This is a genomic window from Methylomonas subterranea (assembly GCF_024505185.1).
In the GTDB taxonomy this organism is placed as follows: Bacteria; Pseudomonadota; Gammaproteobacteria; order Methylococcales; family Methylomonadaceae; genus Methylomonas; species Methylomonas subterranea.
The window spans coordinates 1-57338 of sequence record NZ_JANIBJ010000001.1 but is presented as its reverse complement, the minus strand read 5'-3'; the positions used below and the strand labels follow the sequence as shown (position 1 = coordinate 57338).

Sequence of the window (57338 nt, the reverse complement as noted above, 5' to 3'; positions counted from 1 at the left end):
GCAAAGGCGCGGACCTTGTCCAGCATGGGATTGTTCTCGAAGCCGTCGTCCCGCACGTTTGCCACATACAAGGTAGGTTTCAGCGTAATCAGGCATAATTCCTTGATCAGTTTGACGTCGTCTTCGGACAAGCCCAGGGTTCTGACCGGCTCGCCCAGATTCAGATGCTCCAATACCCGTTCGAGCACCTGTTTTCTCGCCACCTCGTCCTTGTTACCGGATTTGGCTGCCTTCACGGTTTTTTGCAGGGACTTTTCCACCGATGCCATGTCCGCCAGCGCCAATTCGGTGTTAATCACCTCTATATCGCCGACCGGGTCGACTTTGCCGGCCACGTGAATTACATTGTCATCTTCGAAACAGCGCACCACATGCACAACGGCATCGGTTTCGCGAATATTTCCGAGAAACTGGTTACCCAAGCCCTCGCCCTTGGAGGCACCGGCCACCAATCCTGCAATATCGACAAACTCAATCGTCGTGGGAAGGACTCGTTCGGGCTTGACTATTTCGGCCAGTTTTTCCATCCGGGGATCGGGAACCGGCACCACGCCCACATTGGGATCAATGGTACAAAAGGGATAGTTTTCAGCCGCTATGGTGGCCTTGGTCAAAGCATTGAACAAGGTTGATTTGCCAACGTTGGGCAAGCCAACGATTCCGCAAGAAAGTGCCATGATATTATCTTAGAATGAGAGTGCGGGAACCGAATAAAATCGGCTACAAAATGGGGCGGGATTATACAAAGGCTGCGCAAAATGTCCACCCGAACCATTCGCGCCTACAGGCAAAGCCCGGAGCGGAAACCTGTCCCGCCGGAAAACATCAACCCACCTTATTCAGTTTGCTGTCAAACACCTCCACCCGGTCGCGCCCATTGGCCTTGGCTCTGTACAAGGCCGTATCCGCGCAATGAATGATTTGATCGATGTCGTTTTGCTGGTTGTCCTTATCGGCTTGGGGAACCATGCAATACAAACCGATACTCATGGTCAATTGAACCTCCCTGTCGGCGAACCGCCATTTCAAGCTTTTGATTTTGTTTCTGATCCGCTCGGCAAATGTTTTACCGTTATCGCAGCCGGTGTTAACGAAAATGATCACAAATTCCTCGCCGCCAAAGCGCACCAATATATCGGTGTTTCTGACCAACTTTTTCAATGCGTCCGCCACCGTAATTAAGACCTCATCCCCAAACGCATGTCCGTATTCGTCGTTTATGCTTTTGAAATGATCGATATCCATCATCAGCAAGCAGAATGGGTATTCGTAGCGGTTATGCTGGGCAAAAGCCAGCCCCACCTGATCGTAAAAATAACGCCTGTTGTGCAGCCCGGTCAATTGATCCTGCATGGACATGCTTACGTAGTAATCCTTTAAGCGGCGGGTCTCTTCAACCAAGCGCTCCAATTCCGCCGTTCTGGACGCAATCTGAATTTCCATTTGTTGAAACAAACGCCGATTGGTAATGAGTTGCCCCAGGATATTGCTGAAAACCTGCAGCAAGCGCATATGCCAAACCGTAAAAAAACCGGGCTCCGAATGCGAAACGTTCAACACCCCGATCAATTCCCTGTGCAAGGTAAATACAGGGGTGCAAACGATGGAGCCCGGCATGCGTCCATCACCCGCGCCCAAGGCAAATTGCTCGTCCTCATGGCAATTGCGGCAGTATTGCATTTCTCCCGTCGCCGCCGCCGCGCCGACAATACCCTCGCCGGTACGGAAACTCATGGTACCCCGCAAGACGGAAGCCTCGCCTCCCGCCTGATCGATCACGCTGATACCGGTAACATTACTCAGCACGCCGCCATCGTCCGCGATGAAGAATGAGCACCTTTCGATATCCTGATTGGAAAGCAGGCAGGATAAAGCCATGCGAATAACCTGCTTCTCATCCGCCATTTCGCAACTGATTTCAGACAGTGACTTGACGGCGGAAAGCGCGTTCACCAGATCGACGATCAAATCCTGTACATTGGAGCGTTCCCAATCGTTATTATCTAAACTCAGCAACATGTTCGCACTCATTATCCGCTTATTTCAGCCGCCAGTTTTTGCACATTGTCCTTGTTGTTCAACATCGTTCGAAAGACCATAACAACTTGATCAAACGGCAGACCGGCTTGTTGCGCAACGGGTTCAAGCCCGCTTTCATCCGCATTATCGTCTAACAGCGCATAGCAAATCCGCTGACCGGCAAGTATGCAACGAACAAACGCCGCCCGTTCTTCAACCGGCTCCTTGGAGTCGATATCCCGCAGCATGGATAGAAAAAACTCCGGTAAACGCCATTTTTTTAACAAAATATATCCCATTTGATAGTGGCTTTGACCAAAGTATTTTTGAACCTCGGTTTCGATATGCCGATAATCGCTTGGCCCCCGGCATAAAATCACGTCCAGTTCCTTGGGAAACAAGTAGGCGACCACCAACAGGCCGATATGCAACAGCAGGCCGCCGGTATAGGCGTTGGCGGCGGACAAATCCCGCCCCCCATCGATACCGGCCAACTTTTGCGCCGCCACCGCCGTAATCAACGAATGCATCCAGAACGACTGACTGTCGAAACATTTACACTGTCTGGCATCCAATTGCACATTCAGCAATATACCCAGGGAAAGGCTTTTGACCATCTGCAAGCCAAGAACCCGCACGATGGCGGTATGCAAATCGTCGATTTGACGCGACTGGGCAAAAAAAGCCGAATTGGCCAAACCCAATAAACGGGCAACCAATGCCGGCGACAAGGCAATCACCTTTACCAATTTATCGATATCCACATCCGGATCGTTCACAGCGGCCAAGATTTTCACGCTGGCTTCCGGCAAGGCCGGCAAATTTTTCAGCTTGTTGATACGCGATTCGATTGACTCTCTAAGCACATCGTCCATTAGTTTTGCCCGCATCCGGATAACATAAGTTGAACTCTCAAGCGGCGAAAATCGTCGACGGCCAACGCATCGTTCGCTATTATCAATGACGTGGTGGATAGCGCATCCGCCTTAAAGCATAAAAACACCGCCCATGGGCTGATAACGGTGTCATTCAACACTTCGATAGCTACGTAATCGCCGCCATCAAGCGCGATCTCCCAGCCCTGATTTTTAGTATATCGCAGCGATGGCGTAGAAGTTTTCCGGGCTGCGTGCCGCACGGCCCAGGCGATCGTAACCGCGACACATAAAAGCATCCGCTGAAAAACCGGCAAGCCGTTCAAGCCACAGGCCAGAAAAGCCAGCAGATGCAGCGAATCGACCAGCCACCTTAAACGCCGCGAAGGAACTATAACAAAAAAATGTGACGCTTGAAAACTTTGTTCCATTTCCCCATCATAATATCGACACGCCGCGTGTAGAATGGTCAACCCAACAACCCTCTGCTTAACCTTTCCGATACAGCGACTCGATGACCGCTCAAAACCAGCCGCACGATTTTCTTTACCCTTTGACCCATTTAGCCATTATAGAAGTCAATGGCCAGGATGCCAGTCAGTTTTTACAAGGACAACTGACCTGTAACATCAACGAACTGTCTCTGCAAACATCCAGTATTGCGGCCTTTTGCAACGCGAAGGGGCGCGTGATCAGCACATTGCTGGTCATAAAAACGCACACGGGATTTTTCCTGATCCTGCCCGCCGATTTGGTGGACATCGTCCTAAAAAAACTCCGAATCTATATTTTGCGCGCTAAAGTCCGACTGGATAAGCCGGACAAGCTGAGCCTGATCGGCCTGATGACAGCCGGCGCCATCGGCGATACCAGCCTGCTGCGGGAGGATTTCGAATGCAGCCAAACCGCCGGCCTTCTGATTGTAAAAATGCCGTTTAGCACTGGCGGATTTTTGTGCATTGCGCCGGCGACCGATACCACGGCGCTCGAAAAACTGCCGGTCGGCGAGCTTGCAGAATGGCGCTTTTGGGAAATTTCCAGCGGTTTTCCCTGGTTTGCCGCCGCCAAATCGGAACAATACATCCCGCAGATGTTAAATATCGACCAACTGGGCGGCATCAGTTTCAACAAAGGCTGCTATACCGGTCAGGAAGTCGTCGCCCGCACCCATTATCTGGGCAAAGCCAAACGCCATCTTTATCTGGCCGAGTGCGACAAAATCCTGCCGCCCGATAGTGATTACGCGATCAAAGACGCCGACTCCGGGGATAAATGCGGTGAAATTCTGTGTCTGGAATCATCGGACGGGATCACCCGCCTGCTGACAGTGCTACAAACAGTTGATGACACCACAAAAAACCTTATACTGGATGACAGTAAGAGCACCGCGATCAAACTGATCCCCGCCAATAGCCGGAAAGCTTAACCATGCAATTCAAATCTGTGCAAGACTTTCTGATCCACGTAAAAACCGAGCTTGAAGCAAATCGGCTGATATTGCCTACCCTGCCTGATATCGCATTAAAAGTGCGCGATTCCGTGTCCAAGGGCGACGCCTCGGCTCAGGAATTGGCCGAAATGATTGCCACCGACCCCGCGCTATCCGCCCGGCTGATTCAGGTTGCCAACAGCCCGCTGTATCGCGGCGCCAACGAAATCAAGAATATCCAGATGGCGGTAACCCGGCTCGGCAACAGCACCATACGCACCTTGATCACCAGTTTGGTGATGCAACAGATGTTCAAGCCGACCACGGCCTTGCTGGAACATTATTTCCGCGGCATTTGGGAGCAAGGCGTCAATGTATCCGCCATCAGCCGGGCCCTGGCCACCTTCGTGCCCAAACTCAACCCCGATGAAGCCATGCTGGCGGGCTTGATTCATCAGATTGGCAAATTGCCGATTTTAACCCTGGTGGAAAAAATCCCCGAATTCAAGGACAGCCCTTCCCGCCTGGAAAAACTGCTGGAAAAAGCCCATCCCCATGTCGGTAAACTGATCATGGATACCTGGAACTTTCCGGAGGAATTAAAACTGGTGGCATCGGAATATGTAAACTTCCAGCGCGATCATGACGGCCCGGCCGATTACGTCGATTTGGTGCAAGTGGCGTTTTTACAGAGCATCGCAGGCACGGATCATCCCGCCTGCCGGGTCGATTGGGCCACGGTGCCGGCCTTTGCCAAGCTCGGCCTGCAAGCCGACGCGGAAATTCTGGAAATCGAAGGCGTTTCGGAAGAAATAGAACTTGCTCAATCCATGTTTCTTTGAAATCAGATGATAGATCACCAAGCCGCCAACCGCTTTCGCCGCCTGGGCACGCTCACCATTTTCGCCGTATATTTCGTCATACTGGTGGGCGGCGTCGTCCGCGCTTCCGGCGCCGGCATGGGCTGCCCGGACTGGCCCACCTGTTTCGGCCAATGGGTACCGCCGACCGACGAAGCGCAACTGCCGGCCAATTACCACGAAATCTATGCCGCGCGCGGCTATGAGAGCACCGCTTTCAATCCGGTGAAAACCTGGACCGAATATACCAATCGGCTGGTTGGCGTCAGTATAGGATTTTTGATTTTTCTTACCGCCTGGTCGTCGCGTATTTATCTGAAAACCGACAAGACCACCTTTTACCTGGCCCTATCCGCCTTTTTCCTGGTGGGTTTTCAAGGTTGGTTGGGCTCGGCGGTGGTCGCCAGCAACTTGAAGCCCTTCATGATCACCCTGCACATGTTGCTGGCCTTGTTCATCGTGGCATTATTGATTTACGCCATCAGCCGCTCGCAAAAAAACCTGTTGACGGCGCTGAATGCCGCTTGGCTGACCCCGCGTTTTATCTGGGTGCTTAAAATAGCCATGCTGATGACCTTGCTGCAAATTGCCATGGGCACTCAGGTTCGGGAATCGGTGGATTACATCGCCCATCAACACAGCTATATCGACCGCCAATACTGGCGAGACAGCTTCCCCATCATTTTTTACGTGCATCGCTCGTTTTCGTCGCTGATTCTGTTCACCAATCTATGGCTGGCCTGGACCCTGCGTAAAAACGTTGAAAAAGACAGTCTGTTGCTGAAAGTGGCCCATGGCTTGATCGGCCTGATCGTGACAGCCATTCTGGCCGGCGTCAGCCTGGACAGACTGGGATTTCCGGCGCTTGCCCAACCCGTTCACCTGCTGATGGCCAATTTGATTTTCGGCGCCCAATTTTTTCTGTTTATTTGCCTGCATTACGCCCAAGGCGAATCCGCCCGCTAACTCCAGCGTTTTATCCAACTTATCAATAAGTTAAGCATTGTAGCGTTGTTTTGCGTTACAATGCCGCCATTGTCCGCCACGCGCGGACAGTTCTCTTTATTCTCTACAGGTATTTTTAATGTCAGACACCCCCACCCCTACGCCGTCCTTCAAAGATTTAGCACTATCCGAACCGGTTTTAAAAGCGCTGGAAACCATCGGCTACGAAACACCCTCCCCCATTCAGGCGCAGATCATTCCTTTCGTCATGGCCGGCCGCGACGTGCTGGGACAAGCCCAAACCGGCACCGGCAAAACCGCCGCCTTTGCCATGCCCATATTGACTCGCATCGACATTAAACAAAAAGATCCACAAGCCTTGGTACTGGCCCCGACCCGCGAATTGGCCATTCAGGTCGCCGAAGCCTTTCAAAGCTATGCCGCCCACATCAAGGGCTTTCACGTGCTGCCGATCTACGGCGGCCAGGATTACTCAGTGCAGTTGCGCCAACTCAATCGCGGCGCCCACGTAGTGGTCGGCACGCCGGGCCGGGTGATGGACCACATGCGCCGCGGCACCTTGAAGCTGGACCAGCTGAAAACCCTGGTTCTAGACGAAGCCGACGAAATGCTGCGCATGGGTTTTATCGACGATGTGGAATGGATTTTGGAACAAACCCCGTCCACCCGGCAAACCGCCTTGTTTTCGGCCACCATGCCCACCGAGATCCGCAAGATCGCGCAAAAATATCTGAATAACCCGGAACAAGTCACCATCAAGGTTAAAACCACCACCGCCGCCAATATTCGCCAGCGCTACTGGTTCGTCAGCGGCCTGCACAAAATGGATGCCCTGACCCGCATTCTGGAAGCGGAAAACTTCGATGGCATGATCATTTTCGTTAGAACCAAAACCGCCACTATCGAAGTGGCCGAAAAACTGGAAGCGCGCGGTTTCTCGGCCTCCGCCATCAACGGCGACATGTCGCAGGCCCTGAGGGAACGCGCCATCGACAACCTGAAGAGCGGTAAGCTGGATATCTTGATCGCCACCGATGTCGCCGCCCGCGGTCTGGACGTGGACCGCATCACCCACGTGGTCAATTACGACATCCCCTACGACACCGAATCCTACGTGCACCGCATCGGCCGCACCGGACGCGCCGGCCGCACGGGCGACGCAATCCTGTTCGTCTCGCCGCGGGAAAAACGCCTGCTGGCCAACATCGAACAGGCCACCAAGCAAAAAGTCGAGGAAATGCAACTGCCCTCGACCGAATTCATCAACAACGCCCGCGTCAACCGTTTCAAGCAACGCATCACCGACACCCTGGCCGCCGAGGAATTGAGTTTTTACAACCAGCTGATCAACCAATATCAGGTCGAACACGACGTGCCGGCCATCGACATTGCCGCCGCGCTGGCCAAGCTGCTGCAAGGCGATACGCCCTTGTTGATGAAGGATGTAGCCAAAAAACCGCGCAAGGATGCCGACGATAAATCCCGCGGCAAAGACCACGAGCGCGACCGCGCGCCCAAACGCGAGCGCGGCCGGGCCGGCGCCGTGGAAATGGAATTGTTCCGCATAGAAGTCGGCCATGGCGACGGCGTCAAGCCCGGCAATATCGTCGGTGCCATCGCCAATGAAACCGGTATCGACGGCGAGCATATTGCCCGCATCAAAATCGAGGAAAATTACAGCACGGTGGAACTACCGGCCGGCATGCCGAAGGATTTGTTTCAGGCCTTGAAAAAAGTCAGGGTCGCCGGCAAACCGCTGAATATTTCCAAATACGATCCGGCCTTGGTCAAAAAAGACAAAAGCAAAAAACGGGTGGGTTCCACCTCGAAACGCGGCAAAAACAAAGAGTAATCGACTTAAACCGCCATGGCCGAATTATGCTCGGTTTCGGCAAGATCAGCGGCCCATATCGATGAGCGCGATGAATGATTGATCCCCACAAGTTAATCGTTTTGGCGCGCCGCCTTATGGGCCGGTAAGAAGATCTCTTAAACTGCTCGATTGTAAAATTTCAACTCCACGTTGCTCCAGAGCGACGAACAGGTTTTGTAGCGCGGGTTCCATGGCGATACAAGTTCGATTGCTTATCGAGCCGTCGCCGGCAGTGCGGATAACATTCAGTATCTCGATCAATAAAATGTTATCGGTATCATGGGCCAAAACGAACATTGAATCGTTTTCCAGCGCCAGCAAAAAACCCGCCCGAGTCAAGCCGTGTAAAATTTCCTCGACGGCTTCCCACGGCACATCCACCGCATCCGCCAACTGTTGTAAAGTGCAGCCCGTTCCGCTGTTTAAATGCTGGCGACCAATCATAACCATCAGCAAAATAGACAAGCTTTCCTGGCATTGAATACTCAGCCGCGGCCGACGTTTAACGTAACGCAGATAACGCGGGTATTGAACATGAAATACCACCACGCTACCCATCAGCAAGATCAGCCAGCTGATATAAAGCCAGATCATGGCAAGCAAGATCACCGCAAATCCGGAATATATCGCGCTGTACTGAGTGGAATCGGCAATAAAATTCGCAAACAACGTACCCACGGCCTTCCAGGCTACTCCGGCGCATAAACCGCCGATCAAGGCCGGCACCAGTTTCACCTTGCTGTTTGGAATGAAGACGTAGGCAAAGCCAAACGCAATCGAGATCAGTACATGGGGTAAAATCAGGCCAAATAGATAATACGCGAAGCCGAAGGGTTCCATTTGCACCAGGCGCCGCACCAACTCCGAGTCGCCCATCGATGAGCTAATGCCGATGGCGGAAAACAAAAATACCGGCCCGATCAATATGACGGTCAAATAATCGGTAAAGCGCCGGTAAAGCGAACGCGGTCTGCTGACGCGCCAGATATGGTTAAAACAACTCTCGATTTCCGCCAACAACGATATGGCGGTATAAAACAGCAGCAAAAACCCCACAAAACCCAGCACGCCGACTTTTATGTTCTCGACAAACGCAATCACATTGCCGGTTATTTCCGCACCCTTTGCACCTAATGGCGCCAGAAATTCCGCTAAAAACGGCTCAATCTGGTTATGCACCCCAAAACCTTTCAGAATAGAAAAGCTGACCGCCAACAACGGCGCGAGCGACAATAGGCTGATATAAACCAAGCTCATGGCCCGTTGTTTCAAGCCGCCTTCTTCATACTCCCTCGCCAGCGCATGAATAAAACCTTGCAGAGTGTAAGCCGCCTGTTTTAGTAAGGCTTTAGAAAAAGCGCATCGTTGTTCCATAAAGGTTATTTCACAACCGAGATTGAGGGGCGCAAACGCGGCAGTTGCCGAAGGATCGGCATCTACCTCAGCAACAACAACGGCTTATGGCTTTGCAACAGCATTTTTGCCGTAAAACTGCCCAACAGCAGATCATGAATCCGGCTATGGCTGAAGGCCCCCATGACGGTTAAATCAATGTCGAAGCGGTTTTGATAATCGCATAACGCTTGCTCGGGATTACCACCGAGTTTTTGGCTGATCAGTTTGATACCGGGCGCCTGTTTCAAGGTGTTGGCGGCCTTTTCCAACAGCTCGCCGCCGTAATCCTGCTCGCTGACACAAACCAAGTGGCATAACAACCCGCGACAAAGCGGGCTGTTCACCACCATGTCCACGGCTTTATCCGCGGCTGCGCTGCCGTCGTAAGCCAGCATGATACGTTCGGGCGCTTTAAACGCACCGTTGACCACCAGAATGGGCTTATGTAAGGAACGCACGATGGACTCCAGCTTGGCGCCGATTTTATCGGCCTGATCTTCGTGCACTTTGCCGCGCGCGCCGACCACCAAAACCCCAATGCATTCTTCCAGCTCTATCAACGACTCCACCAGACTGCCGTGGCGACTGTGTAAATCCGCCGTGGCGATGCCCGACTGCAGCACTCTTTGCCGGGCCGCCGCCATGATCAACTTGCCTTGTTGCAATTTGAGCTTGCTCCGCTGCAATTCCAACGCCACGATGTCCTTCAGCAATTGGTCGCTGCCATCCACGCCGATATTACCGGACAAGTCCAGCGCGGCGGCGGTTTCCGGATGATGATCGATGGTATGCAGCAAGGTTAAGGGCGCAGCGAGCCGTTGCGCGATCCAGGCCGCGTAATCGCACACCGCCGGCAGCAAATTCGAGCCGTCCACGCAAGCCAGTACCGTATTGTTTTGAACCTGCATCAGTGGCCTCCCAGAACCTTTTCGATTTCTTCGGGTTTGTCGTGCATGCCGAAGCGATCGACGATGGTGCTGCTGGCTTGGTTAAGACCGACCACTTCCACCTCCGCGCCTTCGCGGCGAAATTTGATGACGACCTTATCTAGGGCGGTCACCGAGCTAATGTCCCAAAAGTGCGCCCGGTGCAGATCGATAACCACCTTTTCCAAGGCTTCCCTGAAATCGAAGGCGGCCGTGAACTTGTCCGCCGAATTGAAAAACACCTGACCGACCACCCGATAAGTCCGGGTAGCGCCGGCTTCGTCGATACTGGAATCGACATACATGAAATGGCTGATTTTATTGGCAAAAAACAAGGATGCCAATAACACGCCGACAAACACGCCCAGGGCCAGATTGTGCGTCCACACCACCACGCTCACGGTCGCCAGCATGACGATATTGGTCGAGACGGGATACTGTTTCAGATTGAGGATGGAGCGCCAGTTGAAGGTACCAATGGACACCATGATCATCACCGCCACCAGCGCGGCCATGGGAATTTTGGAAATCCACTGATCCAGAAATACCACCATAATCAACAATAAAGTGCCGGCGGTAAAGGTGGACAAACGGCCCCGGCCGCCGGATTTGATATTGATGACCGACTGGCCGATCATCGCGCAGCCGGCCATGCCCCCCAACAAACCCGCGCCGATATTGGCCAAACCCTGGCCCTTGCACTCGCGGTTTTTATCGCTGGCCGTATCCGTCAACTCATCGATAATGGTGGCCGTCATCAAGGATTCCAGCAAACCCACCACCGCCATGGGCAGCGCATAGGGCACAACGATCAGCAAGGTATCCAAATTCAACGGCACTTGCGGCCACATGAATACCGGCAAGGTATCGGGCAATGCGCCCATGTCGCCGACGGTACGGATATCCAGCTCGAAAATCACCGCCACCGCCGTCAGGGAGACGATGCTGATCAGCGGCGAAGGCAGCCATTTACCCAGCACGGGCAAATAGGGAAACAGGTAAATAATGCCCAGACCGGCCACCGTCATGGCATACACATGCCAAGTAACGTTGGTCAATTCCGGCAACTGGGCCATGAAAATCAGAATGGCCAGGGCGTTGACGAATCCGGTCACCACCGAACGTGACACAAAACTCATCAGACTACCCAGTTTCAGATACCCGGCGCCGATTTGCAGCACACCGGTCAACAGGGTTGCCGCCAACAAATATTGCAAGCCGTGTTCCTTGACCAGCGTCACCATCAACAAAGCCATCGCCCCGGTTGCCGCCGAAATCATGCCCGGTCTGCCGCCGACGAAAGCCGTTATCACCGCAATGCAGAACGAGGCATACAAGCCGACCTTGGGGTCGACGCCGGCAATGATGGAAAAGGCAATGGCCTCCGGAATCAGCGCCAGCGCCACCACCAAACCCGCCAGCAGGTCGCCGCGCAAATTGCCTAGCCAATCCCGTTTTTTCGATAAAAAGAGCATGAGTATCCTAACGCTGTAACCACTAAAAAATCTGCCCGTCCGGCCAATTACTCGATGCCGATTTTATGCGCCATGGCCGGCAATACCAGCATACTGCACACAAGGGTCAGGGAAATGCCGATGGCCAGCAGCAAACCCATGCTGGCGGTGCCGGCATGGGTATTGAAGGCCAGGCTGGAGAAACTGCACAAGGTGGTCAAGGCACTGTAAAACACCCCGCGGGCCGCGCTGGTTTGCAGCAATTGTTTATGATCGGGCTGATGCCGCAACCTGTGCACGATATGGATGCCGCTATCGACGCCCATGCCCAACAGCAGCGGCAACACAATGATGTTGGCAAAGTTGAACGGATTGTCCAGCAACACATTGCCGGCCGCCGTCAGCAGGGCCGCCAGCAGCAAGGGCGTAACGACCAACAAGGTGGACTTGATACGCCGCGTCAACAGCAACAGCAACAGCACGATCATCGCCAGCGCGCCGGAGAAAGCTTGTATAAACGCATCGACGATGGCTTGGCCCGACGTGACATCGCCTATCGGCAAACCGAACACTTTCGGATAGATACCCATGACCTCGTTCACAAACCGCTTCAAATTTTCCGGATTATTCAAATCCTGCTTGGGTAATACCAATACCCGGTAAATCCCGTCGGCGCTCACCCATTGCGATGTCACTTCCGGCGGCAAATCTTCGATGCCGAATTCGCTGGCGGTCAGACCGTCGCGCAGCATCAGCATGGTGTGCGGCAACAGCTTCATGATGCTGTCTTCCAGCACGGCGTAGCCGGCGACCGGATTGGGCAGGGCATCGGCATATTGGATAAAATCCGTCACTTCCCGCGTCAGTTGCTCCAAAACCGGCAAGGCCACGAGTTGCCCGGGTTGCCGGACAGCTGTTTGCAGCCTGTCCCGCAACTTCAGCAAGGCCGCCCGCACATCCGAATGTTCCGGCTGTTCGGCAAAACGATTCAGTTGCACCGGCATGATCAGATTCAGGTTATCGATGATCTCCAGCTTTTCTTCCTGTTGCCCCGGCACCATATCGCTCAGGGTAATGGCTTCGTGCACGCTGGGCAATTTGGCGAAACGGGCCGCCAACTCATCGGCATGCGCCAGACTGTCGGTCAGCGCCGAGGTCGCAAACGGCGAATCGGTTTGGCTGCGCAACAATTGTTTAAAGGCAATCACGGACTGGGTGTTGGGGTCGCGCAAATTGATCGGGTTGGAATCGAATCGCATTTGGGTCAAGGTCAAACCGGCCAACAAGGCGGCCGTCGCCGCAAGTATCAAAACCGCCCCGGCATGCCTGAACGGAAACTCATAGATCCATTCGGGCAGAAAGGTCTTGCCGTTGGTCGGCGGGGGATTGATGGGCAACAGTTTCAACATGGCCGGCAGCAAGCTCAGCGACACCAGCAAGCCGATGAAAATGCCGCCGCCGGAAATGATGCCCAACTCTGAAACCCCCTTGAAATCGGTCGGGATAAAGGCAAAAAAACCGATTGCGGTGGTTGCCGCGCATAAAAACAGCGAGCGGCCCACGGTATCCATGCTGTTTAAGATAGCCTGTTCGGTAGCCATGCCTTGCTGGCGGCATTCCTGATATCGCAGGCACAAATGGGTGGCGAAATCCACGCCCAGACCTATGTAAAGCACCGCGAAGGCCACCGAAATCAAATTCAAATGCCCCACCGTCAAGGCGGCAAAACCGGCGGTCAACGCCAAACCCACCAGCAAGGCCACAAAAGTCATCAGCAGCAGTCTCAACGAACGCAGGCCTATCCATAATGCCAGACACACCAGTACCAGAGAGACCAGACTGGAGATGATCATGCCCTGGTTCACGGTTTCCATTTCCTCGTGTTCCAGCGCGATTTCGCCGGTAAAACTCAATTGGACGCCCGGGAAGCGACCGGCCATGTCGACGGCCAATTCGCGCAGATGTTGCATGGGTTTGCCGGCCGGCATCAGTTGCTTGTAATCCAGATGCACGCGGGTAATCACCAGCCTTCGGGTTTGATCGCCGGCAAAACTTTTTTCGGTCAGCAACTGTTGCCAGGACAGATAATGCGGCCGGCCGGCCTTGACCGCCCGCAAAGACTCGCCGACGGCGTTCAACAAGGGATCCAGCGGCATGGCCAAATCCCGCTCCCGTCCTTCCAGGGCCAGACCAATGATGTCGGTTAAACCGGCAAAATGATAATGGGCGGACAAGTAGCCGATAAAGGGCTGGGCGTCCACCAGTTTGTTCGACAGCGTTTCAAGTTCTTCCTCGGTCAAATATAAAAAACCCTGCCGGCGGAAAAACGCGTTATCGACCGGGGTGTAAGCGGATTCGAACAAGGCTTTTTCCACTTGCAGATGAGCTTCTATAGTTCTTGCCGCTTCCGCGGTTTGCTCCGGCGTCGGGGATTCCACCACCACGATGATGGCCAGGGCGTCCCGCGGAAAAGCCCTATCCAATTCGGCGCGGATTTTAATGAAGGGTAGATCCTGCGACAGCAAGTCGCTGGTATTGGTGTTGATACCCAGATGATCGCGGGTATAAAACACGCTGCCGGTGGCGAGCAGAGCAAACAGCAACAGCAGCGACCAGGGAAAACGGATGGGTAAGCGGGATAAAAACGCAAATAAGCGGGTTTTTATCGTTGTGGCGGCAAGAGGCATAATGTTGGAAGGCTAAAAAGCAGTAAAAAAGAAAATCGCACAAAACCGGTGTAGGGGCTTTGGATTTATTTCGTCGGCAAACAGGGGCATACTGCGTTTTACCCCGGCCGGCCGGACAATCCGAGAAATCGACAGGCTATTATAAGCAAAAGCGCTATTCTTCCCCTAACGGTCATGAACCCCCCGGCAAATGAAAGGCAATCTCGTGGGAGCGATGCATAGTCGCGATGATGGCCTTGCGAATCGCGACTATTGCATCGCTCCCACCATGACTTTCAGAGTAACGTTCATGAAGGCCTGGCGATCGCCCCGGCAAATGAAAGTAGTGCAGCTGGGTACGGTTCCTCGCCGGACAGGACGCCGTAAATACGTCCGTGTAGGCTCGACGGCAGCATCCTTGCTGCCGTCGCCTGTCCAACAAGCAACCGTACCCGCCCGATTTTTTACTTTCAGAGTAAAAGACAGTAACTTGAATGACAATTGGTGACCGGGCGCACCTTGGAGAATATCCCGTGACAAAATATGCATTGATAGCCTTGATCCCGCCGCTGCTTATGCGTGCGGCCTGTGCCGAGGACAGCCTGGTAATCGGCGCCTTCAGCCAAAACCGCCTGGACGGCTGGGAGCACAAAAGCTTCAAGGGCGAAACCCGCTATCGACTACAAAACCTGGAAGGAACGATGGTGCTGACCGCGGACAGTCATGCCAGCGGCTCCGGCTTGTTCAAGGAACAAAGCATCGATCTAAACCAAACACCGACGTTGAACTGGTCGTGGCGCATCGCAGAGCGGCTGAGCGGTTTGAACGAGCAAAGCAAGGCCGGCGACGATTACGCGGCGCGACTGTATGTGGTGGTCAAGGGCGGTCTGGCGTTTTGGCGCACCAGGGCCATCAACTATGTCTGGGCCGGTAACAGCCAAAAAGACAGCATCTGGCCCAACGCCTTTGCCGGCGAGCATGTGATGATGCTGGCCTTGCGCGGCCCGGAAGCGCCGCCGAAGGTCTGGCATCGCGAAAAACGCAATCTCCGGACCGATTTCAAGCAACTGTTCGGCGAAAATATAGAAAACATCGATGCCGTGGCCATCATGACCGATACCGATAACAGCGGCGGCCGGGCAGCCGCCGACTACGGCGACATCTGGTTTTCCAAGGATTAAACACATGTACGACACCAAGCCTCTTTTGACCGCCAGTGACTTCCCGGCCATTTTTCGCCGGCCCTTGGAAATTTTACAAATCAACCTCGGCTACTTATGCAACCTCAGTTGCCTGCATTGCCACGTCAACGCCGGCCCCAAGCGTACCGAAATGATGAGCCGGGAAACCGTGGAACAGGTTCTGGCCCTGGCGGCAGCCGCCCATATTCGCTGCCTGGACTTGACCGGCGGCGCGCCGGAAATGCACGCCGATTTTCATTATCTGGTGCGCGGCGCGCGCGATTGCGGCATCGAGGTAATCGATCGCTGCAACCTGACCATACTGGAAGCGCCGGGGCATGAAGACCTGGCGGGTTTTTTGGCCGCTCAAGGGGTCAGGATCGTGGCCTCCCTGCCGTGCTATCTGGAAGACAATGTCGACAAACAACGCGGCAAGGGCGTTTTCAAACAAAGCCTGTCGGCGCTGCGGCGCCTCAATCGACTGGGTTACGGCCAGTCCGACAGCGGCTTGCAACTGAATCTGGTGTTCAATCCTCAAGGCCCGCTGTTGCCGCCCGACCAACAACAGCTGGAACAAGCCTACAAACAGCATCTGCAACAACATTACGGCATCGTCTTCAACCATCTGTACGCCATCGCCAATATGCCGATACAACGTTTCGGCAGCATATTGCTCAGCCATGGTCTGTTCGATTCCTATCTTTCCTTGCTGAAAAACAGTTTCCGCGCCGACAATCTGGACAATTTGATGTGTTTGAATACCATCAGCATCGATTGGCAAGGCCATGTCTACGATTGCGACTTCAATCAGATGCTGGACATGCCGCTGGCGGCAGTTGCCAAACCCAAGGTGCATATCGGCGAATTGAATCCGGCGGCTTTAAATGGCGCTGCAATAGCCACGGCGGCCCATTGTTACGGCTGCACGGCCGGCCAGGGCAGCAGTTGCGGCGGCGCCCTGGCCCCGCAAAGCCGAAATGAATAGTAGCCGCGCCGATAGTGCGTCGTAAGCGGCCACCGTCCAGGTCAAGCCGGATCGGCCGGGCTTAGCAAACGCTCCAGGTCGGCGCATTCATCCGCTGTCAGTTCGAACTCGAAAATCGCCAGATCGTCCCGCATATGCTGCGTGGAAGTGGTGCCGGTCAAGGGGACCACGCCGACCTGGGTCAAGTAGCGAAACAGAATTTGCGCCGGGCCGCGCCGGTAGTGTTGCGCCAAAGCCTTGAGGGTCTGGTGCGCCAGTAATTTCGGGTTGGCGGTCAAGGTCCAGAAACTTTGATAAATGACCCCATGCGCCCGGCAAAATTTGCGCAATTCCACGTCGTAGCCGCTGTCGGCGTAAAAACGATTTTGCAATACCGCCGGCTTGACGATGGCGGCCCGATATAAAAATTCGAACAGCGCCGGATCGTAGCAGTTGCTGATACCCAGCTGGCGCGCGCCGCCGGACAGCACAATATCCTCCATTGCCCGCCAGACCGTCATCAGTTCCGCCTTATCGGCCAGCGGCGAATGCAATATCAGGCCGTCCAGATAGCCGGTGCGCAAATTGTCCAGCGATTTTGCAAAGGACTGCGCCACCTGCCGCTGCAGAGGCGCTTGCGGGTCGTAGGGAATTTGCAGCGGGTCCTGTCCGCCGAGGGGGGTGAATTTAGTTTGCAGATAAATCTGCTCGCGCCCCAAGCCCAATTCGAATGCGGCATGCAGGGCTTCGCCCACCCCGGCTTCATGATAATGCTTGGGCTGGCAGGCGGTATCGATACCGCGAAAGCCCGTTTCCAGGGCCAGGGCCACCCATTCGGCGGTCCTTTCCCGCTTCCAGGCCGTACCGTAAATAAGCCGGGGCATGGCTACGCCGGCCGAACTGATTACAACGTCGTCTTGCATAAGGCCTCCTAAAAAGTTCCCCCTCATGGTAACCGAGATTCGGCCTGGGGGCCGATTGTCGGCTATTTGTTCCGTCAATGTCGTCATTGCGGCCCACCGCCAGGGCTTTGTAGCATTTACTACAAAGCCTTACTAAAACAAAGCTAATAAACTCAATATCTTAACTGCTGGCACATTGGTTGCTTTGTCACTATCAAAAAGCGAGGTGTGATGCCATGAAATCGACCAAAGATATTGCCGAACTGCTGGACGAACCGGCCTGCGAGCATAACAAGAAGGAAAAGTCCGGCTGCGCCAAACCGAAACCGGGTTCGGCGGCGGGCGGTTGCGCGTTCGACGGCGCCCAGATCGCATTGTTGCCAATTGCGGACGTGGCGCACATCGTCCATGGCCCCATTGCCTGCGCCGGTTCTTCCTGGGATAACCGCGGCACCCGTTCTTCCGGTTCGGAGCTGTATCGCATCGGCATGACCACCGATTTGACCGAACAGGACGTGGTGATGGGGCGTAGCGAAAAACGCCTGTTCCACGCCATCAAACAAGCCATAGAAACCTACAACCCGCCGGCGGTGTTCATTTACAACACCTGCGTACCCGCCTTGGTGGGCGACGACATCAACGCCACCTGCAAATCCGCCGCCGAACGTTGGGGCGTGCCGGTGGTACCCATCGATTGCGCCGGCTTTTACGGCACCAAAAACCTGGGTAACCGCATCGCCGGCGACGCCATGGTCAAGCATGTGATCGGCACCCGCGATCCCGATCCGTTGCCGCCCGGCACCGAACGGCCCGGCATCAAGGTGCACGATGTCAATCTGGTCGGCGAATACAACATCGCCGGCGAATTCTGGCACGTGCTGCCGCTGCTGGACGAAATGGGTCTGCGCGTGCTGTGCACCCTGTCCGGCGACGCCCGTTTCCGCGAGGTGCAGACCATGCACAAGGCCGAAGTAAACATGATGGTCTGCTCCAAAGCCATGGTCAACGTCGCGCGTAAATTGCAACAAAGCTACGGCACGCCTTGGTTCGAGGGCAGTTTTTACGGCATCACCGACACCAGCCAGGCTTTGCGCGATTTCGCCAGGGTGATTAACGATCCCGATTTAATCGAACGTACCGAAGCCATCATCGCCCGCGAGGAAAACCGCATCCGCCAAGCCTTGGCTCCTTGGAAAGAACGGCTAAAAGGTAAACGGGTATTGTTGTTTACCGGCGGCGTAAAAAGTTGGTCGGTCATTTCGGCGCTGCAGGATCTCGGGATGGTGGTGGTCGCCACCGGCACCAAAAAATCCACCGAGGAAGACAAGGCGCGCATCCGCGAATTGATGGGCGAAGAGACCTTGATGATAGAAGACGGCAGCCCGAAAGCCTTGCTAAAAGTCGTCGCTGACTATAAAGCCGACATTCTGATCGCCGGCGGCCGCAATATGTATACCGCATTGAAAGCCCGCATTCCCTTCCTGGATATCAACCAGGAACGCGAATTCGGTTACGAAGGCTACCAGGGTATGCTGGAACTGGTGCGGCAATTGGCCCTGACCCTGGAAAGTCCGGTCTGGGAAGCCGTGCGGGCCACGCCGCCCTGGCGTATAAAAGCCCCCTCTCCTGCTGGAGAGGGCTGGGGTGAGGAGAAAATAAATCAGCAAAATGCCTTATTTGATCCCCCTCATCCTAACCTTCTCCCTCACGGAGAAGGGACGGTCGTTGCAGCAGGGGCATAGCCATGGCCGAAATCGTCAAACGCAACAAAGCCCTGTCGGTAAACCCGTTAAAAGCCAGCCAACCCACCGGCGGTTCCCTGGCTTGCCTGGGTTTCGACAAGGCCATTCCGATGCTGCACGGCTCGCAAGGCTGTACCGCCTTTGCCAAGGTGTTCTTCGTCCGGCATTTTCGCGAGCCGATTCCGCTGCAAACCACGGCGATGGATCAGGCCAGTTCGGTATTGGGCGCTGATGAAAACGTGGTCGAAGGCATCAAGAATATCGCCGAAAAGTCCAAACCGGCCCTGATCGCGGTATTGACCACCGGCTTGGCCGAAACCCAAGGTTGCGACGTGCACCGTAACGTTCGCGAGTTCCGGGTCAAATATCCGGAATACAACCATGTCGCCGTGGTAGCCGTGAACACCCCGGATTTCACCGGCTGCGTGGAGACCGGCTATGCCGCCACTCTGTACGAAATTATTAAGGATTTGGTGCCGGACGCCGCCAGCGCCGGCAGCAAACCCGGCAACCGCCAACGGCAGGTCAACGTACTGGCCAGCCCGATGTTGACACCGGGCGATCTGGAAGCGCTGCGCGATTTAATCGAACAATTCAATTTACGGCCGGTACTGGTGCCGGATTTATCCGACTCCCTGGACGGCAGCCTGACCGACGACGACTTTTCCCCCGTCACCATCGGCGGCACGCCGGTTTCGGAATTGGCCACATTGGGCGAAGCCCGGGCTACCTTGGTTATCGGCGCATCCCTGCGTAAATCCGGCGAACTGTTGCAGGAAAAAACCGGCGTGCCTAGCCATTATTTCGATCACCTGTATGGCCTGCAAGCCAACGATGCGCTGGTGCAGGCCCTGACCGACATCAGCGAAATGCCGGTACCGCAAAAAGTCGAGCGGCAACGGGCCCAATTGCAGGATGCCATGCTGGATACCCATTTCATGCTCGGCCAACTGCGGGTAGCCATCGCCGCCGATCCCGACCAGCTTAATGCCCTGATTCATCTGGTGCACGGCATGGGCTGCGAAGTCGTAACCGCCATCGCCGCCGGCAACACGCCGGTACTGGCAACCGCACCGGTGGACAGCATCAAAATCGGCGACCTGGAAGATTTGGAAGTAATGGCCAAGGAGCGCAAGGCGCAACTGCTGATAGGCAACTCGCACGCCGTCGCCAGCGCCGAACGCCTGGGCATCCCCATTCTGCGTATCGGCTTTCCGCTCTACGATGTGATCGGCGGCTATCAAAAAACCTGGATAGGTTATCGCGGCACCCGCCAGACCCTGTTCGATCTGGCCAATCTGGTGATCAATTTCGCCCATGAAGAGATAGAGCCGTATTACTCGCCGTACGCGCAAAAACCCGAATCCGAACGTCCAGCCTGCTCGCCGTCATGTCATTAACCCGCCGCATGCAGGTCGTGCATCAATCCGAACAGGAGATACCGATGGAAACAGCCATCAAAGTCGCATTCGCCACCACCGACATGGTGCATGTCAATCAGCACTTCGGTTCCGCCAAATCGTTCGCGGTATATGCCGTGAACCCGGAACAGGTTGAGCTGATAGAAGCCGCCCAATTCGGCGAACTCGCGCAAGACGGCAACGAAGACAAACTGTCGGTGAAGCTGCAATTGTTGGACGGCTGCGCGGCGGTGTATTGCCAAGCCGTCGGCGCTTCGGCGATCAAACAAATCATCGCTCAGGGCATACAGCCGATCAAGGTCCACGAAGGCAGCACCATCAAGGATTTGCTCAGCGACTTGCAAGCTGAAATGAAGGCCGGGCCGTCCAGTTGGCTGGCCAAGGCCATCAACCAGAACAAGGGTCCCGATCCGCAACGTTTCGATGAAATGGAGCAGGAAGGCTGGGACGAATAAGCAGCCCCGCACCGCCGATATACCGTTGCAACGGCAACACCAACCGCAGAATTCAACACACAGGAGAACACCATGTCCCAAGCAGCTTTAGCCGTGGAAACCGGCGACCCCTTCATGACTTCACCCGTCGTTCAGGAAATGCTCAAGCAACTGCGCGCGCTTGACACCTACGACACCTACGAAGGCTGGTCGGATGAAAAAATCATCGACCCGCTGGTGATGACCAAGGAACGCAAGCGTGAAATCCCCATCATCGGCGACCCGGATGAGATCACTTTGGCCCGCGTCAAGGCCTATTACAACAGCATCGCGTCATTGGTGGAAAAACGTTCCGGCAAGATGGCCGTGCCGGTCATCAACATCACCCACGAAGGTTTCGGCCGGGCGTTTGTGCTGGTCGGCAAGTTGATCGTGGTGGATAAAACCCTGCGCGACGTGCACCGCTTCGGCTTTCCCAGCCTGGAAGACTTATCCGTCAAGACCGAAGCCGTGATTGAAAAAGCCGTTGCGCTGATCGAACAATTCAAAGAAGTAGCGGAAGCCTGAGGAGAAATCTCATGACTGACGAAGAACTGAAGAAACTGGAAAAGGAAGTCAAAAAAACCAAGCGTCTAGCCGGCGAGGCCGCGATGGAACTGCACGACCTGATCGAGGACCGCCTGCCGGACGCCTACGGCGAATTGCTAGCCGTGGCCCAGAACACTTACGAGGCCTGCAAGGCCTGGGACGAGGCCAATCGGAAGTTTCTGGCGGCCTCCGCGGAAACTGCTTGAGGATACGAAGATGAGCGAATTTGTAACCGGTACCACCTTCGGCGGCACAATCTGGACGCCGTCATACGTCAGCAATATCAACCAGCGCAGTTGCATAGGCTGCGGCCGTTGCTTCAAGGTCTGCCCGCGTGATGTATTCGATCTGGTGGAAAAAGACGAAGTGCTGTCGGCCGAGGATTTCGGCGACGACTACGGCGACTTTGAAGACGATGACGATAACAGCATGGTGATGAGCATTAAAAACGGCGCCGATTGCATAGGGTGCGAGGCCTGTTCCAAGGTTTGCCCCAAGGATTGTTTTACGCATCAGCATAAGGTGGCGGCTTGATTTTTATGCGCGACGGAACACTAAATTTCCAGAATTAGATCCGAATGCTCAATCAATGCTTCTTTGACGGAATGATTCAAGGTAATCAGGAATAATTGGGCGCCTTCCTTGCGGGCAAATTTCATTACGGGGACAAAATCACTGTCGCCAGTAACAAGAACGACGATGTCGATATGCTTTTTCAACGTCAGGGAGGCTATATCCAAACCGATCCGCATATCGACACCTTTTTGCATGATGTTGGGTTGAATGTCGTTTGCCGAAACGCTAGCTATACCGGTGACATCGCCATTTTTGAGTACACGTTGAGGGACCTTCCATCCCCGCATGGCAACATCACCCAACCGAAGCGCAAAAAACGGCGCTCTGGACAGATGATCAAGTAAAGCCTTGTTGGTTTTTGCCATTTCAGTCTGCCCCAAATTAACTCGCTGTTTAGACAAGGGATTTTCGATAACATCCATTATAGGTGGCGCGTCGTAGTAATAAACTCTGTGCAGCACCAAGTTGTGAAGTCTCTCGTGCCGAGTAATCCTATCGACAAAATCGATGATTTTATTCGCTGTAACTGGAGATTCTTTGGAACCGAGTTTCCGTTTAAGAAAACCGGCATCAATGAGGATGGCGTAATTTCGCATAAGCTCAGAAAAGGTGGTCGCGGATGTGCGCGTAGCCGAAGCTAACTTGGATTGTGGCACACATGGCGACCGTTTTTTTCGTTTAACGGTTGTAATTCTAACAGTATTTGCTCTAGGGAAAAAGCCATTTAACCCTAGCGTTAAAAAGTAACACTTGCTATCGATCAAATAGCCATAACGTATTAAGTTTAAGGAGATTAATCATGCCACGCCCAAAAAAACACGTCTTCGTCTGTACTCAAAACCGCCCGCAGGGCCACCCGCGCGGTTCCTGCGCGGCCAGCGGTTGCGCCGAGGTCATGAATGAATTCATGAATGAAATCCAAAGCCGTAACCTGTTCGAGAAAATCGCCCTGACCAACACCGGCTGCATGGGCCCTTGCATGATGGGTCCCAGCGTACTGGTCTATCCGGAAGGCGTCATGTACGGCAAGGTCGGCAAGGACGACGTCAAAACCATCATCGAACAGCATTTGCTGGGCGGTGCGCCGGTTGCGTCGCTGGTCGTACCGCCCGAGGTCTGGTAAGCCATGACGCCAAGACTGATCTTTGAAGAACGGGTGCTGTTCAGCCCCAACTTGCCCGAGGCGGTAAACCAATTGCTGCAACAGGCGGTGGCGGCCAGCCATGCCGAAAAACCGCTGGCGGAAAAACTGTTCAAACAGGCCCAGCAACTCGACCCCAACTGCCTGCAAACCTATTTCGCCTTGTACAAGTTTTATTTTTACCAAGGCCGTTTGCAGGAAGCCGAACGCGAAGTGCTGGCCGGTTTGGATCAAGCCGCGCGGCAAGGCAATTTTCCGGCCGATTTCCGCCAACTCGCCGGCCAAGCCGGCGAATGGGATATGTATGCCAGCGACACTGCTCTGTTTTATCTGTATACCCTGAAAGCGCTGGCCTTCATCAAACTGCGCCAGGATCTGGCCGACGAAGCCCGTGCCGTTTTGGCGGCGATGGCAGTGCTGGATCCGCAAGACAAGTCCGGCGCGTCGGTGATCATGCAATTGTCCGCCGCTTTGGAGCCGGAGGCCGCATGACGGCAGCCCTGGAACAACTTATCGCCGCCAAGCGCGACTTCGGCATGGCGGTTTGCCGGCGCATGGCCGACAACATCGCCAAGCTGGGTTTTACGCCGGCAAGCCAAATCGCTACGCCAGACTTCGATGCCGCCGAATTCAGTCTGGTGACCGATCCGTTTACGCAAAGCCAGGATTTGGTCGGCTACTGGTACAACGGCGGCAAACAGCGCGTCGGCCAGATCAAATTTCACGGCGACGGCAGTTTCTATGCCGAATACGATGTAGTCCGGCCCCACCCCGGCAAAAAGCAATACTTCGTTGAAGCCATCAACGCCTGGGGTCAACAGGACAACATCAAAACCGAAGCCAAATTGCTCGACATTCCCGAATAGGTAGCGTCATGGCCAATCCCAAGCATGTATACGAACTGTTACTGGACCACTGCAGCAGCGAAGCGGTGGTCGACAACCTGATGATAGGCTTGGTGTGGACACTGTGTAAAACCCGGGATCAGAGCGGGATCGGCCTGGCTATGAGCCCCGGCCACGCCACCCGCACCCTATCCTGGTCCGGCAGCCTGACCGGCAAGCCGATTACCGATCTGGCGGCCTGGATTCTAGACTGGAACCCCTATCAAGCAACAGTGGCCATGGCGGCGATCAATAGCTGTATCAACAGTCGGCCGCTGCCGGAATCCGTGGCCCTGCCAGCCGATCCCGAGCATGCCAATCTGGCCGTGTTCGATTATTTTCTACCGCAACTGCATCATAAAAAGGTGGTGGTAATCGGCCGCTACCCCGGCATAGAACGTTATCAGGATTTAATGCAGCTGAGCGTTTTGGAAAAGCAGCCGGCCGCCGACGATCTGCCGGATTCCGCCTGCGAATTCCTGTTGCCGAACGCGGACTGGGTGTTTCTGACCGCCTCTTCCATCCCCAATAAAACTTTCCCGCGTCTGGCCGAACTGGCCGGTCACGCCAAAACCGTCTTGATGGGCCCCACGGTGCCCTGGCTGCCGCAACTGCATGAGTTCGGTGTCGATTATCTGGCCGGCGTGGAAATTACCGACCCCAACGCCCTCTACCACACGGCGGCCCAAGGCGGCGGGGTAAAAATCTTCAGCCAGGGCCTGCGTTACCGCATTGCCGAACTGACGCCATCGACCAGCCTGAATTGGTTGAAGCAACAGATTGCCGACTGCGCATCTGAACGCAGTCAACTTAAACAACAGATGGAAAGCTGGTATGCCGGCGGCCAAAGCCAGCGTTTCGCCAAAACCCAACTGCTGGAGCGGGTAGACGCCCGCCTGTCGCGCCTGGACAGCAGCTATAAAGTGTTGTGGGATCGCCACGGCGGCAAGCCGGTATAAATTGAATTTATGAGCGACCCCAACGACTTTGCCCGGCATCGCCTGCTGTTGATGTACAAGGGCGACATCAGTGCCCTGGTGATGTTTGCCCAACAGGCAAACGGCAGCGTCTGCTTTCCGGACGCCTTGCCGGCCTTGTCCAGTCCGCTGGAGGAAGAGGAGTTTTCGGCAGCCAAGGTCAGTATTCACCCTTCCGTGCTGGTCAATCAAATCAACCGCCTGCTAGAATTCGACAACGACTTGTTGCGCGCCGAAGCGGGCTTTTGCGAGCAGATCGATACCCCCGGCGGCATCGTCATGGTGCACATGGCCCGCTTCACCTTGCTGGACCCGCCGCATAGATTGATGCAAAACCGGGAATGCCGCATGCGCACTCTACCCGAACTGCGCGGCCGGCCGCCGGCCGAAATGGAGCTGCTGCGGCGGGCTTACGTAAAAATGATGGAGGGCTGACATGTTCGACTTCATGGACATGGATTTCAACAGCGGCGAAGCCGGTCAACCCGTCGGCGGCCCTTACATTCCGGAGGCGGCCGACTGCATGCGTTGCGGCATGTGCGTCGGCGCTTGTCCGACCTTTAAACTGTTTCAAACCGACGAAGAAACTCCGCGCCGGCGCATACGCACCATAAGCAAGCTATTGCTGGAAAATCAGCCGGTCGGCGATGAAGAGCTGCGGCACCTGAACAATTGCCTGCAATGCCGGGCTTGCGAACCGGTCTGCCCCAGCCGCATGGCTTACGGCGAACTGTTCGACCAAGCCCAGGCCAAGCTGCGCCAGCCTCCCAAGCGGCTGGCGCGGCTGGCCTTCCGTCTGATAGAACATAAAACCTGGCGCAAGCGCCTGATGCCGCTGCTGAGTCTTTATCTGCATTCCGGCCTGCGCCAGCCCGTCCGTAAAACCGGCCTGCCGCGAAAATTACGCCTGGCTGCCGCCGAAGCGCTACTCGCCAAGCCCGCCTTGACGGCTTTGAAGCCCTTTTACCCAACTACCGCAAACCGCCGAGGCAACGTAGCCTTGTTTACCGGTTGCGTTGCCGAGCAATTCGACCGCGAAACCTTGCTGGCCGCCATCAAACTGCTGAACGCCATCGGTTTCGACGTCCTTGTGCCGCCGCAACAAGGCTGTTGCGGCGCCATACACCAACACAACGGCCAATCCGCCGCCGGCTTGATAAGCCACAATCTGCGGGTGTTCAACGCCCTGCCCGTCGATGCCGTCATTCATGCGGCGACGGGCTGCGGCGCCATGTTGAGCGAATACCGGGCGGACGACGACCAGGAAGCCGCGCGCTTGTTCGGCGGCCGTCTGGCCGACATACATGAATTTATATTGCGGCACTGGCCGGACGACCTAAAATTGAAAGCCGCGGCCGATACCACGTTGGCCGTGCACGAACCCTGCAGCCAGCGTAACGTCTTGAAAAATCAACAGACGGTTTACGCCTTGTTGGCAAAAATCCCCGGCTTGACGGTTGTGCCGCTGGCGGACAACCCGCTATGTTGCGGGGCCGGCGGTAGTTATATGCTGACGCATCCGGACAATGCCGAAGCCTTGAGAAGCCTGAAGGTGCGGGCTATTACCGCCTCCGCCGCCCAAAGAGTGGTCAGCGGCAATTTCGGCTGTATGTGTTTTTTGAATGCCGCGCCGGAATTGAACGGGCAAATCATCCAGCACCCCATTCGCTTGCTGGCCGACGCCCTGAATTGAAACTTGCTCTATAACGGTTTGCGGCGTCCCTGCCGGCAAACCCGCCCGCCCACGCTATTCAGCCATTAACGCCAGCCGATTTTGCAGTTCGGCCGCCACTAGGGCATCGTAATGCCTGCGCAATACCGAGTCAGTCGGACGCGGAAACAACTCAGCTTCCACTTCGCTTTTCAAATAGGTCAAAAACGTATGACTCTCCGCGGATTTGCCCGCCTGCATGTCGGGTTCTACCGAGGAGCCGCTCTGGCGTGAACCGGACCGGATAAAGTAGGCCAGGCAATTGGAGAACGGGGTATACAAACATGATGCAAACAATACCAGCAACATGGACAACACAATGATTTCAAACATATCAACACCTCACGACGAGAAAAAATAGCCGCCACGGGGCTGGCGCTTATTCCGCAGCGCATCCCGAGCCGGCACTTGCCATTTAGCAATTAGAATGCCACTTATCATAATCGCAAAGCATTGAATTTCATGCTGTTTTTACTAAACCCTCTTTTTTATAGTGGGTTTTAGGCCATTTTGTAGCAAAACCGCCAACCGGCGAACAATTCCCGCCGGCGCACCGCAAAACGCCAGATTCGGCAATCGGCGGCACGCTCTGGTTTGGCAGGCGTGTTCCCCGCCCGCGCTCGGGCAACGTTTTACAAATTTCCGTAAGGATTTACGCGCCAAGTGTTGGTATCTTGCGCCGTCATTTTTAACTGTACATTTGCAGGCTAGTGCTTTATACCATCCGCTACCGTCACACCGATAACCCCGCCAACATCCGCCGCGCCGCGCCCGAGGAACAATAAGCCATGGAAGACCAATTTCACGCCGACTTTTACGGCTTTGTAATCGACAGCGAGCTAGGCCTGTCTTTTGCCGGCAAGCCCGTTAGCTTGCACCCCAAGGAATTCAAGATGCTGCTGGAACTGGTCAAGCAGGCCGGCACGCGGGTATCCAAGGAAGAGCTGATCACCAAGGTCTGGAACGGTGCTCCCACGTCCGATGAAAGCATTTCCCGTTGCCTGTCGATTTTGAAATCGACGCTGCGCAAAACCAGCCCGGGCAGCGAATTATTGATAAAAACCGAATACGGCCAAGGCTATCGCTTCATAGGTCAAGTCGGCAAACCCGCCACCTTTGTCAACGAAGAAAATTTTTTCCTGTTGATCAATACCACCCGCAATCTGGTGACGCTGAAGGATGGCCATAGCCGCTGGCAAATCGCCAACAACGCCTGCCTGGAATTGTTCGGTCTGATCGGCAAACCCTGGCAAGGCAAGACCTGCAGCGAACTGGTCGCGCTTTGCGACCCGCAATGCCGCCATCATTTTGAAACCAGCACGCAAAACGACGAACAGGCCTGGCAGACCGGCCTGGCGGTGGAAATGGTTTTGACCATCGCGCCCAACGGCGGCAACTCCCAGCAAAACCGAGTGTTTGAAATCGTCAAAACCCCCATTTTCGAAGCCAACGGCAGCCGCAAGGCCCTGATCACGCAAGGTCAGGAAATTACCGACCGGCTGGAAAACGAGCGGCAGGGCCGCTTGATGAGCAAGGTATTGGCCAACAGCGATGAGGCGGTGCTGATCAGCGACCAGTGCAACGATATCGTTTACGTCAATGACGCCTTCACGCAAATAACCGGCTACTCGCTCAATGAGGTGGCCGGGCACAATCCCCGCATTCTGGCCTCCGGCCAGCACGACAAAGTGTTTTACGAAGACATGTGGCGGCATATCCTGCATGAGGGCAATTGGCACGGCGAGATCTGGGACAAACGCAAAAACGGCGAAATTTACCCAAAATGGCTCAATATCAGCTCGGTACACGATAGCGACGGCACCCTATGCAACTATGTGGCCATTTTCAGCGACATTTCCAAACGCAAGGCCGACGAGGCCATGCTGACCTTCCTGGCTTATCACGACCCGCTGACCAAGTTGCCTAACCGCCTGCTGCTGCGCGACCGCTTCGATCAGGCGGTCGGCATCACCCATAGGCGCGATGCCGGCTCCGTGGCGCTGTTGTATCTGGATCTGGATCAATTTAAAAACATCAACGATACGCTCGGGCATGAAATAGGCGACCGCCTGCTGATTGCCGTGGCCAAGCGCCTGGAAGCCAATGTGCGGGAAATCGATACGGTCTGCCGCCTGGGCGGCGACGAATTTGTTGTCGTGCTGTCGGACATGCCGGATTCTCACTCCATTTCCATGGTCGCGCAAAATATCCTCAACCATCTGGCGGAAGCGTTTGAAATCGAGCAATACCGGCTGACATCGACCGCCAGCGTCGGCATTGCGCTGCATTCCGTCGATAGCGACGATTTCGACACGCTATTAAAGCTGGCGGACGCGGCCATGTATCACGCCAAGGACAGCGGCCGCAATACTTACCGGTTTTATACCGACAAGATGAATATCGACGCCATGGAACGTCTGCGCATGCGCAACGGTTTGGCGGAGGCTTTGCTCAAGCAGCAGTTTGTCCTGCATTACCAACCCCAATTCGACCTGAACACCTTGCAACTGGTGGGCATTGAGGCGCTGGTACGCTGGAACCATCCGGAGCGCGGCCTGTTGCTGCCAGACAAGTTTATTCCGATCGCCGAACAGACCGGACAGATCGTGCCGATCGGCGAATGGGTGATCAGCGAAGCCTGCAGACAGGCGAAGGCTTGGCAACAGCAGGGCTATGCGCCGGTGCGGGTCGGCGTCAATTTATCTGCGCTGCATTTCAAGCGCGGCGACATCATCAAAATGATTACCGGTCTGGCCGAGCAACACGATCTCGACCCCCAATATATCGAGCTGGAACTCACCGAAGCCATCATGCTGCAGGAAGTGGACTACATCCTGGACATCATGCAGAAATTCAGAACCCTGCATTTCACCTTGTCGATCGACGACTTCGGCACCGGCTACTCCAGTCTGGCGTTCTTGAAGCGGTTTCGGGTCGACAAACTGAAAATCGACGGTTCGTTTATCCGTAATCTGGAAGTAGACAGCCACGATCTTGCCATCGTTCGTTCCATCATCCAGTTGGCAAAAGGCTTCGAAATGCGCACCATCGCGGAAGGCGTGGAAACCCAGGGCCAGCTTGAAATTCTGCGGCGCGAAGGTTGCCAGGAAGGCCAGGGCTACTATTTCTGTTACCCGCTGCCGGCCGGGCAGTTAAGCCGGCATCTGCACTCGGCTACGGCCCAACGCTAGCGCGTTGGCGCTTGTCCACTTGGCCGCAGTCGGCGCTGTTCCCGATCCTTCAAGGTAAAGCTCATCAGTGCTCGGCATTACCCCGGCTATGAAAAGCAGTCCGTTACAGCGAGGCACAGTCGCGATTAAGGCCTTTCAAATCGCGACTGTGCCTCGCTCCCACGATGACTCTCAGACTAACTCTTAAGACAGCAATTTTACGTCCAGCCACGTGAAAATCTGGCAGTTCTGTTCATTGAGTACTCCATGAATCCGTGGCTCCACTTGTTGCCAGTCCTGTTACTCGGCAGAATCAGCGACTAAATAGCTATAATTCCACTTTGTCTTATTACTGATCCATCTACGGTCATGGTTAAAGATTACACGGAAGAACTATCTGAAAAAATTAGCGCTTCGGTTTTAGCTTTTTTTTCAGTAAACCCTATTTTTTGCGCGTTATAAAGGCACATGGATCTATTGTTAATAAATCCCGATTCGTCCGCGAAGGCTTATCAGGATCTTGCCAAAACTTATTCAGCCATCGAGCCTCCCACGTTTGCATTGCTTTTGGCCGAATCCTGCCGCAGCAAAGGCTTCGGAGTTACGATTTTGGATTGCATTGCGGAATGTTTGACGCTCGACCAATCGGTCAAACGGGTTGTCGACTTGGCTCCGAGATTGGTCTTATTCGTCGTATATGGACAAAATCCGAATTCCGGAACGACCGGCATGATTGGAGCTCTGGCCTTGGCCCGTGCAATCAAACAAGACGACTGCATTAACTGCAGGATAGCTTTCGTTGGCTCACATACCAGTGCCTTGCCGCTGGAAGTTCTAGCTCACGATTGCGTCGACATCGTATTGCTAAATGAAGGCGTTTACGCGTTGCACAACCTTTTGAACGGCAATCTCAAACGCGACTTGGCGCACGTCAAGGGCATCGGTTATAAACAAGAGGGAACGTCGCTACCAGTAATCAACCCGCCTCAATCCGTGGTACCGCAAGAACGGATGGACGAAGACTTACCCGGCTATGCATGGGATTTGCTTCCTTACCGCGAAAAACCGCTCGATCTCTACCGGGCGCATTTCTGGCACGCCGGGTTCAGCCATGAAAAACGCACGCCGTTCGCCGCCATTTATACCTCACTGGGCTGCAATTTCGGTTGCGATTTCTGCATGATCAACATTGTCAACCGGTCCGATAACAGCGATGGCATCGACGCCTCGCATTCGCGGGGCATGCGCTTTTGGTCACCCGCTTGGGTAATCCGTGAAATGGAAAAATTGGCCAAGCTTGGCGTCCGCACGCTACGTATCAGCGATGAAATGTTTTTCCTCAATCGCAAATACTACGAACCCATCCTACAAAACGTGGTCGATCAGGGTTTCGACTTTAACATGTGGACATACTCCCGAGTCGATACGGTCAGGCGCGACGCACTCGATTTGTTTAAGCGTTCCGGCGTGAACTGGCTGGCATTGGGCATCGAGACGGGCAACCAGATGGTACGGCAAGAGGTTTCCAAGGGTTCTTTCAAGGAAATCAATATCCGCGAGGTTTGCAATACGATTGGAGAGGTCGGCATCAATATAATCAGTAATTATATCTTCGGTTTTCCCGACGATACCTTGGAAACCATGCAGCAAACGCTCGATCTTGCCATCGAGCTCAATACCGAAATGGCTAACATGTATCCTTGCCAGGCCTTGCCGGGCAGCCCCATGTACCATATCGCCAAACGCAACGGCTGGAAACTGCCCGAGACCTACGAAGGCTTCGCTTTCCTGTCTTACGCATGCGAACCGCTGCCGACAAGGCATTTGAGCTCGGCGGACGTTTTACGATTCCGCGACAGGGCATGGCATACCTACTTTTCGAATCCCGCCTATCTCGAACTTGCCGAACGCCGATTTGGCGCGCAAGAAAGAAAAAACATCGAAGACATGGCGAGTATCCGCCTAAAGCGGAAATTGCTGGGGGATTGAGCGTATGATTATCACCAGGACCCCGTTTAGAATTTCGTTCTTCGGCGGCGGCACGGACTATCCGAGCTGGTACCGCGAGCACGGTGGCGCGGTGTTGTCGACCTCCATAGACAAGTACTGTTACATCAGTTGCCGCCGCTTGCCGCCGTTTTTCGACCACAAACACCGCATCGTCTATTCCTTGATCGAAAACGTCAAACATACCGACGATATTCAACATCCCGCCGTTCGCGCGGTGCTTAAATGGGCTAACGTTGAGGAAGGCCTGGAAATCCATCATGACGGCGACTTGCCCGCCCGTTCCGGCTTGGGTTCGAGTTCGTCGTTTACGGTCGGTTTGTTGAACGCCCTGCAAGCCTTACAAGGGCAAGTAACTAATAAGGATGGATTGGCCAGGGACGCGATTCACATCGAACAAAATGTGATCCGTGAGCATGTAGGCTCGCAAGACCAAGTATCGGCGGCCTTCGGCGGTTTCAACCGGATCGACTTTCATGCCAACGATACCTTCGACGTGGCGCCGGTGATTTTGCCGCAACAGCGCCAACAAGAACTTCGCGAACATTTGATGTTGTGCTTTACCGGCTTTTCGCGTATCGCCTCCGAGATCGCGAAGTCGAAAATCGACAATTTGGAGAATCGCGAGAAAGAGCTGAAGCTGATGCGGGCCATGGTCGACGAAGCCATCGACTTGCTCCAGGATCGCCGCCAGCCCATTGAGTCGTTCGGTAAGCTGTTGGATACTAATTGGCATTACAAACGCAGTCTTTCCAGCCGGGTATCCAACCCAAAAATCAACGAAATATACAACGCGGCAATCGACGCCGGTGCCATCGGCGGCAAGATTTTGGGTGCTGGTGGCGGCGGTTTCTTATTGTTGTTCGCCAAACCGGAGAAGCAAGCCGCGATTCGCGCACGCCTGGACAAGCTTATTCACGTGCCGTTCAATTTCGAAGACTCCGGCAGCCGTGTAGTACTCTACCAACCCAACGGACTTTGATTTCCATGTATATGTTTTTCTGCCTTTATACCGGCGCGCGCGCGGACTCGATCTTTTCACGAGCGAACGCCGGGAAGGAGACATTGCCGTGAGCTCCGAAACTCCCGATTTGCGCGCCAAGGCTCATTGGGTCTGGAGGGAAACGTTGGCTATCCACCGCCGCGCGCCCGAAACGCGACTGGCTTCGTCGCTGTCGTCCGTCGAAATTTTTGTCGCTTTATATTACGGCGGCGTATTGCGTTTCGATGCCGCCCAGCCGCTGTCGGCGCATCGTGACCGGTGCGTGATCAGCAAGGGGCACGGTTCAATTTGCATGTATCCGATTTTGGCGGATCTCGGTTTTTTCCCCAAAGATGAATTGTTGCGGGTTTGCCATAGCGGCGGTTTTTTGGGCGGCATCCCCGATCCGGTGATTCCCGGTTATGAAACCGTCAACGGGTCGCTCGGTCATGGCCTGGGCGTTGCCAGCGGTATGGCGCTGGGCTTAAACCGGCTCAATAGCGACCGGCAAGTATTCGTCGTCTCCGGCGATGGAGAATTGCACGAAGGCGCCAATTGGGAGGCCGCCATGTTTGCATCTCAACACCGGCTTGACAACCTGAACCTCGTCATCGACGACAACGGCATCAGCATGCTTGGCTATACCGACGACATCGTCAGTCACCACCCGCTAGTCGAGCGTTTGTCGGCGTTCGGTTGGGATTGTCGCCGGGTTGATGGTCATGATGTGTTGGCGGTACGGTCGGCATTGTTAGACATGAAAGCATCGGCGACCGGCAAACCGAAAGCGCTGATCGCCAAAACCTTGAAAGGACGCGGCGTGCCGGGGCTTGAGAACGCGCCTTTGTCACACATTCTGAATCCCAAACCGGAATTGATCGACCGGTTACTGGAGCAAATGCCATGACGACCAAGCCGCTAGCGATGCGCGATGTCCTGCTCGAGCGGATTTGGCAGGCGATGGCCCAGGATGCAAAAATATTTTTCGTCAGCGCTGATTTCGGTTCGCCGATACTGGACAAGATACGCACCGATTTCCCAAACCGTTTTGTCAATGTCGGTATCGCCGAGCAAAATTTGATCAATGTGTCCGCCGGTCTGGCACTCGAAGGTTTTACCGTTTTTGCCTACGCCATCGCGCCGTTCATCACCATGCGCTGCTACGAACAGATTCGCGTCAGCTTGGCGTTGCTGTCTGAAGCGCGACCGATTAACGTCAACCTGATTGGCGTAGGCGCCGGTTACAGTTATGTGGTTTCCGGGCCGACCCACCAGTGCTACGAAGATTTGACCTTGATGCGTGCTATGCCTAATTTCCAGGTGTTTTCCCCTGCCGACCACATAACAGCGGGAGCGTTGTTCGAGCGTTGCCTGTCGTCTACCGGTCCAAAATATCTGCGTTTCGACGCTCAGATATTACCGGTCATCTACGAGCAAGCCGCGCCGGACTTGCAATTGGGTTTTCATGTTCACCGTCGCGGCAAGCATGCGTGTCTGCTGGCGACCGGCTACATGTTGCATACCGCTCTCAAGGTGGCGGATATACTTGAAAAATCCGGGATTGTGCCAGGCCTTATCGACTTGGTGGACATAATGCGTTTTGATGAGGAACGCTTGGCCGACGAACTCGCCGGCTATCAAGGACTGGTCAGCCTGGAAGAAGGCTTCCGTGGCCGTGGCGGGGTCGATGCCATGCTATTCGATTTTCTGACCCGCCGCGAACTACCGTTAAAATTGCTTAACCTGGGTGTCGAGGGCGGTTACCGTTTCGAACTGGGCACGCGGGCCGAATTGCACGAACAGGTCGGCATCGGACCGGAAGCCGTGCAACGGCGCGTCGCGGCCTTCATCCAAGCACTTTCTCAATAACCGGGTATTCGAAGACATGAAATTCCCTCTGATGCGTAACAACATCCTGCGCGAAGATCTCGACGCAGTAATCGAACATCTCAAGCAGGACGATCCGATTTTGACCCACGGCGCGAACGTGCGCGAATTCGAGGCCGAGTGGTCGGCGTGGCTAGGTGTGAAATACAGCGTTTTTCTGAATTCCGGTGCGTCGGCCAATCTGCTGACCATGGCGGCGTTGAAAATACGGCATCCCGAAGGTGGCGAAGTCATCGTGCCGCCGTTGGCCTGGGTTTCCGACATAGCGTCGGTTTTACAAAACGGTTTCACGCCGGTTTTTGCCGATATAGATCTTGCCACCCTGGCGATGGATACCCGGCAAATCCTAAACAAAATTACCGGCAAAACCCGCGCCGTTTTTCTGACCCACGTACAAGGTTTCGACGGCCTTACCGACGAACTGGTTGCGGAACTCGAACGCCGCAAGATTCCGTTGATCGAAGATGTCTGCGAGTCGCACGGCGCCCGCCATAACGGTAAACTACTCGGCAGCATCGGCTGGATTTCCAATTTTTCCTATTACTACGCCCACCATATGAGCACGATCGAGGGCGGCATGATTTGCACCGACGATCCCGAGGTCTACCAGCAAGTACGCATGTTGCGTTCGCACGGCATGGTGCGCGAGGCGACCGACAATGATTTGAAGGCGCGCTACATCGACGAAAATCCGCAGCTCAACCCGGACTTCATTTTTGCCTATCCGGCCTATAACACCCGCAACACCGAAATCGGCGGCATCATGGGGCGTAGCCAACTCAAGCGCCTCGATACAATCGTGCAACGCCGCACCGAAAATTTGCTGCGCTTTCTGGACCAAATCGATTCGTCCAAATACCGCACCGACTTCAAGCTGGAAGGCTCTAGCAACTATGCCTTCAACCTGATTCTCAACCAAGCTGACAATGGTTTGGTACAACGAGTGATGAATAAAATGCGCGAATCCGGCATCGAATTCCGCCGGGGCAGCGCCGGCGGCGGCAATCAGATACGCCAGCCGTATTTAAGAGGCGTCGTGCCAGATGGCCATTACCTGGAATTTCCCAACACCGAGCACATTCATTTCTACGGATTTTACATCGGCAATTTCCCGGATTTGAGCATTGCCGAAGTCGACGAATTATGCGCGTTGCTTAACGCGGTTTGACGGCGAACATCGTGACCACCGCAATCGTTCTTGGCGGCGGCTTGGGTACGCGTTTGCGTGACGCGGTACCCGATTTGCCGAAACCGATGGCGCCAATCAATGGCCGGCCGTTTCTGGACTATCTAATTGAGTACTGGCGGGGCCAGGGCGTGAGGCGTTTTATTCTGTCGGTCGGCTACAGGCGCGATGCGATCATCGATTACTTTGGCGATCATTACCGCGACGCGGCAATCGACTACGCGGTTGAAGACACACCCTTGGGTACCGGCGGCGGGGTGTTGCTAGCCGCGCGCAACATCGCCGCCGGCGAACGTTTTCTATTGCTCAACGGCGATACTTTCTTCGCTGTGGATTTCGAACGATTGATGCGATGCGCGCAACGAAACGACGCGGATTGCTGCTTTTCAATGTTTCGTTCCAACACGGAAGGTCGTTATATGGCTATGGAAGTAGCCGACGACGGGTGCATTAGATCCTTGAAGTCAGGCAAGGCAGGGGTCGGCAGTCTGGCGAACGGCGGTGTGTATTACCTTCGGCGTTGCGCACTGCAGGAAGAACGCTTTACGCTTCGCGCCAATTGGTCTCTCGAGGACGATATTTTTCCCGCGGCCCTGGCGGCCGGGCGACGCTTGATCGGAGTCGAGTTTTTGGGCGGCTTCATCGACATCGGGGTTCCTGAGGATTACGCCCGTGCAGGGCAAGTGTTGGACGAACCGGCGTCCCGGTAGTTTCCGACTGAACGCCAATATCCATGCCTCGATCGCGGCCAAAGCCGTCTGTCGGCGGATTCCGCCGCATTGACCGCTTTCGAGGCGGCGGAATTGCGCGCGGAAACGCGATATCTTACCCGCGGAAGTCTTGACCTCGAGAGTTCACTCTCGCCCGCAACCGGCAACGACGCCTTTTTTGGGATTATCACGTCAAGCCTGTCGCCGAACATACTGCTAGCGCCAACTTAATGGCCGCCATGTCGATACCGAGTATCGCTTTTCCTGCCCGCGATGGTGGCAAGGGGCGCGGACTTGCCATTTAGGCGGCCATCGTTCCTAAAACAATGACCAGTTCCATTGAGGAATTGCGCATAGCGCTGGCGCACTCGCACGGGCGTATGCGCCGAAGCGGCAATCTTTGTCGAACGATTTTTTTTCGAACCGAAAGGAGAAATATGAATTACAACATCTTATTGACCGGCGGGGCCGGCTATCTGGGCTCGACCATGGCCCCCGACTTACTGGCGGCGGGACATAAAGTAACGGTGCTGGACAATTTCATGTTCAAGCAAAGCAGTTTGAACCACGTTTGCTACCATCCGAATTTTTCAGTCGTTAAGGGTGACATCCGCTTGGAAAAAACCATCGCGCCTTTGCTCAAAAATGCCGACATCGTAATTCCCTTGGCCGCGCTGGTGGGGGCGCCGCTGTGCAATATGGATCCTATCGGCGCGACGACCACCAATCACGACGCGATAATGCTGATGCTGAAATTGCTGTCCAAGAATCAAATCGTGCTGATGCCGACCACTAATAGCGCTTACGGTACCGGCGACGAAAACAATTTTTGTACCGAGGAGTCGCCGTTGCGCCCGATCTCGCAATATGCGATAGAGAAGGTCAAAATAGAGCAGGAACTGATGCAACATGAAAACGCCATTAGCTTCCGCTTGGCGACTGTGTTCGGCATGTCGCCAAGGATGCGCATCGATTTACTGGTCAACGACTTCACCTATCGGGCGGTCAACGACCGTTTCATCGTGCTGTTCGAAGGCTATTTCAAACGCAATTACCTGCACGTACGCGACGTATCCCGCGCTTTCCAACATGCGATTACCAATTACGACGCGATGAAAGGCCAGATTTACAACGTCGGCCTTTCAGATGCCAATGTCTCTAAAATGGAGTTGTGCGAAACAATCAGAAAGCAGATTCCAGACTTCGTGTTTATCGACGCACCGGTCGGCAAGGATCCGGATCAACGAAACTACATCGTTTCTAACGCCAAAATCGAGGCAACCGGTTACAAAACTTCGGTAAGCCTAGACGCCGGCATCGCTGAATTAATCAAAGGTTTTACCATGATCAAGAATTCGATGTACGGAAACGTGTGATCGCAGAAATTATGGATTTTAATTTGTCCGCTATTCATAACCACGCCACTTCGGCAAACGATTTAGCCCGTGCAGTCCCACGGAAGGCAATGAATTTTATCAACCTCGGAAACAATCGCGTACTGAAAAACTGAATTAAATTTTATTTAACTCAATTGGGATAGCAGAGATTGAAAGATTAAATTTTCGAATCAACAGGAACACAATGAGATTCTCTATATTTGTAAGTAACCACGGCAAACTTGATGGGATAGAAGATTTAATCAGCATCATTAGCACTGTCATTATAAAACGTGGTCACGAGGTAACAGTTACAGAAACACTGGATCCTGATGCTATAACTCTGATTATTGATGAATTCACCGATGCCATATCCAACCGGGAAATAATAGAATTTAAACGACAAAACCCCAACTCCGGACTGGTATATGTATTGACTGAGTTTATCGAGCATCGCTTGTTTGTAACCTCATTCAACTTTTTTGGGGGAATTGTAGAGGCTTCGGTAATCGCGGCAATGAATGTTTATTTCAGGAATCACCGTGAAGATTTTCAATCGGCAACTATTCAACATTGGCTAGTAGCTATTTTTTACTCGCCGCTTTTAGTTGTTTATTTATTCGATCATTTTCTAAGAAACTTGATAAGGAACGAACGTTTACCGCTGATATCAAGATTGCATCGTACGGCATATATGCTCATGCGCTACTTGGGATTGGAAAAAATGATAGCCTGCGCCGACGCGGTCATTCTGAGTCACCAATCAATCGTTGATAATATTAACGGCATCATTGAAAACACTCCTGTATTGGGCACAATTCATCCTGAAATCAATTTTGCAGAAATCGAACGATCATTATTTTTAGATAAAAAGCTCTTTATAGAAATAACTGGCTCAATCACCCCATATCGTCTTAAATTTATTCGCAGAATAAACATAGATATTCTTTCGCTTGGTATAAAAAATAGGTTTAACCCATGTAAATCCATTCCCTTTTCAACTACCGCGGGTCAAAGTATTGCGCGAGGCGCTTATTCATTACATCCGCCTCAATTGAAAAATTGGAAATATTCTAGTCCAACTAGAATTTATCGCGCATTACAGCATGAACACAATATGCCGGTCTTAACAAAAGTATTTCATCAACATCCGATAGAAAAGCTTTGCCTGCAATTTATTGGCGAAAAATCTTTATATGAAATGTATCGGTACTTCAAATTTCCCAGCGAACTTATTGACTATCTTGGTCCATTAACAAAAGAATATATGCAGATAGCAAACATGGAAAACGACAGGATTTTACAAGCAATCATGATAAACTATAAAAATTTGAAAAAAAATGAATCGTGAATTAAAAATTGGAATCAACGTAAAACATTTTCTGGAGCTGCTATATCTGCTAGTCCAAAAAGACCTTAAAGTACGCTATAAAAGTAGTGTCCTTGGATATTTATGGGCACTGGCAAATCCCTTCGCGTTTGCCTTGGTTTATTACGTGGCGTTCAAGATTATTATGAGGGTGCAAATGCCCAATTACTCAGTCTTTCTATTAACTGGAATGTTTCCCTGGGTATGGTTTACAAATTCTCTGATACAAGCGTCGGCTAGCTTCAAAAATAACGTTTCATTGGTGAAAAAAGTCAATCTTGTGCGCGCTGTACTGCCCCTTGGTAGTGTTATTCATGAAATGGTGCACTTTTGCTTTGCTCTGCCGGTATTGTGCTGCTTCATATTTTTTACGGGTGGAATATTACACCTCTCCTGGCTTTGGCAATTACCGCTTATGGTTATGCTCCAACTCTCCATGGCTTACCCGCTAGCCCTAATATTGGCAGTGGCAAATGTTTACGTCCACGATGTGGAATATATAGTCGGCATAGGCCTTTCCTTGCTGTTTTTTCTGACGCCTATTGTTTATCCAGTGAGTATGATTCCCGACACGTATCGACACATATTTGAATGGAACCCGCTGGTTGCCTTGGTGGGCAGCTGGCGTAGCATTTTCCTGGAGGGGAATATCGATTTCAAGCTGATCAATCAGTGTATTACCATGGCGTTGATCATGTCCTTTTTGTCGATAGTCATTTATCGCGGGGGAGCTTGTAAACTCGGTGAATTGTTATGAGCAGCGCGGTGCAATGTGACGGTGTATGGAAACGCTATGGCAGGCAACCCCGAGGCATCAAAGAGTTATTAGTGGGCCGCCATAAGGCGGACGATAGCCGATATTCTCGCGAATGGGCGCTGCGGGATATTAATTTTGCAGTCGAGCGCGGTTCGGCATTCGGTATCGTCGGGCACAACGGCACGGGTAAGAGCACCTTACTCTCGTTGTTGCTGGGTACGATTCCGCCCGACAGGGGAAATATCAGGATGCATGGACGTGTAGCTTCGATGCTGGAACTCGGGGCCGGTTTTCACCCTGAACTGACAGGACGTGAAAATATTTTCTTGTACGGCTCCATCCTGGGGATGTCGCTTACTGAAATTCGAAACAATCTGGACAAAATAATTGGCTTTTCCGAACTGGACGGAGCGATTGATAACCAGATCCGTACCTATTCGAGCGGCATGATTGCCCGCCTTGGTTTTTCCACTATCGCCCATACTCCAGTCGATATTCTATTGATTGATGAAGTACTTGCGGTCGGGGACAGCCACTTCCAGGAAAAATGCGGACAATATTTGCAAGACTTCAAAGCGCGCCAAGGCACGCTGGTCATAGTGTCGCACGATATGGAGGCATTGGCCGAAATGTGTGATTCGGGGATTTGTTTGAATATGGGCCACGTTCTAGTGCAAGGTTCTATTTCCAATGTTCTTTCAGAATATGAAGCCGTTATGACGATGTCACGCCGAGAGCCCAAGCAAATCTGTAAAGAGTAACTCACAGTAGCGAAATAAAGCATTATGAAAATATCTATAACACTACCCTCGCTGTATCCGGACGCTCTCGCTCGAACATTAAAAAACATTCGTAATACTACAAGTGTAGATTATGAAATTATCGTAGTCTCTCCTTTTAAGGTTGATGAAACAGATGTAATATGGATCGAAGAGAAGGAAAGAAACGGCTCTGCATTTGCGCATGCAGTAGCTTCCTCGCGTGCTACCGGTAACTTTATTACAGCAACGTCGGATGATTGCGAATATCTACCCGGCTGGGATATTCAAGCAATAGCTAATTTTTCGGCGCGAAAACCTAAAGATGGAAGCATGTTTTGTTTGGGTCTTCATTTTGGACTTATTGGGACCGTTTATGGGATTTATTATTGTAACTTTCCATTTATGCGTCTCGAAGATGCTTTGAGCATAGGATATTTTGATGGTAGATTTAAAAAGGATTTTACCGACACTGATCTTAGTTTTAAAGTTTGGTCAAAAGGCGGGCGCTGTGAGTATAGTAAAAAAAAACTTATAAATATAACGAAAGCAGATATTCGCAAGGGCGGAGAAAACTGCCTTGATGAAGACTTAGATTTATTTGCGAAAAAATGGGGTGCTATATACGGCCAAGGTTTTAAAGCATCATCCATGAGATGCATCAATATAGATTTTGACCCGGATCACCACCCTGAATTTGTGCAAGACTATTCAGTATATAATAATGAAATAGAAGTTATTTCCAAGCTACACCGCATTAGCCCGCCTCATCTTGTTAAATCAATCAATAGCTTTAACATAGTAAGTTTCAAAGGTAAATTCTTAAATGTACCATTCAGTTTAGGCTCGATCGACTTGGACATGATTGACGCTCTTAATCATGATGAAATTACTGTTTTCGATACGCTTCAAAGTGCCAGCAAAGCTGTCGAGCAATACATTCCTTTACCTTGTCTGATAAAATCTATAAATCAAGTTAATATTGTCCTATATAACAGAAAGTATTATAATATACCATTTAGTTTAGGCTCGATAGACTTGCAGCATCATACACTAACTCATGCCGATCAAATATTGGTATTTGATTCGCTTGTTGATGCATGTTTCGCAGCATCGAAAATATAAATAAATCCATCGCCGTCGGCAGGCGGACCAAACTTAGGATAACGGCCCTTTAAACAGAAAAAATTTATCGACCTTCCATGAAAAATGCCCTGATTTCTTTGTTATTGCCTAGCCGTGGCCGCTTGCAACGCGCCAACGCCTTTTTACAAAGCGTTCTAGAAAATAGCGAGTATCCGGAATATTTGGAAGTTATTGCTTATCTGGACAATGATGATTTGACCAGCCACTCGTTGAAATGTCCCGGATTAGCAGTTAAACGCATTATAGGGCCTAGGGCGACCATGGGAGCGTACAATACGGCATGCTATGAAATGGCTCGTGGGGATATTATCATTCTCGCCAACGACGACATGCTTATTCGCACACATGGCTGGGATAGCATAATACGTCAATTACATGACAGTATTCCGGATCATATCTATCTGGCTTATGGAAACGATTTATTCAAGAAGGGAAATCTTTGCACATTCCCCATCCTTTCGCGAAAAACCTGCGAAGCCTTAAAAGATCCTTATCCAATTACATATAAAGGAGCATTCATCGATTATCATCTTATGGATATTTTTAAGCGATTAGAGGAATTGGGCTTTAAACGTATTCGCTATCTGCCTGAAGTTATATTCGAGCACATGCATTATCGAACCGGAAAAGCGCCCTTAGACGATACCTACCGACAGCGAAGAAGATTCGCTGATGACGGAGACTTTTTATCGCTTATCAGTGCGCGGGCACATGCCGCGAGAGCATTATATAAAGTGCTGCAAGGGGGAAAAGCACCGGCCACCATGAGTAATCTCGCCCAGAATTCAGTGCCGCATGGAATCGTGCAGACTGTTAGCTATATCACTCGCTTTATTCTTTTAGATAAAGGTTTGCCGTTGCGCTGGCGCTTATCTCTGTGGATTTGGTTTGCAGGCCGCCAGCTTGCTGCTCACGGACTTCTGAAACCGTTTATCTGACGTCGATCCAGCCCCGGGTTAACACCAAGGCCACTTCTGCTTTTTTTCGTTCGGCTCGCATCACAAATGATTCGTCGACATGGAGCACTATCCGGTAAACTTGCACCATCGCCTACCAGTCTAACCGGTGCGCCCCAATAGGCTGCCTGAAACGCGCCACACGACCCCAACGAAAAAAATTTTCCGTTCATGAATTCCGAGTCGCGCATAACAGCTAACGCTAGCCTATTTGCGCGCTTTAACAGTTGCACGATGTCCCTGGGACACCACCGCCATGGTTTTGAGCTCACCCCCACGGGCAAACACCCGCAAATTCCGGCCCGCACCACCTAACACTGATGCTGCGCATGGAGAGCTTCCGCCGCCACATGCCCCCTGCAAGCCCGGCAAAATCCTCAAGCCTATTTCCCCCATATCTGCTAATGTAATGGTTTCATAAGATTTTCATTATCCGCGCTCACGCCGCCCCCACCGGGACAGCTTTACCAAAAAGATGATTTTTTTGACTCGCATCCCCAGCATCCGGATTAACGATTGGTCGAGCTTCGCCGCGTTGACGCTGGCTTATGCTGTCTGCGCTCAAGCGCTGACAATGCTATCCAATGCCGATCAAGACAATACGCTGTTTTGGATGCCCAACGGTATCGCACTGGCACTGTTACTGCTCAAGCAAAGTCGAGTCTGGTTCGGCATTATCGCCGGCTCCTTGATATCAGGCCTGATACAGCATCTGCCGTGGAGCGCAACGGCAGTCATGGCCTGTGCCAACACCCTGGAAGTTTATGCTTCCGTTCGCTTGTTAAACCTGTACGGCAACTTCGACAGCCATCTTCAACGCACGGGAGACTTCATTGTCCTGCTTGCGGTCGCCGTCATAAGCGCTTGGGTCAGCGCACTACTGGGCAGTTTCGTGGCTTGGCATCTGCGGCTTTTGGACAGTGCCGCGCTGGCCGACAACGTTTTTCACTGGTGGCGGGCCAACATTCTGGGAATGGTGATCGGTACGCCTTGCCTGCTGGTCTGGCGGCGTTGGCCGCGAGGCTGGTTTAGCCTCGCCGGACGCGGACTGGAAGCGCATAGTTATATTTTGTTGTCCCTGATCGTGCCGGCCACGCTGTTTATGGATTTTCTATCCGAATTCTTCGGCGGCGTTTCACCGGAGTACTGGATGTTTCCGTTGCTTTTATGGGGCGCGTTTCGTTTCGGCCATCATGGCGTCTTGCTGCTGTTGCTGACGGTCTGCATCGTCGGCTATATCGGCATGAAGAGCGGGGCCGGTTATTTCGCAAAGTATCGCTACAGCGATGGGCAAAACCTATGGCTTTACCTGCTGATACTGGCGATTGTCGGCAACCTGATGGCCTTGATGTTGAACGCGCGTAGGCAAACCGAGGAAGCCTTGCGGCTGAAAACTCAGGAACTGGACGCTTATTTCAATAATGCCCTGGATTTATTCAGTATTGCCGACACGCGGGGTTACTTCCGCAAATTGAACGGCCGCTGGGAAGAGTTGTTGGGTTACGGCTTGGGTGAACTCACCGACAAGCCGTTTTTGGAGTTGGTGCATCCCGATGACATAGAGTCCACCAAGGCGGCCATGACCCGCCTTGCCGGCGCGGCAACGGTCAACAATTTCGTCAACCGCTATCGGCACAGCGACGGTTCCTGGCGCTGGATAGAATGGAATTCCTGCGCCCAGGGCGACTTGATCTACTCGGCCGCGCGCGACATCACCGAGCAAAAGGCCGCCGAAGACGAACTGCGGCTGGCGGCCCTGGTATATCAAAACAGCAGCGAATCCATGATGATCACCGACGAAAACAATTGCATCATCTCGGTCAATCGCGCCTTCACCGCCTGCACCGGTTATACGCCGGAGGAAGTGCTGGGCAAAAATCCCCGCATACTCAACTCCGGCCGCCAGCCGGCGGCGTTTTACAAAACCATGTGGCATGCCTTAAATACCAGCGGCCGCTGGCAGGGCGAAATACACAACAAACGTAAAAATGCCGAGATCTACGCAGAGTGGGTGGTCATCAATACGGTTTTCAATGCCGACGGCAAAGTGCACAGACGGGTCGCGCTGTTTTCCGATATTAGCGAAAAGAAAAAATCCGACGAATTGATCTGGTTTCACGCCAACTACGACCCATTGACCCAACTGCCCAATCGGCGCCTGTTTATCGACCGTCTGCAACAAGACCTGATCAAGGCCAGGCGCGACCAACAATCGCTAGGTCTGCTGTTTATCGATCTGGACCACTTCAAGGAAGTCAACGACGGCTTGGGACACAGCACCGGAGACGAACTGCTGAAACAGGTCGCCGGCCGTCTGACCGCCTGCGTCAGAAAATCCGATACGGTGGCCCGCCTGGGCGGGGATGAGTTCACCATTATCATCTCCGAGTTAAACGACAACGCTTATCTGGAAAAAATCTCGCAAAACATTCTGCTGGCCTTGAGCCAACCGTTTACATTGGGGACCAGCCAAGCTTATGTTTCCGCCAGCATAGGCATCACATTATCGCCCGCCGATGCCGAGCATTACGAGGATTTGATCCGTTTTGCCGATCAGGCCATGTATGCGGCAAAAAACAAGGGCCGCAACATGTATTGCTTTTTCACCCCGGCCATGCAACAGAAGGTGGAAACGCATATGCACATCGCCCAGGACCTGCACCAGGCGCTGGAAGATGAGCAGTTTATCGTGTATTACCAACCCATCGTCGACTTGGCAAGACGGGACAAGGTAGTCAAGGCCGAAGCCCTGATACGTTGGTTACACCCGTCCAGGGGCATGATCATGCCCCTGGACTTTATTTCGGTGGCGGAGGAAACCGGCATCATCAACGATATCGGCGACTGGATCTTCAAACAGGCCGCCCAACAAACCCGGCGCTGGCAACAAGACTACCTGACGGACTTCCAGATCGGCGTCAACAAATCCCCGGTACAATTTCATAGCCAGGACGGCCTGCACCGGCACTGGACCGATTATTTGCGCGGACTGCACATGCCGGCCGACAGCGTGGTGATCGAGATCACCGAGGGGCTGTTACTGGACGACAGCCACAATACGGCCAAAAAGTTGCTGCATTTCAAGGAATGCGGCATCCAGGTCGCCATAGACGATTTCGGCACCGGCTATTCCGCGCTGTCTTATCTGAAAAAATTCCATATCGAATTTTTGAAAATCGATCAATCCTTCACGCGAAATCTGGCTCCAGGCTCCAGCGACCTGGCTCTGTGCGAAGCCATTATCGTAATGGCGCACAAATTGGGCATCAAAGTAATTGCCGAAGGCATAGAAACCCGACAACAGCGCGATTTTCTGGCGCAAGCCGGCTGCGATTACGGGCAAGGCTACCTGTTCGCCAAGCCCATGCCGGCCGGCGATTTCGAGCAACTGCTGAAAGCTCAGCAATATACGGCAGACACCGATGAATGATTTTCCCCAATACCAAAATATTTCCGACGCGCTGGTGCAAGATCAAGCCCAGGAGTTACTCAAACTGCAGGCGGAAATTCTCGAACGGCTGGGAATTGCCGGCGAGTTCAAGGACACGGACACCGATTTTCATACCCAACGGGTCGGCCATTTCGCCGGCTGTTTGGCCAGGGAAGTCGGCTTCGGCGCCGACATCGTGCATGAAATCACCCTCACCGCGCAGTTACACGACATCGGCAAGGTGGGTGTACCCGATCATGTGCTGCTCAAGCCCGGCAAGTTGAATAGCGAGGAATGGAAAATCATGAAGCAACATACCATCCACGGGCACAATATTCTGAAGGGCTCCAGCAGCCGTTTGTTGAAATCCGCCGAGGTAATCGCCCTGACCCACCACGAACGCTGGGACGGCACGGGTTATCCGCATGGCTTGAAGGGGCAGGAAACCCATGTCTACGGGCGGATTACCGCCATTGCCGATGTGTACGACGCCCTAACCATGCATCGCCCGTATAAAGCGGCTTGGTCGCACAAACAGGCGGCGGCTTATATTGCCGATGGGGCCGGCAGTCAGTTCGACCCGGAATTGGTAAAGGCGTTTAGCAGCGTGCAGCATCAATTTGCCGCATTGTCGAAGCAATGGTGTGCCAGCTAAGGATTCCCTTCCTGACGATCATGAAGCCGGTGCATCGCCCCGGCAAATGAAAGGCAGTCTCGTAGGAGCGACGCATAGTCGCCGGCGGCTCCTGAACGGATTGTATGAGAGATCAAAGCCTGCCGACGATTTGCGGCCGGAAACAAAAATACAACAGCAAGACATGCTGCAGCTTGTGTATGACCCAAAAGGTCGCCAACAGCAAACCCAGGGACAATTCCGGCAACCAGGCTTCGGTAAAAGCGGGAGATAAAAAGCTATTGGCCAGCCCTACCCCAAGCAACATCACCAGGATGGGTAGCAGGTACAGCACGATGGAACTCAACAACACATGCGAGTCGTCTATGCCCACCCGCACCTGATCGCCGACTGTTAGCGCTTGATCGCTTTCCACCGCAAACTCCCGTTTCGGCAACCATTTGGACAAGCTAGCCGTGCCGCAGCTGCTTTGTTGCATGCAGCCTCCGCAAGCTCCGCCTTGCAGGCTTTTGATCCACACCTGACCGTCCTCGATGCGGGTGACAATGGCGGTTTCTTCAATCATGCTTTAATCCGACCTCGGCCTTGGGCGATTGCACAGCCAGAATTTGCAGCTGTTTTTCCTTGAACACGATCAGGCCGTCTGTTTCCTCCACCTTGACCGCTTGCAGGGCTTGACCCTCGCAGACCGGGCTGCGGCAGATTCCGCTGTCCGGCTCGAAAATAAAGCCATGCATCGAACAACGCAACCAGCGCCGTTCGGCGTCGAACACCGCATCTTCCTGACAATTCAGGGGCCGGTGCATGTGCATGCAATGGTTCACATACGCATACACTCGGCCCCGATACCGAATCACCAGCACATTGGCCCGCCGGGCGCGCGCCGTCTGGCTGTGCAGCACCACATCCACCGTCACGAAGCCGGTTTCGGTCAACACCTCGGCGGGCAGCGCCTGCATAAAAGCGAAATCAGGCCCAGCTGGATTCGATTTGTTTCAACCAGTCCTGTAGACGGTCTTCGCTCAGCTCTTTTTGGTTGTCTTCATCCAGCACCAAGCCGACAAACTCGTCGCCCATCGCTGCCTTGGATTTATTGTAATCGTAGCCGGCGGTAGACGTGGCACCGACGAAACTGGCGCCGCAATCGGCAAAGGCATCGTATAGCATGCCCAGCGCGTCGACGAAATTATCCGGATAACCGACCTGATCGCCCAAGCCGTACAAAGCTATGGTTTTACCGGAGAAATCCGCGCCGGCCAGCTGCGGCATGAACTCTTCCCAGCTTTCGGCCGAAGTACCGGCGGTCAGGCCGGGCAATTCGCCGTCGCCGTAGGTGGGGGTGCCGATGATCAATACATCGTAAGCCAGCAAATCGTCGACCGTGGCCTTGCTGATGTTGACGGGTTTGTCCGCCAATTCGTCACCCAGTTGTTTGTGTATGGTTTTGGCGACTTTGCGCGAATTACCGGTGTCTGTTCCAAAAAATATGCCTACTTTGGCCATGATCGTTTCTCCATTATTAATAAAATCAAAGTTGAATTTGCAGTAAACCGGCTTGCGGAGCGGGCTGTTGAGCCTGCCATTGTTCGGGGGTAAAGGTTTTCAAGGTCACCGCGTGCAGACGTCCGCTGGCCAGGGGTTCAGTCAAGGTGGCCATGACGCCCTGGTGCTGCTTGACCATGCTCAAATCGGCGAATTGCGCGCTGACCACCCTTATCGTCAAGTCGCAGCCCTGGCCTTCTATGGCGATTTGCGCATCGGGATAGGCGCCCAGAATCAAAGCCTCCACTTCGGAATGGCTGATGACATTACTTGCCGCCGCATCCTCGGCGGGTTTGACCGCGCTTTGCAGCAAGGGCAGCAAGCTGCCGTCGTTGTTCATGGCTTCGACGATATCGGCGCCGCCCACCAGCTCGCCCTTGACGAACAGCTGCGGAAAGGTCGGCCATTTCGATACCGACGGCAGCCGGTCGCGAATAAACGGCGCTCTCAGCACGTCGACATAGGCATAAGGTATCTTGGTGGCATTGAGGATATCCACGGTTTTGCCGGAAAACCCGCATTCAGGCGCGGTCGGCACCCCTTTCATATACAGGATGACCGGGTTATCGGCGATTTGTTTGAGGATGGTTTCTTTAGTACTCATGAGTATCTCTAGGTTAAGCGGCCATAATTCCTGGTATCGCTGGCACGGATGCGATTTAGGATTCCGTCCCTAATAACATCCCAGTTAATATCCCTCACCCTAACCCTCTCCCGAAGGGAGAGGGAACAGAGGGCGGATTTATTTTGGGCGGAACCTCAATGCCGGTATCCGCACCGGCAAGCGTATAAAGCTTACTCGCCCGCCGACAAACGCTGCAAATCCGCCCCTTCGCCGGCGCCGCGTTCCAAAACCTGAATCTCCGCCTCGCCCTTGATCACGTCCGCGTTGACGACGCAGCGTTCCACATTGCCGCGCGACGGAATGTCGAACATGGTTTTGCGCAACACATGCTCCATGATGCTGCGCAGACCGCGGGCGCCGGTATCGCGGGCGATGGCTTTTTCGGCGATTTCCACCAAGGCATCCTTGGTAAACTCCAGCTCGACATCGTCGTAGGCGAACAGCTTTTGGTATTGTTTGACCAGGGCATTTTTGGGTTCGGTCAATACCTGAATCAAGGCATCGACATCCAGGGGCTCCAAGGGCGCCAATACCGGGAAACGGCCGATGAATTCCGGAATCAAACCGAAGCGTTTCAAATCGTCCGGCTGGGTTGCGTTCAGCAAGGCTTCCAGCGAAGGCTTTTGACTGCTGTCGCTTACTTCCGCATGGAAGCCGATGGCGGTTTTCGGCGGCTGCAAGCGTTTTTCCACGTGTTTTTCCAGGCCGGGAAAAGCACCGCCGGAGATGAATAAAATGTTGCTGGTATCTATCATCAAGGTATCGCTGCTGCTTTCCTTGCGGCGGCCCTTGGCGGTGATTTTGACATGCGAGCCTTCCACCAATCGCAACAAGGCCTGTTGCACGCCTTCGCCGGACACATCGCGGGTGCCGAAAGCCTGTTCCGGGCTGCGGGCGATTTTGTCCACTTCGTCGATATAAACGATGCCCCATTCGGCCTTGCTGATATTGCCGTCGGCCACGTCCAGCAAGCGCACCAGGATATTTTCCACGTCGTCGCCGACATAACCGGCCTGGGTCAGCGTGGTGGCGTCGGCCACGGTAAACGGTACGCCGACGATTTTGGCCAGCGTGCTGGCCAGCAAGGTTTTGCCGGTACCGGAGGGGCCTATCAGCAAAATATTGGATTTGCCGATTTCCACGTTGGTATCTGCATCGCCCAAGCCGCCGGTTTTGACGCTTTCGTGCTTCAGACGCTTGTAATGATTGTAGACCGCTACCGAGAGGATTTCCTTGGCCAAATCCTGTCCGATCACATATTGGTCCAGCATGGCTTTGATTTCCACCGGCTTGGGCAGCGCGCCCTGCATTTCGGTGAGCTCTTTCTTCTTGCCCCAGCTGGATACCACCTGGCTGGCCAGCATGACGCAGGCTTCGCAAATAAAGCCCTCGGTGCCGGCTATCATGGGTACCGATGCCGAAGCTTCGATACCGCAAAAGGAACAGTGCTTGGATTCTTTGGCCATTTTATTCACCATTGGGTAGCAAAAGGGTACGCGCCGCGCACCTAGGATTTTACAGCCGGCAGGCTGGCCAACCAACTACGTTGGCATCTGCGCCGGGAACGTTCCTGCATGATTTGTTTGATCTTGGGCGTGGCATTTTTCAAGGACATGGTCTCGGCCCGAATAATTTTGCTGCATTGAATCAGGTGAAATCCGACTTCGGTTTCCACGATGGCGCTGATCTGATTTTCCTTCAGTTGAAACAAGGCCGCGTCCAGTTCCGGGTACAGCTTGCCTTGCACCACGGTTCCAAGTTCGCCGCCGTTCAGGGCCGTGGGGCACTCGGAATTCTTCAGGGCCAGATTGGCGAACTTGTGCGGCTTGCGCTTCAGGGTTTCGGCAATTTCCGTGATGCGCGCAAAGGCGTTCTCGCGGGTATTCTCCGGGTAATCCGGGTTGATGCTGATCAGGATATGCCGGGCTATACGCTGCTCGGGAATATGAAATTTTTCCGGATGCGAGTGGTAAAAAATCCCCACTTCCACCTCGTTGACCTTGGGTGCCCGCGCCGCTACTTTTTCCAACACGCTGTTGACCTTGCATTGCCGCGACAGCGCCGCCCTCAGGCTTTCCGTGGTCAAGCGGTTGGCCAGCAACGCCGCTTCAAAGGCATCATCATCGTCGAACCGTGCCCTGACCTCGGCGAAGGCATTGGCGACTTCCTGGTCGGAGACGATCACGCTGGCCGCTTCGTTGGAGTTCAACACCCGGGTTTCGATTTCGTATTCGTTTTTGGCCTGCCTTTGCGCCTGCGACAACTGTTGGTTCTCCAGCTCGGTGGGGGCTTTTTTGAACAGGCTTAACGAGGCCCGCAACAGGGTATAAGGTTCAATGGCAGCTTCGGACGTAGGGCTCATCATCAATCCTCCGGTTCTCTAAAGTTTTTCGGATCGGCCGGCTCCAGCACGCTTTCCGGCACTTGCAGCGTCCTGCCGGGAAAGCGAACGTGGTATTGCAGCGGCAAGGTTTCGCGCAACACTTTCAGCACTTCGCCTTCCGTGCCTTTTTCCACCAATACATTGCCCTGCACACCCAGGTCTATGCTGCAGACCACCAGATCGCGAAACTCGAAGCGGCTGGGATTCCAGGGCGCATCGGCCGGAATCAACTCCTCCAGCCGGCAACCCACCATGCGGCCCTGATCCAAAAAGTGCACGGTGTAAATCACCTGGTCCTGCAAAAAGGTGCCGACTTCGATGACGTTGCCGACACTGCCCCGGCGTATCAACAGGTCGCCCACTTCCTTGCCGGGGTAGGTACCGTCATTGCGCACGTTGCGAGTGATCCTGACCGCCTCGCCGTATTCGAAGCGGCCTTCGTCGAAGCGCTCTTCTCTCATGTCTTGATATCGCTGAGCGCGACGAACACGTTTTGCGGATCCGGCATGTTGAAGACCTTGAATACTTTTTCGGTCTGCGCGTTGGAGTCCACGAAGTCGGCATAGGCCCGCGCCAGCAGACTTTTGTAGACTTGCCGCTTGCTGTCCTCATCTTCCGGCAAGGACTCGCCGCCCTTATCCAGATAGTCGTGGAAGCGCTGCAAAATATGCAAACGGTTGACGTGGACTATGGTTTGATCGTATTCCAGCCCAAAGTACTGTAAGAAATCCTCGGCGGATTCCAGTTCTTCCATATCGTCTTCTAAACTCATAAAGCTACCTCGCGGCTATCAGGTGATCCAGATTGCCGCTATCGCCACCCAGAGCATACATCACCAACATAATCACCAGCATCAGGGATGCCTGGGCCAGAAAAGGATCGGATTTATGTTTAAGCATGATAATCACCTTTAAAATGAAGGATGGGCAAAACCCACCCGCGGAAACAAAAGCGGCGGTTATTACGCCGCCCTAAAACGGCCCTACTATGCCGGGGTCGCTGCTCAGCAAATAAATCACCAATATTGCAAACAGCACCGCCGGTACCAGCGTCGAATCCAGCTTTTCTCTCAACATCACAAATACCTCAAACATTGCTTCTCCCGAGAGCGACCGCTCTCCCCCGTGTCAGGCAACCGCTGCCTGTTGTCTTTGTAACACCAACTCCAAAAGTGCCTTGGCGCCGATGCGATCCCTGTCGTCCAACGCCACCAGTTTTTCGAAGATGCCGCGACTGAGCTCCAGATTCTCCATGCGCATGTTCAAAAATCCGATCGACTTCAGGGTAAACAGATACAGCCTGACCCGGGTCAGCCAATCCTTCGGCGCCTGAGTGATATGCGTTTCGTCCAGTTGCCGCCAATCGTCCGGAAACTCTATTTCCCGCCGGATCAGACTCAATGCGCGCTCGGAGATCAGTAAGGCTTCTTCCAGCCTGTGCTGGTAGTAATAAAACCGGTTTAGCGATACCAGCACGTTGATGGAATCGGGGGCGCGTAAAAAAGCTTGCAACAGCGGCAGTTCGGCTTCACCGCTGGCATATAATTCCGAGGCGTATTGGATCAACGTCTGTACTTCCGCGCTGTCTTCTTGCTCGAAATACAAGTCCTTGGCTTCAAATTCCAATAGATCCATTACTGTCCACCCGCCGCCTGTTTCAAAATAATTTTGTCGTCACCGTGGCAGACGCCTTCCGATTCGCAACTGTCGCAATTTTCGCTGTCCAGCGTGACGAATCGTTCCTGATTGGCTTCCAATTTATCCAGTCTTTCCACCAGGCAATTGATGGCTTTGCCGATCGGATCGGGCACCAGATGGTGGTCCAGATCGATACCGCGCGGATTTTGAATCTTGACGCCTTTTTGTTGAATGATGCGGCCGGGTATGCCTATTACCGTGCAGCAGGCCGGCACATCCTTGATCACCACCGAATTGGCTCCCACTCTGACGTTGTCGCCCAGCGTGATGGCGCCCAGAATCTTGGCGCCGGCACCCACCAATACGTTATCGCCCAGGGTGGGATGGCGCTTGGCCTTGTTCCAGGTGGTGCCGCCCAAGGTTACGCCGTGGTACAGCGTGACATCGTTGCCGATTTCCGAGGTTTCGCCTATCACCACGCAGGCGCCGTGATCGATAAAAAAGCGCTTGCCTATGGTGGCGCCGGGATGGATGTCGACATTGGTCAGCCAGCGGGCGAAAGCCGCCACCAGCCGGGCCGACAGTTTCCAGTCCGACAACCATAATCTATGGGTAAGCCGGTACAACAGCACCGCATGCACGCCCGGATAAGCCAGTAATACTTCCAACAGATTCCTGGCGGCCGGGTCGCGGGCGAATACGCACGCCACATCTTCGCGCCAGTCCTGCCATAAACCCGGCGCGGCGCTGGGCCGGGGCGGTGAAAAAAACATCATTTTGCCAAGCTCCAGGTGGTTTTGCCGGGTGCCGGTATGCCGGGAACCCGAAAGAAACTGCCTGGGTAACGGTCGTCCTGCGCGTCGAATGGCGGATGATTCGGTTGCACCGACTCCAGTTTGCCAACGGTCGGTACGGCTGGTTTTTGACGTTTACTGTTCATCGGACACCTCTTTTATAGGCTAAGTAAAAATTGGTTCAAATCAGCGCTTTGCGGTGCGCGCTTGTGAATACTGACGAATTGCCGGATCATCGGCAGCAGGCGGCCAGCCTGCCAGCGGTTGATGGCGATGCCCAGTTGTTGGTAGGCATGCATGACGCCCTGACTGCCGGAGTGCTTGCCGAGCACCAGTTGATGGCTGCGCCCGACCAACGCCGGGTCCACGCCTTGGTAATTGTTGGGGTCTTTCAGCAGGCCGTCGACATGTATGCCGGCCTCGTGACTGAAGACATCGCGGCCGATCAAGCTTTTGCGGCTGCCTATGGTGTCGCCGGACGCTGTTGCCACCTGTTGCGACAGCGCGGGAAAATCGCGCAGGTCCACGCCTGAATCCATGCCGTATAGTTGTTTCAAGCCCACCACCACTTCTTCCAACGCGGCATTGCCTGCCCGCTCGCCCAAACCGTTGACGGTAGTATTCAGGTGGGTGGCGCCGGCATAAGCGGCTGCCAGGGTGTTGGCGGTGGCCAGTCCCAGATCATCATGCGCATGCATTTCGATATCCATCTCGGTAACCGCGCGCAGTTGGCGAATAGCTTCATACACCCCGAACGGTTCCATGATGCCGACGGTATCGGCGAAACGGATGCGGATGGCTCCGGCCCGTTGGGCGGTTTCCGCCATTTGCGCCAGAAAACCACGGTCGGCCCGCGAGGCATCCTCGGCGCCGACGCAGACGTGCAGTCCGGCATCGACGGCGGCTTTCACGCAATAATCGATGGTTTCCAGCACCCAGGCCCGGCTTTGTTTCAGTTTGTGCTGTATGTGTTGATCGGAAGCGGAAATGGATAAATCCACCGTTCCCACGCCCAGACCCAGGCTATGCTTCAAATCGTCCTTGCGCATTCTGGACCACACCAACAAATTGCAAGGCAGCTTCATTGCCGCGATGGCCTTGATCTCTTCGCGTTCCTGGGCGCCCATGGCGGGAATACCGATCTCCAGTTCCGGTACGCCCAGCGCGGCCAGTTGCCCGGCAATGGCGATTTTTTCATCCAGGGAAAACACCACGCCAGCCGATTGTTCGCCATCGCGGAGCGTGGTGTCATCGATAATGATGTTGCGCGAGCGGAGTGTCATGGCTGAACCCTAAGTACCGTAACGTGGAAAACACTGTCGATAGCTATAAAGCAAAACGCTTGCCAACTGCTGGGAAGGCCGGAATTAGCGGGGGGTACGGACTAATTTGGTGCAATGTCTACACGATAATCCGAAACAGGCCAGGCAAATTGTCGCAAAACCTACAATCTGTCCGGCAACGCCTGTGTCGGCTTAATACCCAATCCGGGCCAGGGTTGATAACAGGCTTACGCGCGCGGGTCGCGCAGCCGCTTTCGACCCTAAACACTCCGTATTGCGGCGGCCGCCAAATATTTTGCCGGGCAACCGACATATTTTCTTAAATCCGGCGGCGGTAGCCGCGATAGCCGGCCTACAATCCGTTCCCGTTACCGTGAAATGACAATCAGGCCAATTTGCCAAACACCCGCAATGGGTTTATTTTCAGCTTCCGTAATACCCCAATATATAAGAGGATTAACGATGCTTTTAACCAACCACACCATGGTGGAGCAGCTAAAGTTGACGGAACGGCGCATCGAGCAGATCAAAAAACTGTTCGACCTGACTCAGACCGACGAAGAAAACATGCAAGCCGCCGAACCCTTCATCACCCGGAATCTCGACTGGATCGTCGAGGAGTTTTACGCCAAACAGCTGACCCATCTGGAAGTGGAAATCGTCATCGGCGACTCCGATACCCTGCAACGCCTGAAAAACAGCATGCGCGGCTATATCCAGGAGGTGTTTTCCGGCAAATTCGACGAACATTACGTGTCCGCCCGCCTGCGGGTCGGCAAGGTACACAAACGCATCGGTGTATCGCCGGCCCTGTATATGGCGGCGGTGCGTCTGCTATGGGACATTCTGTCGGATCAGTTCGAAAAAGATCATCTGGAAGGCAATTGCAGCCGCGAGGAAGTGGACAAACGGCAACGCTCCCTGACCAAGCTGTTGATGTTCGACGTGCAGTTCGTGTTCGAAACCTATACCGGCGCCCTGGTTGCCGAGGTGGAAAAAGCCAAGCTGGAATTGGAACACTACGCCCACGATCTGGCCGAGACCGTGGCCAAGCAAACCCGGGAACTGAAGGAATTTTCCTGCCAGGACGGCTTGACCCGCTTGCTGAACCACCGGGCCTTTTACGAACGCATGCGGGTGGAACTGGCCGGTTGCGCGCGGCGCAAGGAACCCCTGACCCTGATATATTTCGATCTGAACGGCTTCAAGGGCTTAAACGATATGCAAGGTCACGTGGCCGGCGATCAGATGCTGGTGATGATAGGCAAATGCATCCTGGCTAGTATCCGCGAAACCGACATCGCCTGCCGTTACGGCGGCGATGAATTCTGCATCATCATGCCCGGTGCCACCAACGGCCAGGCCAAGGACGTATGCGAGCGGCTGATTCAGTGTTTCATCGCCAGACAGGAAGGGGAAGACATCGCCTTCAGCATAGGCATTTGCCAGACCGGCCCGGACAAATTCCTATCGGCCGACGAGCTGGTAAACGCCGCCGACAAACGCATGTACACGGCCAAGAACGCTTCCCGCGACACCGCCGGCTTTTGGCTTTGCGACAGCCAGGAAACGCTGGGAAAATACGGCAGGCTTTAATCCGGACAGGGAGCGTCGTCCGCAATCGGGATGCGGGCATAAATGGCGTCCCGGAATTCGGATTGTTACGAATGGCGCGGCGATTACTTACCGGACATGACGCGGTGAATACGTCCATGTCGGCTA

Annotated in this window: 59 protein-coding genes (1 of these 59 running past the window's edge); 34 read left to right on the top strand and 25 right to left on the bottom strand. The window is 53.8% G+C overall.

Annotated features, from left to right (window positions below; translation table 11 throughout):
- From ychF to NP590_RS00280, 4 genes are all read right to left on the bottom strand, one after another.
- Positions 1 to 677, bottom strand: the 5' portion of a protein-coding gene (ychF, locus tag NP590_RS00295; protein WP_256600138.1) for a redox-regulated ATPase YchF. Its footprint begins 415 nt before the window's first position; the window shows 677 of its 1092 coding nt (coding positions 1-677); its start codon is at positions 675 to 677; the stop codon falls past the left edge of the window.
- A gap of 148 nt (positions 678 to 825) precedes the next feature.
- Positions 826 to 2019, bottom strand: a complete 1194-nt coding sequence (locus NP590_RS00290; RefSeq protein WP_256600134.1) for a sensor domain-containing diguanylate cyclase — start codon at positions 2017 to 2019, stop codon at positions 826 to 828.
- A gap of 11 nt (positions 2020 to 2030) precedes the next feature.
- Positions 2031 to 2909 (bottom strand): HDOD domain-containing protein, encoded by an 879-nt coding sequence (locus NP590_RS00285; RefSeq protein ID WP_256600133.1) that lies wholly within the window; start codon positions 2907 to 2909, stop codon positions 2031 to 2033.
- Positions 2894 to 3325 (bottom strand): protein YgfX, encoded by a 432-nt coding sequence (locus NP590_RS00280; RefSeq protein WP_256600131.1) that lies wholly within the window; start codon positions 3323 to 3325, stop codon positions 2894 to 2896. The genes NP590_RS00285 and NP590_RS00280 overlap by 16 nt, the downstream gene beginning before the upstream one ends.
- Positions 3326 to 3408: 83 nt before the next feature.
- Here NP590_RS00280 and ygfZ point away from each other — a divergent pair, with 83 nt between their 5' ends.
- The 4 genes from ygfZ to NP590_RS00260 all read left to right on the top strand — a co-directional run bounded on the left by ygfZ (position 3409) and on the right by NP590_RS00260 (position 8001).
- Positions 3409 to 4320, top strand: a complete 912-nt coding sequence (gene ygfZ / locus NP590_RS00275; RefSeq protein WP_256600130.1) for a CAF17-like 4Fe-4S cluster assembly/insertion protein YgfZ — start codon at positions 3409 to 3411, stop codon at positions 4318 to 4320.
- Positions 4321 to 4322: 2 nt separating this feature from the next.
- A complete protein-coding gene (locus NP590_RS00270) occupies positions 4323 to 5165 on the top strand; it encodes an HDOD domain-containing protein (RefSeq protein ID WP_256600129.1) in 843 nt (280 codons plus the stop codon).
- Between the two features lie 6 nt (positions 5166 to 5171).
- Positions 5172 to 6149, top strand: a complete 978-nt coding sequence (locus NP590_RS00265; RefSeq protein ID WP_256600128.1) for a COX15/CtaA family protein — start codon at positions 5172 to 5174, stop codon at positions 6147 to 6149.
- Positions 6150 to 6267: 118 nt separating this feature from the next.
- Positions 6268 to 8001, top strand: a complete 1734-nt coding sequence (locus tag NP590_RS00260; protein ID WP_256600127.1) for a DEAD/DEAH box helicase — start codon at positions 6268 to 6270, stop codon at positions 7999 to 8001.
- Between the two features lie 114 nt (positions 8002 to 8115).
- Here NP590_RS00260 and NP590_RS00255 read toward each other — a convergent pair whose 3' ends face one another.
- The 4 genes from NP590_RS00255 to NP590_RS00240 form a co-directional block, all read right to left on the bottom strand.
- Positions 8116 to 9396, bottom strand: a complete 1281-nt coding sequence (locus tag NP590_RS00255; RefSeq protein ID WP_256600125.1) for a YhjD/YihY/BrkB family envelope integrity protein — start codon at positions 9394 to 9396, stop codon at positions 8116 to 8118.
- A gap of 62 nt (positions 9397 to 9458) precedes the next feature.
- Positions 9459 to 10325 (bottom strand): universal stress protein, encoded by an 867-nt coding sequence (locus NP590_RS00250; RefSeq protein WP_256600124.1) that lies wholly within the window; start codon positions 10323 to 10325, stop codon positions 9459 to 9461.
- The gene (locus tag NP590_RS00245; protein WP_256600123.1) at positions 10325 to 11818 is read right to left on the bottom strand and encodes a SulP family inorganic anion transporter; all 1494 of its coding nucleotides are present in this window, start codon (positions 11816 to 11818) and stop codon (positions 10325 to 10327) included. The genes NP590_RS00250 and NP590_RS00245 overlap by 1 nt, the downstream gene beginning before the upstream one ends.
- 47 nt (positions 11819 to 11865) lie before the next feature.
- Positions 11866 to 14484, bottom strand: a complete 2619-nt coding sequence (locus NP590_RS00240) for an MMPL family transporter (RefSeq protein WP_256600122.1) — start codon at positions 14482 to 14484, stop codon at positions 11866 to 11868.
- Between the two features lie 512 nt (positions 14485 to 14996).
- Between NP590_RS00240 and NP590_RS00235 the strand changes: the two genes are divergently transcribed.
- Entirely contained in the window at positions 14997 to 15644 is a 648-nt protein-coding gene (locus NP590_RS00235; protein WP_256600121.1) for a DUF3047 domain-containing protein, read from the top strand.
- A gap of 4 nt (positions 15645 to 15648) precedes the next feature.
- Positions 15649 to 16629, top strand: coding sequence for an arsenosugar biosynthesis radical SAM (seleno)protein ArsS (gene arsS / locus NP590_RS00230; protein ID WP_256600120.1), 981 nt, complete (start codon positions 15649 to 15651; stop codon positions 16627 to 16629).
- Between the two features lie 41 nt (positions 16630 to 16670).
- Here arsS and NP590_RS00225 read toward each other — a convergent pair whose 3' ends face one another.
- A complete protein-coding gene (locus tag NP590_RS00225; RefSeq protein WP_256600118.1) occupies positions 16671 to 17531 on the bottom strand; it encodes an aldo/keto reductase family protein in 861 nt (286 codons plus the stop codon).
- 215 nt (positions 17532 to 17746) lie between these two features.
- Here NP590_RS00225 and nifE point away from each other — a divergent pair, with 215 nt between their 5' ends.
- From nifE to fdxB, 6 genes are all read left to right on the top strand, one after another.
- Positions 17747 to 19252 (top strand): nitrogenase iron-molybdenum cofactor biosynthesis protein NifE, encoded by a 1506-nt coding sequence (gene nifE / locus NP590_RS00220; RefSeq protein WP_256600117.1) that lies wholly within the window; start codon positions 17747 to 17749, stop codon positions 19250 to 19252.
- A gap of 2 nt (positions 19253 to 19254) precedes the next feature.
- Positions 19255 to 20652 (top strand): nitrogenase iron-molybdenum cofactor biosynthesis protein NifN, encoded by a 1398-nt coding sequence (gene nifN / locus NP590_RS00215; protein WP_256600116.1) that lies wholly within the window; start codon positions 19255 to 19257, stop codon positions 20650 to 20652.
- On the top strand, positions 20643 to 21128 hold the full coding sequence (gene nifX, locus NP590_RS00210) for a nitrogen fixation protein NifX (RefSeq protein ID WP_256600115.1): 486 nt from the start codon (positions 20643 to 20645) through the stop codon (positions 21126 to 21128). Before nifN ends, nifX begins: the two co-directional genes overlap by 10 nt.
- Positions 21129 to 21200: 72 nt before the next feature.
- Positions 21201 to 21674 (top strand): NifX-associated nitrogen fixation protein, encoded by a 474-nt coding sequence (locus NP590_RS00205; protein WP_256600114.1) that lies wholly within the window; start codon positions 21201 to 21203, stop codon positions 21672 to 21674.
- A gap of 11 nt (positions 21675 to 21685) precedes the next feature.
- Positions 21686 to 21901 (top strand): CCE_0567 family metalloprotein, encoded by a 216-nt coding sequence (locus NP590_RS00200; RefSeq protein WP_256600113.1) that lies wholly within the window; start codon positions 21686 to 21688, stop codon positions 21899 to 21901.
- Between the two features lie 10 nt (positions 21902 to 21911).
- Positions 21912 to 22229, top strand: coding sequence for a ferredoxin III, nif-specific (gene fdxB / locus NP590_RS00195; protein ID WP_256600112.1), 318 nt, complete (start codon positions 21912 to 21914; stop codon positions 22227 to 22229).
- A gap of 20 nt (positions 22230 to 22249) precedes the next feature.
- Here fdxB and NP590_RS00190 read toward each other — a convergent pair whose 3' ends face one another.
- Positions 22250 to 22867: an NYN domain-containing protein gene (locus tag NP590_RS00190; RefSeq protein WP_256600111.1), complete on the bottom strand. Its 618-nt coding sequence runs from the start codon at positions 22865 to 22867 to the stop codon at positions 22250 to 22252.
- 203 nt (positions 22868 to 23070) lie between these two features.
- Between NP590_RS00190 and NP590_RS00185 the strand changes: the two genes are divergently transcribed.
- From NP590_RS00185 to NP590_RS00160, 6 genes are read left to right on the top strand one after another with little or no spacing between them, the layout of a single operon-like run.
- Positions 23071 to 23394, top strand: coding sequence for a (2Fe-2S) ferredoxin domain-containing protein (locus tag NP590_RS00185; protein WP_256600110.1), 324 nt, complete (start codon positions 23071 to 23073; stop codon positions 23392 to 23394).
- A gap of 3 nt (positions 23395 to 23397) precedes the next feature.
- Positions 23398 to 23904: a hypothetical protein gene (locus tag NP590_RS00180; protein WP_256600109.1), complete on the top strand. Its 507-nt coding sequence runs from the start codon at positions 23398 to 23400 to the stop codon at positions 23902 to 23904.
- On the top strand, positions 23901 to 24278 hold the full coding sequence (locus tag NP590_RS00175; protein WP_256600108.1) for a hypothetical protein: 378 nt from the start codon (positions 23901 to 23903) through the stop codon (positions 24276 to 24278). Before NP590_RS00180 ends, NP590_RS00175 begins: the two co-directional genes overlap by 4 nt.
- A gap of 8 nt (positions 24279 to 24286) precedes the next feature.
- Positions 24287 to 25255 (top strand): DUF364 domain-containing protein, encoded by a 969-nt coding sequence (locus tag NP590_RS00170; RefSeq protein ID WP_256600106.1) that lies wholly within the window; start codon positions 24287 to 24289, stop codon positions 25253 to 25255.
- A gap of 9 nt (positions 25256 to 25264) precedes the next feature.
- The gene (locus NP590_RS00165) at positions 25265 to 25708 is read left to right on the top strand and encodes a hypothetical protein (RefSeq protein WP_256600105.1); all 444 of its coding nucleotides are present in this window, start codon (positions 25265 to 25267) and stop codon (positions 25706 to 25708) included.
- Position 25709: 1 nt separating this feature from the next.
- Positions 25710 to 26966, top strand: coding sequence for a (Fe-S)-binding protein (locus NP590_RS00160; RefSeq protein WP_256600104.1), 1257 nt, complete (start codon positions 25710 to 25712; stop codon positions 26964 to 26966).
- Between the two features lie 54 nt (positions 26967 to 27020).
- Here the strand turns inward: NP590_RS00160 and NP590_RS00155 are convergent, their stop codons facing one another.
- The gene (locus NP590_RS00155; protein WP_256600103.1) at positions 27021 to 27317 is read right to left on the bottom strand and encodes a hypothetical protein; all 297 of its coding nucleotides are present in this window, start codon (positions 27315 to 27317) and stop codon (positions 27021 to 27023) included.
- A 455-nt stretch (positions 27318 to 27772) separates the two neighbouring features.
- Here NP590_RS00155 and NP590_RS00150 point away from each other — a divergent pair, with 455 nt between their 5' ends.
- The 15 genes from NP590_RS00150 to NP590_RS00080 all read left to right on the top strand — a co-directional run bounded on the left by NP590_RS00150 (position 27773) and on the right by NP590_RS00080 (position 47373).
- Positions 27773 to 30175 (top strand): EAL domain-containing protein, encoded by a 2403-nt coding sequence (locus NP590_RS00150; RefSeq protein WP_256600100.1) that lies wholly within the window; start codon positions 27773 to 27775, stop codon positions 30173 to 30175.
- Between the two features lie 708 nt (positions 30176 to 30883).
- Entirely contained in the window at positions 30884 to 32143 is a 1260-nt protein-coding gene (locus NP590_RS00145) for a B12-binding domain-containing radical SAM protein (RefSeq protein ID WP_371927199.1), read from the top strand.
- Between the two features lie 4 nt (positions 32144 to 32147).
- Positions 32148 to 33143: a GHMP family kinase ATP-binding protein gene (locus NP590_RS00140; protein ID WP_256600096.1), complete on the top strand. Its 996-nt coding sequence runs from the start codon at positions 32148 to 32150 to the stop codon at positions 33141 to 33143.
- An 88-nt stretch (positions 33144 to 33231) separates the two neighbouring features.
- The gene (locus tag NP590_RS00135) at positions 33232 to 34050 is read left to right on the top strand and encodes a transketolase (RefSeq protein ID WP_256600095.1); all 819 of its coding nucleotides are present in this window, start codon (positions 33232 to 33234) and stop codon (positions 34048 to 34050) included.
- A complete protein-coding gene (locus NP590_RS00130) occupies positions 34047 to 35012 on the top strand; it encodes a transketolase family protein (RefSeq protein WP_256600094.1) in 966 nt (321 codons plus the stop codon). The genes NP590_RS00135 and NP590_RS00130 overlap by 4 nt, the downstream gene beginning before the upstream one ends.
- Positions 35013 to 35028: 16 nt before the next feature.
- Positions 35029 to 36198: a DegT/DnrJ/EryC1/StrS family aminotransferase gene (locus NP590_RS00125; protein WP_256600092.1), complete on the top strand. Its 1170-nt coding sequence runs from the start codon at positions 35029 to 35031 to the stop codon at positions 36196 to 36198.
- Between the two features lie 11 nt (positions 36199 to 36209).
- Positions 36210 to 36926 (top strand): sugar phosphate nucleotidyltransferase, encoded by a 717-nt coding sequence (locus NP590_RS00120; protein ID WP_256600091.1) that lies wholly within the window; start codon positions 36210 to 36212, stop codon positions 36924 to 36926.
- 437 nt (positions 36927 to 37363) lie between these two features.
- Positions 37364 to 38302, top strand: a complete 939-nt coding sequence (locus NP590_RS00115) for an NAD-dependent epimerase/dehydratase family protein (protein WP_256600090.1) — start codon at positions 37364 to 37366, stop codon at positions 38300 to 38302.
- A gap of 205 nt (positions 38303 to 38507) precedes the next feature.
- Entirely contained in the window at positions 38508 to 39653 is a 1146-nt protein-coding gene (locus tag NP590_RS00110; protein WP_256600089.1) for a hypothetical protein, read from the top strand.
- Positions 39643 to 40428 (top strand): ABC transporter permease, encoded by a 786-nt coding sequence (locus tag NP590_RS00105; RefSeq protein ID WP_256600088.1) that lies wholly within the window; start codon positions 39643 to 39645, stop codon positions 40426 to 40428. The genes NP590_RS00110 and NP590_RS00105 overlap by 11 nt, the downstream gene beginning before the upstream one ends.
- Positions 40425 to 41189, top strand: coding sequence for an ABC transporter ATP-binding protein (locus tag NP590_RS00100; RefSeq protein ID WP_256600087.1), 765 nt, complete (start codon positions 40425 to 40427; stop codon positions 41187 to 41189). The genes NP590_RS00105 and NP590_RS00100 overlap by 4 nt, the downstream gene beginning before the upstream one ends.
- A gap of 24 nt (positions 41190 to 41213) precedes the next feature.
- Positions 41214 to 42311, top strand: coding sequence for a glycosyltransferase family 2 protein (locus tag NP590_RS00095; RefSeq protein ID WP_256600086.1), 1098 nt, complete (start codon positions 41214 to 41216; stop codon positions 42309 to 42311).
- A 77-nt stretch (positions 42312 to 42388) separates the two neighbouring features.
- Entirely contained in the window at positions 42389 to 43270 is an 882-nt protein-coding gene (locus NP590_RS00090; RefSeq protein WP_256600085.1) for a glycosyltransferase family 2 protein, read from the top strand.
- 493 nt (positions 43271 to 43763) lie between these two features.
- Positions 43764 to 46718 carry a bifunctional diguanylate cyclase/phosphodiesterase gene (locus NP590_RS00085; protein WP_256600084.1) on the top strand — a complete coding sequence of 985 codons (2955 nt, stop codon included), beginning with the start codon at positions 43764 to 43766 and terminating at the stop codon, positions 46716 to 46718.
- Entirely contained in the window at positions 46711 to 47373 is a 663-nt protein-coding gene (locus NP590_RS00080) for an HD-GYP domain-containing protein (RefSeq protein WP_256600083.1), read from the top strand. The genes NP590_RS00085 and NP590_RS00080 overlap by 8 nt, the downstream gene beginning before the upstream one ends.
- A 112-nt stretch (positions 47374 to 47485) precedes the next feature.
- Here the strand turns inward: NP590_RS00080 and NP590_RS00075 are convergent, their stop codons facing one another.
- The 14 genes from NP590_RS00075 to nifV form a co-directional block, all read right to left on the bottom strand.
- Positions 47486 to 47917, bottom strand: coding sequence for a SoxR reducing system RseC family protein (locus NP590_RS00075; RefSeq protein ID WP_256600080.1), 432 nt, complete (start codon positions 47915 to 47917; stop codon positions 47486 to 47488).
- Positions 47910 to 48311 (bottom strand): Rieske (2Fe-2S) protein, encoded by a 402-nt coding sequence (locus NP590_RS00070; protein WP_256600079.1) that lies wholly within the window; start codon positions 48309 to 48311, stop codon positions 47910 to 47912. Before NP590_RS00070 ends, NP590_RS00075 begins: the two co-directional genes overlap by 8 nt.
- 10 nt (positions 48312 to 48321) lie before the next feature.
- Positions 48322 to 48855 carry a flavodoxin gene (locus tag NP590_RS00065; RefSeq protein WP_256600078.1) on the bottom strand — a complete coding sequence of 178 codons (534 nt, stop codon included), beginning with the start codon at positions 48853 to 48855 and terminating at the stop codon, positions 48322 to 48324.
- Between the two features lie 25 nt (positions 48856 to 48880).
- Positions 48881 to 49498 (bottom strand): Grx4 family monothiol glutaredoxin, encoded by a 618-nt coding sequence (gene grxD / locus NP590_RS00060; protein ID WP_256600076.1) that lies wholly within the window; start codon positions 49496 to 49498, stop codon positions 48881 to 48883.
- A 191-nt stretch (positions 49499 to 49689) separates the two neighbouring features.
- A complete protein-coding gene (gene clpX, locus NP590_RS00055; RefSeq protein ID WP_256600075.1) occupies positions 49690 to 50985 on the bottom strand; it encodes an ATP-dependent Clp protease ATP-binding subunit ClpX in 1296 nt (431 codons plus the stop codon).
- A gap of 41 nt (positions 50986 to 51026) precedes the next feature.
- Positions 51027 to 51881, bottom strand: coding sequence for a nitrogen fixation protein NifM (nifM, locus tag NP590_RS00050; protein ID WP_371927198.1), 855 nt, complete (start codon positions 51879 to 51881; stop codon positions 51027 to 51029).
- A 2-nt stretch (positions 51882 to 51883) separates the two neighbouring features.
- Positions 51884 to 52363, bottom strand: coding sequence for a nitrogen fixation protein NifZ (locus tag NP590_RS00045; protein WP_256600073.1), 480 nt, complete (start codon positions 52361 to 52363; stop codon positions 51884 to 51886).
- Complete coding sequence (gene nifW / locus NP590_RS00040; RefSeq protein WP_256600072.1) at positions 52360 to 52674, bottom strand: nitrogenase-stabilizing/protective protein NifW; 315 nt, start codon at positions 52672 to 52674, stop codon at positions 52360 to 52362. Before nifW ends, NP590_RS00045 begins: the two co-directional genes overlap by 4 nt.
- A gap of 4 nt (positions 52675 to 52678) precedes the next feature.
- Positions 52679 to 52801: a hypothetical protein gene (locus tag NP590_RS00035; RefSeq protein WP_256600071.1), complete on the bottom strand. Its 123-nt coding sequence runs from the start codon at positions 52799 to 52801 to the stop codon at positions 52679 to 52681.
- A 72-nt stretch (positions 52802 to 52873) separates the two neighbouring features.
- Positions 52874 to 52996 carry a hypothetical protein gene (locus tag NP590_RS00030; protein WP_256600070.1) on the bottom strand — a complete coding sequence of 41 codons (123 nt, stop codon included), beginning with the start codon at positions 52994 to 52996 and terminating at the stop codon, positions 52874 to 52876.
- Between the two features lie 33 nt (positions 52997 to 53029).
- Complete coding sequence (locus tag NP590_RS00025; RefSeq protein ID WP_256600069.1) at positions 53030 to 53536, bottom strand: hypothetical protein; 507 nt, start codon at positions 53534 to 53536, stop codon at positions 53030 to 53032.
- Positions 53536 to 54315 (bottom strand): serine O-acetyltransferase, encoded by a 780-nt coding sequence (cysE, locus tag NP590_RS00020; RefSeq protein WP_256600068.1) that lies wholly within the window; start codon positions 54313 to 54315, stop codon positions 53536 to 53538. Before cysE ends, NP590_RS00025 begins: the two co-directional genes overlap by 1 nt.
- Positions 54312 to 54479: a hypothetical protein gene (locus tag NP590_RS00015; protein ID WP_256600067.1), complete on the bottom strand. Its 168-nt coding sequence runs from the start codon at positions 54477 to 54479 to the stop codon at positions 54312 to 54314. The genes cysE and NP590_RS00015 overlap by 4 nt, the downstream gene beginning before the upstream one ends.
- Positions 54480 to 54491: 12 nt before the next feature.
- Entirely contained in the window at positions 54492 to 55616 is a 1125-nt protein-coding gene (gene nifV, locus NP590_RS00010) for a homocitrate synthase (RefSeq protein ID WP_256600066.1), read from the bottom strand.
- 462 nt (positions 55617 to 56078) lie between these two features.
- Here nifV and NP590_RS00005 point away from each other — a divergent pair, with 462 nt between their 5' ends.
- Positions 56079 to 57212, top strand: a complete 1134-nt coding sequence (locus NP590_RS00005; protein WP_256600065.1) for a GGDEF domain-containing protein — start codon at positions 56079 to 56081, stop codon at positions 57210 to 57212.
- Positions 57213 to 57338 lie beyond the last annotated feature (126 nt).

Excerpts from the sequence above, each read along its gene's own strand:
- fdxB (WP_256600112.1), top strand. The coding sequence starts at position 21,912 with ATGAGCGAATTTGTAACCGGTACCACCTTCGGCGGCACAATCTGGACG.
- nifX (WP_256600115.1), top strand. The coding sequence starts at position 20,643 with ATGTCATTAACCCGCCGCATGCAGGTCGTGCATCAATCCGAACAGGAG.
- NP590_RS00025 (WP_256600069.1), bottom strand. The coding sequence starts at position 53,536 with ATGGATCTATTGGAATTTGAAGCCAAGGACTTGTATTTCGAGCAAGAA.
- clpX (WP_256600075.1), bottom strand. The coding sequence starts at position 50,985 with ATGGCCAAAGAATCCAAGCACTGTTCCTTTTGCGGTATCGAAGCTTCG.
- NP590_RS00250 (WP_256600124.1), bottom strand. The coding sequence starts at position 10,325 with ATGCAGGTTCAAAACAATACGGTACTGGCTTGCGTGGACGGCTCGAAT.
- NP590_RS00070 (WP_256600079.1), bottom strand. The coding sequence starts at position 48,311 with ATGCAGGCGCTGCCCGCCGAGGTGTTGACCGAAACCGGCTTCGTGACG.
- NP590_RS00085 (WP_256600084.1), top strand. The coding sequence starts at position 43,764 with ATGATTTTTTTGACTCGCATCCCCAGCATCCGGATTAACGATTGGTCG.
- NP590_RS00190 (WP_256600111.1), bottom strand. The coding sequence starts at position 22,867 with ATGCGAAATTACGCCATCCTCATTGATGCCGGTTTTCTTAAACGGAAA.
- NP590_RS00290 (WP_256600134.1), bottom strand. The coding sequence starts at position 2,019 with ATGTTGCTGAGTTTAGATAATAACGATTGGGAACGCTCCAATGTACAG.
- NP590_RS00075 (WP_256600080.1), bottom strand. The coding sequence starts at position 47,917 with ATGATTGAAGAAACCGCCATTGTCACCCGCATCGAGGACGGTCAGGTG.
- NP590_RS00200 (WP_256600113.1), top strand. The coding sequence starts at position 21,686 with ATGACTGACGAAGAACTGAAGAAACTGGAAAAGGAAGTCAAAAAAACC.
- NP590_RS00265 (WP_256600128.1), top strand. The coding sequence starts at position 5,172 with ATGATAGATCACCAAGCCGCCAACCGCTTTCGCCGCCTGGGCACGCTC.
- nifE (WP_256600117.1), top strand. The coding sequence starts at position 17,747 with ATGAAATCGACCAAAGATATTGCCGAACTGCTGGACGAACCGGCCTGC.
- nifN (WP_256600116.1), top strand. The coding sequence starts at position 19,255 with ATGGCCGAAATCGTCAAACGCAACAAAGCCCTGTCGGTAAACCCGTTA.
- cysE (WP_256600068.1), bottom strand. The coding sequence starts at position 54,315 with ATGATGTTTTTTTCACCGCCCCGGCCCAGCGCCGCGCCGGGTTTATGG.
- NP590_RS00160 (WP_256600104.1), top strand. The coding sequence starts at position 25,710 with ATGTTCGACTTCATGGACATGGATTTCAACAGCGGCGAAGCCGGTCAA.
- arsS (WP_256600120.1), top strand. The coding sequence starts at position 15,649 with ATGTACGACACCAAGCCTCTTTTGACCGCCAGTGACTTCCCGGCCATT.
- NP590_RS00280 (WP_256600131.1), bottom strand. The coding sequence starts at position 3,325 with ATGGAACAAAGTTTTCAAGCGTCACATTTTTTTGTTATAGTTCCTTCG.
- NP590_RS00185 (WP_256600110.1), top strand. The coding sequence starts at position 23,071 with ATGCCACGCCCAAAAAAACACGTCTTCGTCTGTACTCAAAACCGCCCG.
- NP590_RS00175 (WP_256600108.1), top strand. The coding sequence starts at position 23,901 with ATGACGGCAGCCCTGGAACAACTTATCGCCGCCAAGCGCGACTTCGGC.
- NP590_RS00255 (WP_256600125.1), bottom strand. The coding sequence starts at position 9,396 with ATGGAACAACGATGCGCTTTTTCTAAAGCCTTACTAAAACAGGCGGCT.
- nifW (WP_256600072.1), bottom strand. The coding sequence starts at position 52,674 with ATGAGTTTAGAAGACGATATGGAAGAACTGGAATCCGCCGAGGATTTC.
- NP590_RS00285 (WP_256600133.1), bottom strand. The coding sequence starts at position 2,909 with ATGCGGGCAAAACTAATGGACGATGTGCTTAGAGAGTCAATCGAATCG.
- grxD (WP_256600076.1), bottom strand. The coding sequence starts at position 49,498 with ATGAGTACTAAAGAAACCATCCTCAAACAAATCGCCGATAACCCGGTC.
- NP590_RS00180 (WP_256600109.1), top strand. The coding sequence starts at position 23,398 with ATGACGCCAAGACTGATCTTTGAAGAACGGGTGCTGTTCAGCCCCAAC.
- NP590_RS00110 (WP_256600089.1), top strand. The coding sequence starts at position 38,508 with ATGAGATTCTCTATATTTGTAAGTAACCACGGCAAACTTGATGGGATA.
- NP590_RS00260 (WP_256600127.1), top strand. The coding sequence starts at position 6,268 with ATGTCAGACACCCCCACCCCTACGCCGTCCTTCAAAGATTTAGCACTA.
- nifV (WP_256600066.1), bottom strand. The coding sequence starts at position 55,616 with ATGACACTCCGCTCGCGCAACATCATTATCGATGACACCACGCTCCGC.
- NP590_RS00005 (WP_256600065.1), top strand. The coding sequence starts at position 56,079 with ATGCTTTTAACCAACCACACCATGGTGGAGCAGCTAAAGTTGACGGAA.
- NP590_RS00095 (WP_256600086.1), top strand. The coding sequence starts at position 41,214 with ATGAAAATATCTATAACACTACCCTCGCTGTATCCGGACGCTCTCGCT.
- NP590_RS00105 (WP_256600088.1), top strand. The coding sequence starts at position 39,643 with ATGAATCGTGAATTAAAAATTGGAATCAACGTAAAACATTTTCTGGAG.
- NP590_RS00045 (WP_256600073.1), bottom strand. The coding sequence starts at position 52,363 with ATGAGAGAAGAGCGCTTCGACGAAGGCCGCTTCGAATACGGCGAGGCG.
- NP590_RS00100 (WP_256600087.1), top strand. The coding sequence starts at position 40,425 with ATGAGCAGCGCGGTGCAATGTGACGGTGTATGGAAACGCTATGGCAGG.
- NP590_RS00140 (WP_256600096.1), top strand. The coding sequence starts at position 32,148 with ATGATTATCACCAGGACCCCGTTTAGAATTTCGTTCTTCGGCGGCGGC.
- NP590_RS00125 (WP_256600092.1), top strand. The coding sequence starts at position 35,029 with ATGAAATTCCCTCTGATGCGTAACAACATCCTGCGCGAAGATCTCGAC.
- NP590_RS00130 (WP_256600094.1), top strand. The coding sequence starts at position 34,047 with ATGACGACCAAGCCGCTAGCGATGCGCGATGTCCTGCTCGAGCGGATT.
- NP590_RS00150 (WP_256600100.1), top strand. The coding sequence starts at position 27,773 with ATGGAAGACCAATTTCACGCCGACTTTTACGGCTTTGTAATCGACAGC.
- nifM (WP_371927198.1), bottom strand. The coding sequence starts at position 51,881 with ATGAGCCCTACGTCCGAAGCTGCCATTGAACCTTATACCCTGTTGCGG.
- NP590_RS00225 (WP_256600118.1), bottom strand. The coding sequence starts at position 17,531 with ATGCAAGACGACGTTGTAATCAGTTCGGCCGGCGTAGCCATGCCCCGG.
- NP590_RS00035 (WP_256600071.1), bottom strand. The coding sequence starts at position 52,801 with ATGCTTAAACATAAATCCGATCCTTTTCTGGCCCAGGCATCCCTGATG.
- NP590_RS00205 (WP_256600114.1), top strand. The coding sequence starts at position 21,201 with ATGTCCCAAGCAGCTTTAGCCGTGGAAACCGGCGACCCCTTCATGACT.
- NP590_RS00240 (WP_256600122.1), bottom strand. The coding sequence starts at position 14,484 with ATGCCTCTTGCCGCCACAACGATAAAAACCCGCTTATTTGCGTTTTTA.
- NP590_RS00170 (WP_256600106.1), top strand. The coding sequence starts at position 24,287 with ATGGCCAATCCCAAGCATGTATACGAACTGTTACTGGACCACTGCAGC.
- NP590_RS00030 (WP_256600070.1), bottom strand. The coding sequence starts at position 52,996 with ATGTTTGAGGTATTTGTGATGTTGAGAGAAAAGCTGGATTCGACGCTG.
- NP590_RS00145 (WP_371927199.1), top strand. The coding sequence starts at position 30,884 with ATGATTGGAGCTCTGGCCTTGGCCCGTGCAATCAAACAAGACGACTGC.
- NP590_RS00090 (WP_256600085.1), top strand. The coding sequence starts at position 42,389 with ATGAAAAATGCCCTGATTTCTTTGTTATTGCCTAGCCGTGGCCGCTTG.
- NP590_RS00015 (WP_256600067.1), bottom strand. The coding sequence starts at position 54,479 with ATGAACAGTAAACGTCAAAAACCAGCCGTACCGACCGTTGGCAAACTG.
- NP590_RS00115 (WP_256600090.1), top strand. The coding sequence starts at position 37,364 with ATGAATTACAACATCTTATTGACCGGCGGGGCCGGCTATCTGGGCTCG.
- NP590_RS00270 (WP_256600129.1), top strand. The coding sequence starts at position 4,323 with ATGCAATTCAAATCTGTGCAAGACTTTCTGATCCACGTAAAAACCGAG.
- NP590_RS00080 (WP_256600083.1), top strand. The coding sequence starts at position 46,711 with ATGAATGATTTTCCCCAATACCAAAATATTTCCGACGCGCTGGTGCAA.
- NP590_RS00155 (WP_256600103.1), bottom strand. The coding sequence starts at position 27,317 with ATGTTTGAAATCATTGTGTTGTCCATGTTGCTGGTATTGTTTGCATCA.
- ygfZ (WP_256600130.1), top strand. The coding sequence starts at position 3,409 with ATGACCGCTCAAAACCAGCCGCACGATTTTCTTTACCCTTTGACCCAT.
- NP590_RS00165 (WP_256600105.1), top strand. The coding sequence starts at position 25,265 with ATGAGCGACCCCAACGACTTTGCCCGGCATCGCCTGCTGTTGATGTAC.
- NP590_RS00245 (WP_256600123.1), bottom strand. The coding sequence starts at position 11,818 with ATGCTCTTTTTATCGAAAAAACGGGATTGGCTAGGCAATTTGCGCGGC.
- NP590_RS00065 (WP_256600078.1), bottom strand. The coding sequence starts at position 48,855 with ATGGCCAAAGTAGGCATATTTTTTGGAACAGACACCGGTAATTCGCGC.